This is a genomic window from Bradyrhizobium sp. USDA 4474, from assembly GCF_054057515.1.
In genome coordinates, this window is record NZ_JBSRZJ010000002.1 from 395411 (window position 1) to 452484 (window position 57074).

The 57074-nt window shown below is 64.2% G+C and carries 53 protein-coding genes, 1 tRNA gene and 1 pseudogene (2 of these 55 running past the window's edge); 25 read left to right on the top strand and 30 right to left on the bottom strand.

The features are described from left to right. Together lipB and ACVW16_RS03590 are read left to right on the top strand one after the other, a co-directional pair. Positions 1-655: the 3' portion of a lipoyl(octanoyl) transferase LipB gene (lipB, locus tag ACVW16_RS03585; RefSeq protein WP_456735395.1), read on the top strand. It extends 95 nt beyond the left edge of the window; only the last 655 of its 750 coding nucleotides appear in the window; its start codon lies beyond the left edge, outside the window; it ends in the stop codon at positions 653-655. 195 nt (positions 656-850) lie between these two features. After that, positions 851-1564, top strand: a complete 714-nt coding sequence (locus ACVW16_RS03590; RefSeq protein ID WP_456735396.1) for a DNA helicase — start codon at positions 851-853, stop codon at positions 1562-1564. 43 nt (positions 1565-1607) lie between these two features. Here ACVW16_RS03590 and ACVW16_RS03595 read toward each other — a convergent pair whose 3' ends face one another. Further along, positions 1608-2030: a tautomerase family protein gene (locus tag ACVW16_RS03595; protein ID WP_456735397.1), complete on the bottom strand. Its 423-nt coding sequence runs from the start codon at positions 2028-2030 to the stop codon at positions 1608-1610. A 111-nt stretch (positions 2031-2141) separates the two neighbouring features. Here ACVW16_RS03595 and ACVW16_RS03600 point away from each other — a divergent pair, with 111 nt between their 5' ends. After that, a complete protein-coding gene (locus ACVW16_RS03600) occupies positions 2142-2996 on the top strand; it encodes a LysR family transcriptional regulator (RefSeq protein ID WP_456735398.1) in 855 nt (284 codons plus the stop codon). 4 nt (positions 2997-3000) lie between these two features. On the opposite strand, the gene ACVW16_RS03605 is transcribed toward ACVW16_RS03600, so the two are convergent. The 3 genes from ACVW16_RS03605 to ACVW16_RS03615 are packed head-to-tail and all read right to left on the bottom strand — an operon-like array spanning position 3001 to position 5673. Continuing rightward, a complete protein-coding gene (locus tag ACVW16_RS03605; RefSeq protein ID WP_456735399.1) occupies positions 3001-4437 on the bottom strand; it encodes a TIGR01777 family oxidoreductase in 1437 nt (478 codons plus the stop codon). Further along, positions 4434-5099, bottom strand: coding sequence for a DUF4166 domain-containing protein (locus ACVW16_RS03610; RefSeq protein WP_456735400.1), 666 nt, complete (start codon positions 5097-5099; stop codon positions 4434-4436). The genes ACVW16_RS03605 and ACVW16_RS03610 overlap by 4 nt, the downstream gene beginning before the upstream one ends. A gap of 16 nt (positions 5100-5115) precedes the next feature. Continuing rightward, positions 5116-5673, bottom strand: a complete 558-nt coding sequence (locus tag ACVW16_RS03615) for a GbsR/MarR family transcriptional regulator (RefSeq protein ID WP_456735401.1) — start codon at positions 5671-5673, stop codon at positions 5116-5118. A 155-nt stretch (positions 5674-5828) separates the two neighbouring features. Between ACVW16_RS03615 and ACVW16_RS03620 the strand changes: the two genes are divergently transcribed. Next, positions 5829-7349, top strand: coding sequence for an ATP-binding protein (locus ACVW16_RS03620; RefSeq protein ID WP_456704010.1), 1521 nt, complete (start codon positions 5829-5831; stop codon positions 7347-7349). A gap of 52 nt (positions 7350-7401) precedes the next feature. Here the strand turns inward: ACVW16_RS03620 and ACVW16_RS03625 are convergent, their stop codons facing one another. From ACVW16_RS03625 to ACVW16_RS03640, 4 genes are all read right to left on the bottom strand, one after another. Continuing rightward, a complete protein-coding gene (locus ACVW16_RS03625) occupies positions 7402-7701 on the bottom strand; it encodes an acylphosphatase (protein ID WP_456704011.1) in 300 nt (99 codons plus the stop codon). Beyond that, a complete protein-coding gene (locus tag ACVW16_RS03630) occupies positions 7698-8564 on the bottom strand; it encodes an isocitrate lyase/PEP mutase family protein (protein ID WP_456735402.1) in 867 nt (288 codons plus the stop codon). Before ACVW16_RS03630 ends, ACVW16_RS03625 begins: the two co-directional genes overlap by 4 nt. A 158-nt stretch (positions 8565-8722) precedes the next feature. Then, complete coding sequence (locus ACVW16_RS03635) at positions 8723-10738, bottom strand: acetyl-CoA carboxylase biotin carboxylase subunit (protein WP_456735403.1); 2016 nt, start codon at positions 10736-10738, stop codon at positions 8723-8725. A 178-nt stretch (positions 10739-10916) separates the two neighbouring features. Further along, positions 10917-12011, bottom strand: a complete 1095-nt coding sequence (locus ACVW16_RS03640; RefSeq protein WP_456704014.1) for a zinc-binding metallopeptidase family protein — start codon at positions 12009-12011, stop codon at positions 10917-10919. 203 nt (positions 12012-12214) lie between these two features. On the opposite strand from ACVW16_RS03640, the gene ACVW16_RS03645 reads away from it, so the two are divergent. The 4 genes from ACVW16_RS03645 to ACVW16_RS03660 all read left to right on the top strand — a co-directional run bounded on the left by ACVW16_RS03645 (position 12215) and on the right by ACVW16_RS03660 (position 17806). Beyond that, positions 12215-14680, top strand: coding sequence for a PAS domain-containing protein (locus ACVW16_RS03645; protein ID WP_456738181.1), 2466 nt, complete (start codon positions 12215-12217; stop codon positions 14678-14680). A gap of 61 nt (positions 14681-14741) precedes the next feature. Continuing rightward, positions 14742-15182, top strand: coding sequence for an EamA family transporter (locus ACVW16_RS03650; protein WP_456735404.1), 441 nt, complete (start codon positions 14742-14744; stop codon positions 15180-15182). A 67-nt stretch (positions 15183-15249) separates the two neighbouring features. Then, entirely contained in the window at positions 15250-16533 is a 1284-nt protein-coding gene (locus tag ACVW16_RS03655) for an MFS transporter (protein ID WP_456738611.1), read from the top strand. 22 nt (positions 16534-16555) lie between these two features. Next, positions 16556-17806 carry an arsenic transporter gene (locus ACVW16_RS03660; RefSeq protein ID WP_456704017.1) on the top strand — a complete coding sequence of 417 codons (1251 nt, stop codon included), beginning with the start codon at positions 16556-16558 and terminating at the stop codon, positions 17804-17806. Between the two features lie 9 nt (positions 17807-17815). Here ACVW16_RS03660 and ACVW16_RS03665 read toward each other — a convergent pair whose 3' ends face one another. Together ACVW16_RS03665 and ACVW16_RS03670 are read right to left on the bottom strand one after the other, a co-directional pair. Next, entirely contained in the window at positions 17816-19180 is a 1365-nt protein-coding gene (locus tag ACVW16_RS03665; RefSeq protein WP_456735407.1) for an MFS transporter, read from the bottom strand. A 25-nt stretch (positions 19181-19205) separates the two neighbouring features. Beyond that, complete coding sequence (locus tag ACVW16_RS03670; protein WP_456704019.1) at positions 19206-19973, bottom strand: GntR family transcriptional regulator; 768 nt, start codon at positions 19971-19973, stop codon at positions 19206-19208. 176 nt (positions 19974-20149) lie between these two features. Between ACVW16_RS03670 and ACVW16_RS03675 the strand changes: the two genes are divergently transcribed. From ACVW16_RS03675 to ACVW16_RS03685, 3 genes are read left to right on the top strand one after another with little or no spacing between them, the layout of a single operon-like run. Continuing rightward, positions 20150-21349, top strand: coding sequence for a mandelate racemase/muconate lactonizing enzyme family protein (locus tag ACVW16_RS03675; RefSeq protein WP_456704020.1), 1200 nt, complete (start codon positions 20150-20152; stop codon positions 21347-21349). Positions 21350-21359: 10 nt separating this feature from the next. After that, positions 21360-22127, top strand: coding sequence for an SDR family oxidoreductase (locus ACVW16_RS03680; protein ID WP_456704021.1), 768 nt, complete (start codon positions 21360-21362; stop codon positions 22125-22127). Between the two features lie 22 nt (positions 22128-22149). After that, on the top strand, positions 22150-23181 hold the full coding sequence (locus ACVW16_RS03685; protein WP_456735408.1) for an L-idonate 5-dehydrogenase: 1032 nt from the start codon (positions 22150-22152) through the stop codon (positions 23179-23181). 147 nt (positions 23182-23328) lie between these two features. Here the strand turns inward: ACVW16_RS03685 and ACVW16_RS03690 are convergent, their stop codons facing one another. The 3 genes from ACVW16_RS03690 to ACVW16_RS03700 form a co-directional block, all read right to left on the bottom strand. After that, positions 23329-24171, bottom strand: coding sequence for a hypothetical protein (locus tag ACVW16_RS03690; RefSeq protein WP_456738182.1), 843 nt, complete (start codon positions 24169-24171; stop codon positions 23329-23331). A 201-nt stretch (positions 24172-24372) separates the two neighbouring features. After that, on the bottom strand, positions 24373-24864 hold the full coding sequence (locus ACVW16_RS03695; protein ID WP_456704023.1) for an SRPBCC family protein: 492 nt from the start codon (positions 24862-24864) through the stop codon (positions 24373-24375). Positions 24865-24866: 2 nt separating this feature from the next. Further along, positions 24867-25271, bottom strand: coding sequence for an ArsR/SmtB family transcription factor (locus ACVW16_RS03700; RefSeq protein WP_456704024.1), 405 nt, complete (start codon positions 25269-25271; stop codon positions 24867-24869). A 281-nt stretch (positions 25272-25552) separates the two neighbouring features. Between ACVW16_RS03700 and ACVW16_RS03705 the strand changes: the two genes are divergently transcribed. Beyond that, positions 25553-26623 (top strand): serine hydrolase, encoded by a 1071-nt coding sequence (locus ACVW16_RS03705; RefSeq protein ID WP_456735409.1) that lies wholly within the window; start codon positions 25553-25555, stop codon positions 26621-26623. Positions 26624-26633: 10 nt separating this feature from the next. Here ACVW16_RS03705 and ACVW16_RS03710 read toward each other — a convergent pair whose 3' ends face one another. Further along, complete coding sequence (locus tag ACVW16_RS03710; RefSeq protein WP_456735410.1) at positions 26634-27338, bottom strand: SDR family oxidoreductase; 705 nt, start codon at positions 27336-27338, stop codon at positions 26634-26636. A gap of 122 nt (positions 27339-27460) precedes the next feature. On the opposite strand from ACVW16_RS03710, the gene ACVW16_RS03715 reads away from it, so the two are divergent. Then, complete coding sequence (locus ACVW16_RS03715) at positions 27461-28303, top strand: GNAT family N-acetyltransferase (protein WP_456735411.1); 843 nt, start codon at positions 27461-27463, stop codon at positions 28301-28303. Between the two features lie 77 nt (positions 28304-28380). Beyond that, positions 28381-28767 (top strand): hypothetical protein, encoded by a 387-nt coding sequence (locus ACVW16_RS03720; protein ID WP_456704028.1) that lies wholly within the window; start codon positions 28381-28383, stop codon positions 28765-28767. A 25-nt stretch (positions 28768-28792) separates the two neighbouring features. Here the strand turns inward: ACVW16_RS03720 and ACVW16_RS03725 are convergent, their stop codons facing one another. Next, on the bottom strand, positions 28793-29242 hold the full coding sequence (locus tag ACVW16_RS03725; protein WP_456704029.1) for a hypothetical protein: 450 nt from the start codon (positions 29240-29242) through the stop codon (positions 28793-28795). Positions 29243-30452: 1210 nt separating this feature from the next. Here ACVW16_RS03725 and ACVW16_RS03730 point away from each other — a divergent pair. Then, positions 30453-32310: pseudogene (locus ACVW16_RS03730) on the top strand (alkaline phosphatase family protein). A 45-nt stretch (positions 32311-32355) separates the two neighbouring features. On the opposite strand, the gene ACVW16_RS03735 reads toward ACVW16_RS03730, so the two are convergent. Then, positions 32356-32928, bottom strand: a complete 573-nt coding sequence (locus tag ACVW16_RS03735) for a hypothetical protein (protein ID WP_456704031.1) — start codon at positions 32926-32928, stop codon at positions 32356-32358. A 392-nt stretch (positions 32929-33320) separates the two neighbouring features. On the opposite strand from ACVW16_RS03735, the gene ACVW16_RS03740 reads away from it, so the two are divergent. The 3 genes from ACVW16_RS03740 to ACVW16_RS03750 all read left to right on the top strand — a co-directional run bounded on the left by ACVW16_RS03740 (position 33321) and on the right by ACVW16_RS03750 (position 35922). Further along, entirely contained in the window at positions 33321-33980 is a 660-nt protein-coding gene (locus tag ACVW16_RS03740) for a peroxiredoxin (protein ID WP_092238821.1), read from the top strand. Between the two features lie 140 nt (positions 33981-34120). Continuing rightward, positions 34121-35566 (top strand): cryptochrome/photolyase family protein, encoded by a 1446-nt coding sequence (locus ACVW16_RS03745; RefSeq protein WP_456739067.1) that lies wholly within the window; start codon positions 34121-34123, stop codon positions 35564-35566. A 68-nt stretch (positions 35567-35634) separates the two neighbouring features. Then, the gene (locus ACVW16_RS03750) at positions 35635-35922 is read left to right on the top strand and encodes a histone (protein ID WP_456735413.1); all 288 of its coding nucleotides are present in this window, start codon (positions 35635-35637) and stop codon (positions 35920-35922) included. Between the two features lie 61 nt (positions 35923-35983). On the opposite strand, the gene ACVW16_RS03755 is transcribed toward ACVW16_RS03750, so the two are convergent. From ACVW16_RS03755 to ACVW16_RS03765, 3 genes are all read right to left on the bottom strand, one after another. Then, positions 35984-36730 carry a hypothetical protein gene (locus ACVW16_RS03755; RefSeq protein WP_456704033.1) on the bottom strand — a complete coding sequence of 249 codons (747 nt, stop codon included), beginning with the start codon at positions 36728-36730 and terminating at the stop codon, positions 35984-35986. Positions 36731-36818: 88 nt separating this feature from the next. Next, positions 36819-37700 carry a DMT family transporter gene (locus ACVW16_RS03760; RefSeq protein WP_456802230.1) on the bottom strand — a complete coding sequence of 294 codons (882 nt, stop codon included), beginning with the start codon at positions 37698-37700 and terminating at the stop codon, positions 36819-36821. Positions 37701-37790: 90 nt separating this feature from the next. Beyond that, positions 37791-38234: a hypothetical protein gene (locus ACVW16_RS03765; protein WP_456735415.1), complete on the bottom strand. Its 444-nt coding sequence runs from the start codon at positions 38232-38234 to the stop codon at positions 37791-37793. A 306-nt stretch (positions 38235-38540) separates the two neighbouring features. Here ACVW16_RS03765 and ACVW16_RS03770 point away from each other — a divergent pair, with 306 nt between their 5' ends. From ACVW16_RS03770 to ACVW16_RS03790, 5 genes are all read left to right on the top strand, one after another. Continuing rightward, on the top strand, positions 38541-38795 hold the full coding sequence (locus tag ACVW16_RS03770) for a hypothetical protein (RefSeq protein WP_456704036.1): 255 nt from the start codon (positions 38541-38543) through the stop codon (positions 38793-38795). A 124-nt stretch (positions 38796-38919) separates the two neighbouring features. Then, the gene (locus ACVW16_RS03775; protein ID WP_456735416.1) at positions 38920-39201 is read left to right on the top strand and encodes a hypothetical protein; all 282 of its coding nucleotides are present in this window, start codon (positions 38920-38922) and stop codon (positions 39199-39201) included. Positions 39202-39623: 422 nt separating this feature from the next. Continuing rightward, a complete protein-coding gene (locus tag ACVW16_RS03780) occupies positions 39624-40589 on the top strand; it encodes a helix-turn-helix domain-containing protein (protein ID WP_456735417.1) in 966 nt (321 codons plus the stop codon). A 418-nt stretch (positions 40590-41007) separates the two neighbouring features. Then, positions 41008-41427: a CopG family transcriptional regulator gene (locus ACVW16_RS03785; RefSeq protein WP_407179934.1), complete on the top strand. Its 420-nt coding sequence runs from the start codon at positions 41008-41010 to the stop codon at positions 41425-41427. A 4-nt stretch (positions 41428-41431) separates the two neighbouring features. Beyond that, positions 41432-42601, top strand: coding sequence for an extracellular catalytic domain type 1 short-chain-length polyhydroxyalkanoate depolymerase (locus ACVW16_RS03790; RefSeq protein WP_456735418.1), 1170 nt, complete (start codon positions 41432-41434; stop codon positions 42599-42601). A gap of 169 nt (positions 42602-42770) precedes the next feature. On the opposite strand, the gene ACVW16_RS03795 is transcribed toward ACVW16_RS03790, so the two are convergent. The 3 genes from ACVW16_RS03795 to ACVW16_RS03805 form a co-directional block, all read right to left on the bottom strand. Next, positions 42771-42847: transfer RNA gene (locus ACVW16_RS03795), tRNA-Arg, on the bottom strand. A gap of 150 nt (positions 42848-42997) precedes the next feature. Next, positions 42998-43459 (bottom strand): hypothetical protein, encoded by a 462-nt coding sequence (locus ACVW16_RS03800; protein ID WP_456735419.1) that lies wholly within the window; start codon positions 43457-43459, stop codon positions 42998-43000. 160 nt (positions 43460-43619) lie between these two features. After that, on the bottom strand, positions 43620-44174 hold the full coding sequence (locus tag ACVW16_RS03805; protein ID WP_456735420.1) for a hypothetical protein: 555 nt from the start codon (positions 44172-44174) through the stop codon (positions 43620-43622). A gap of 140 nt (positions 44175-44314) precedes the next feature. Between ACVW16_RS03805 and ACVW16_RS03810 the strand changes: the two genes are divergently transcribed. Further along, positions 44315-44701 carry a VOC family protein gene (locus ACVW16_RS03810; RefSeq protein ID WP_456704042.1) on the top strand — a complete coding sequence of 129 codons (387 nt, stop codon included), beginning with the start codon at positions 44315-44317 and terminating at the stop codon, positions 44699-44701. A 157-nt stretch (positions 44702-44858) separates the two neighbouring features. Continuing rightward, the gene (locus tag ACVW16_RS03815; protein ID WP_456704043.1) at positions 44859-45212 is read left to right on the top strand and encodes a GrlR family regulatory protein; all 354 of its coding nucleotides are present in this window, start codon (positions 44859-44861) and stop codon (positions 45210-45212) included. 8 nt (positions 45213-45220) lie between these two features. On the opposite strand, the gene ACVW16_RS03820 is transcribed toward ACVW16_RS03815, so the two are convergent. The 8 genes from ACVW16_RS03820 to ACVW16_RS03855 form a co-directional block, all read right to left on the bottom strand. Further along, positions 45221-47908, bottom strand: coding sequence for a PAS domain S-box protein (locus ACVW16_RS03820; RefSeq protein WP_456735421.1), 2688 nt, complete (start codon positions 47906-47908; stop codon positions 45221-45223). Between the two features lie 219 nt (positions 47909-48127). Continuing rightward, positions 48128-48922: an NUDIX hydrolase gene (locus tag ACVW16_RS03825; protein ID WP_456735422.1), complete on the bottom strand. Its 795-nt coding sequence runs from the start codon at positions 48920-48922 to the stop codon at positions 48128-48130. Positions 48923-48926: 4 nt separating this feature from the next. Continuing rightward, positions 48927-49880: a dihydrodipicolinate synthase family protein gene (locus tag ACVW16_RS03830; protein ID WP_456735423.1), complete on the bottom strand. Its 954-nt coding sequence runs from the start codon at positions 49878-49880 to the stop codon at positions 48927-48929. Between the two features lie 68 nt (positions 49881-49948). Continuing rightward, entirely contained in the window at positions 49949-50827 is an 879-nt protein-coding gene (locus ACVW16_RS03835) for an SDR family oxidoreductase (RefSeq protein WP_456735424.1), read from the bottom strand. Between the two features lie 80 nt (positions 50828-50907). Further along, entirely contained in the window at positions 50908-51768 is an 861-nt protein-coding gene (locus ACVW16_RS03840) for a MaoC/PaaZ C-terminal domain-containing protein (protein ID WP_456704048.1), read from the bottom strand. A gap of 206 nt (positions 51769-51974) precedes the next feature. Then, a complete protein-coding gene (locus tag ACVW16_RS03845; protein ID WP_456735425.1) occupies positions 51975-52364 on the bottom strand; it encodes a Zn-ribbon domain-containing OB-fold protein in 390 nt (129 codons plus the stop codon). Beyond that, positions 52364-53521: a thiolase domain-containing protein gene (locus tag ACVW16_RS03850; RefSeq protein ID WP_456735426.1), complete on the bottom strand. Its 1158-nt coding sequence runs from the start codon at positions 53519-53521 to the stop codon at positions 52364-52366. The genes ACVW16_RS03845 and ACVW16_RS03850 overlap by 1 nt, the downstream gene beginning before the upstream one ends. A gap of 459 nt (positions 53522-53980) precedes the next feature. Then, positions 53981-57074, bottom strand: partial view of an indolepyruvate ferredoxin oxidoreductase family protein gene (locus tag ACVW16_RS03855; protein WP_456738613.1) — the 3' portion only. The gene runs 398 nt beyond the window's last position; only the last 3094 of its 3492 coding nucleotides appear in the window; its start codon lies off the right edge, out of view — the gene reads right to left on this strand; the stop codon is at positions 53981-53983.

A 57074-nucleotide genomic window follows, 5' to 3' on the forward strand; every position in this document is an offset into this window, starting at 1 on the left:
CATCTCGGACGCGCCGGTGCCTTATCCGCAAGCCGTGGCGGCCATGGAGGCGCGAGTCGCCGCGATCGCGGCCGGCCAAGCGGCGGAACTGGTCTGGCTGCTCGAGCACCCCTCGCTCTACACCTCCGGCACCTCAGGCAAGGAAAGCGACCTGATCGATCCCCGTTTCCCGACTTTCTCGACCGGACGCGGCGGCCAGCTCACCTATCACGGCCCCGGCCAGCGGGTGGCCTACATCATGCTCGACCTCAAGCGCCGCCGGCCTGACGTCCGGGCCTATGTCGCGAGCCTTGAGGAACTGATTCTGAAAACGCTCGCCGCCTTCAACGTGCGCGGCGAGCGGCGCGAGGACCGGGTCGGCGTCTGGGTGAAGCGGCCGGACAAGGGAGCCGAGCACGAGGACAAGATCGCGGCAATCGGCGTGCGGCTGAAGCGCTGGGTCTCGTTCCATGGCATCGCCATCAATGTCGAGCCGGAGCTGGAGCACTTTGCCGGGATCGTGCCCTGCGGCGTCGCTGATCCCCGCTTCGGCGTCACATCGCTGGTCGATCTCGGCCAGCTCGTGACCATGGAAGACGTCGATGTCGCGCTTCGGCAGGCGTTTGAAGAGCTGTTCGGGCCGACCCGCGCGCTGCTGCCGGAAGCCGCCGCCTGACATTCCTGTCGGAGGCGCGCTACGCGCGTTCTCCGCCGGCGGGGAATCGGGTACGCTTGTATGAGGTGCCGCCTACGCCTCCCCCCTCCGCCGGGAAAGTACAGATCATACCGGGCGACTAAACCATCGGCCGACTGTTCGAGCGCCACGCATAAGGAGGGATTGCGCTTTCTGCTCGCATCAGGAGGTTTGACGATGAAATTGTCTGCGCCGATCTATCATCTCAAGCGAAAAGCCAAGCGCCTGTCCCGCGAGAAAGGCATTCCGCTGCACGATGCGCTCGACCGCGTCGCGACGACGCAAGGCTTTTCCGCCTGGAGCATGCTGGCAGCAAAGGCCGCAGCGCTGACCCCGGCGAGCAAGCTGTTTCCGCATTTTGCGCCCGGCGACCTCGTGCTGGTCGGCGCCCGGCCCGGTCAGGGCAAGACGCTGATGAGTCTCGAGCTTGCCGTGGAGGCCATGAAATCAGGCCATCGCGCCACATTCTTCTCGCTCGAATACACCGAGAAGGACGTGATCGATCGCTTGCATGCGATCGGCGCGCCCCCCGCGCAGTTCGACAAGCTATTCGAGATCGACTGCTCTGATGCGATCAGCGCCGATTACATCGTCAAGCAGATGGCCGCGGCGCCACGCGGCACCGTCCTCGTGATCGACTATCTGCAGCTGCTCGACCAGCGGAGGGCGAACCCTGACCTCACGGTCCAGGTGCGCGCGCTAAAATCCTTCGCGCGCGACAAGGGGCTGATCGTCGTCTTCATCTCGCAGATCGACCGCTCCTATGATCCCGCGATCAAGCCCTGCCCTGATCTCGGTGACGTCAGGCTTCCGAACCCGCTCGACCTGAAACTGTTCGACAAGACCTGCTTCCTGAACAAGTCCGTCGTTCAGTTCCGAGCAGCAAGCTGACGAACGGGCCGCGGGCGGGATCGCTCACCCGCGGCTTGCATCATCACGCCGCCTTCAGCGACACCTCGAGCTTGCCGGCGATGTAGCGCCGCTCCTGGGTCACGCCGCCGAAGCCGTAGGCGTCGCCCTTGACCTCGTCGACATGCAGATACGTCTCGGGATGCAGCGGGCCCAAAATCTCGGCCATGCGCTTGAACATCGCGGCGAGGTAGGCTGCCTTCTCGTCCTTGGTGTTGGTGCCTTCAGTGACGTGGATGTCGATCCAGTAGCTGGCGAGCTTCTGCTCGGCGAGTGACTTCCCGCCGGCGAACCAGTCATCTGCATCGACCGACTTCACGATGACGGCGGTCACCTTGGGGTCCTTGTGCAGGATTTTTGCGGTGAGCTCCGACACGGCGCTCGCGATGTCGGACTTCAGCGAGGGCGACTGGCGGGACGAGCTGTAGGACACGGTGATCAGCGGCATTGTCGTTCTCCTCAGGATGTCGCGCTGTTTGCGCGGCGTTGATGAGAAGCTAGACCTTCCCGCATCATTTTGGTATCTTATCTCTATAGATAGCAGTGATAAAACATCATAATGAAAGCCACACTCGATATTGCGACGGTCCAGGCCTTTCTGCTGGTCGCCGACCTCCAGAGCTTCACCCGCGCCGCGGAGGCGCTCGGCACGACACAGGCAGCCGTCAGCCTCAAGCTACAGAGACTGGAAGCGCTGCTGGGCAAACGTCTCGTCGAACGCTCGCCCCGGGCCGTCGGTCTCACCGCCGAGGGCGCGGGCTTCCTCGAGCGCGCCCGCGCTCTGATGGCGGCGCATGATCGTGCGCTCTCGGGCGAGGCGGCGGCCGCGCAGTCGCTCTCGCTCGGCATCTCCGACCATGCGGCAGGCCCTGAACTGGTGCCGCTGCTGGAACGGCTGCATACGATGTCGTCAGACCTGACGCTTGCCGTCACCATCGGCTTCTCGCGCCAGATGCAGGATGCCTATGATGCGGGCGAGCTGGATGCGGTGATCGTGCGCCAGGAAGGCAGCCGTCGCGGTGGCGAAAAACTAACCGAGGATGAGTTCGGCTGGTTCGCGTCGCGCCGCTTCACGCTGCCGAAGGGCGAGCCACTGCCGCTGGCAACACTCGCCCCACCCTGCGGCGTTCGCGCGATTGCCGTACGTGCGCTCGACAAGGCCGGCGTCACCTGGCGTGAGCGCTTCGTCGGCGGCGGGGTGACGGCGGTCGTTGCCGCTGCGCTTGCTGGCCTCGCGGTCGCACCGCTGGCGCGGCGGATCGCAGCTCCCGGGCTGATCGACGTCGGACCTGCGCACAAGCTGCCCAAGCTCGGCAGCTCGAAGGTGATGCTGCATTCGAAGGTCAGCGCCCCCGCCAAGCTCGCCGCCCTGCGTGCGGTGGCAGCGACGTTCCGGAGTGCAGCCTCCACCTGACACCTCACAGAATCGCCTCGAACGCGCTGCGCAGCGTCTCGTGCCGGAAGACAAAACCGCGGCTCAACGCCTTGTTCGGCAGCACGCGCTGACCGCCGAGCAGCAGCTCGTCGGCAAAGCCGCCGCCGATCCGGCGCAAGATGCCTCCGGGGATGCGGAACACCGCGGGCCGGTGCAGCCGGCGGCCGAGCTCCTCGGTGAATTTTGCGTTGGTCACGGGGATCGGCGCAGTCGCATTGACCGGCCCTGTGAGATCGGGCGTCGCCATCACATAGGCGATCAGCCGGATCAAATCGTCGCGCTCGATCCAGGACATCCACTGCCGCCCGGTGCCGATGGGACCACCGAGCCCGAACTCGAACGGCGTCAGCATGCGCGTGATGAAGCCGCCCTCGGTGCCCAACACGAGTCCGATACGCAAGAAGACCACGCGCACGCCAAGCTCTTCCGCCGGCCGTGCCGCCTTCTCCCAGGCCGCGCACAGCTCGTGGCTGAAGCAGGCGTGCGACTTGGCAGATTCGGTCAGCACCTGGTCGGCCCACAACCCATACCAGCCGATCGCGGAGCCGCTGACCAGCACCTCGGGCTTGCGCGCGAGCCGCGCGATCAGCTTGACGACCTCGCCTGTCATCTCGACGCGCGAGCCGATGATCTTCGCGCGTTTGGTCTCGGTCCACAGCCCATTGCCGATCGGCTCGCCGGCGAGATTGACGATGGCGTCGATAGGTGTGTCCGCGGCGAGCTGATCAAGACTGGTGATCAGCGTCACCGGCGGCGGCAGCATCTCCGCCTTCGCGGGGTTGCGGATCAGCGCGATGACGTGGTGCCCTGCTCCGCTGAGGCTCGCCGCAAGGCGGCTGCCGATGAAGCCGGTCGCGCCTGTGATCAGCACGGTCTTGCGGCCGGAGATCTTCTCGACAAGTTCTTCCGCGGGAAAAGTCTTCATGCGGCCGAGCCGGCGCATCGCCGCAAAATCCCTGATGCCGCAGAGTGCCGCGCCGACCGCGCAGGCGCTCGCGGCGATGCTGAGCAGGCCCTGATGGACGACCCTCATGCCGAACGGCTGCATCGCCCAATCGATCAGCACGGGCAGCAGCAGCACCAGAATGGCGCCGTAGTTGATCGCCAGCAGCGTGTGGTTGATCCGCTCGCTCGGCGGCAGCTTCCGGCTCAGATCCTCCTCGACGAAATCCATCAGCGTGATGACGATCTCGGCGACGAGAACCGCGACGATCAGCAACGCCGGCACGCCATGGACCTCCAACCAGCCGAGCAGCAGGAACAGCAGGGCATAGAGCATGTTGCGGATGCCATGCAGCTTCAGCTCGAAGCGCTGCGACGGTCGCCAGGCCAGGCGCTCGGTGAATTCGTGATGATAGAAGGTGTCGAACACGCCCATCACGATCTGGATGGCGATGAGCGTCCACAAGAGCGGGGTCATGACACGGCCTCCCTGAACACGGCGGACTGGTGGATCAGCGCGCCGTAACGCGGATGGATGACGTCGAGAGTGAAACGGAATGCGCCCTCGCCGAGATCGCTGTGCGTCACCGTGAGATCGCCCGGCGTGAGCCATTGCGGCAGCGGGATCCAGAGGCGCCCGAACTGCAGGCCATAGGCGGCACTGCGGAAGGTCAACGTCTCGCATTCGACCGCGATACGGAGCGCCATCGAGACGCCGAAGCCGACATATTCCTCGAGCCCGGTCGGGCCAGCAAAGCGTTTTGCCGAGTGGATCACCTGCGGAAAGCCGCGCTTGCGCGCGCAAATGCGGGTCCAGGTCTGGCCGCCGGTCGCACCGTCCTCGGTGACGGTGACGATCATGGGCACGCCTGTGTCGCGCCCCGTGGGCAGCGGGCCCCCAATCAGGCGCGCGGCTTGCGCAAACCACCAGCCGATATCGCTGAACGAGAGCTCGTCGACGATTCCGACATAGACCACGCTGTCGCCGTCGGCGACACGCTTGGAGAAGCGCCGCCACGTTGCGAGCGGCAGGCGGCCCCAATCCTCATCCGACAGCAATGCGCGAAAGCGGCGGTCGTCGAGCAGCTTGATGTGAGCGGTGGTTGGTGCGTTGGAGCCTGATAATCTCGCCGACGTCATCACAACCTCCTCAGAACTATTTGGCCTTGCCGAGCGGCAACAGGTTGCCGATCTTCTCGCCAAGCCGCATCAAGGCGACGAGGCGCGGCCGCGGCACTTTCAGCATCTGCATGAACCAGTGGTCGGCGAGCTCGGTGAAGGCGAGCATCTCCTTGAGACGTTTGCTCGCGACCGGATTGATCGTCGGATCGTCGGCGGCGTCGGTCACGCAGGCCCTGAGCGCGGTGATCGCAGGATCGAGCTCGCGCTCCTTGCGCCTTGCTGCGATCCGCGCTGCGACCTCCCAGATGTCGGTCTCGGCCTCGTAATGATCGCGGCGGTCGCCGAGGATCGGCACTCGCCGGATCAAATTCCAGGCCAGCAGCTCCTTCAGCGAGTTGGAGACGTTGGAGCGGGCCATGCCGAGCGTGTCGGCGATGTCCTCGGCCGTCATCGGTGCCTCGGCCAGATACAAGAGCCCGTGGATCTGGCTGACCGAGCGGTTGACGCCCCACTGGTCCCCCATGTCGCCCCAATGCAGGATGAAGCGCTCGACGGCGGCAGGGAGTTTCTTCCTTCCGGTTATTTCTGTCATAACAGAAATATCTGACAGATGCGACTGGCTGTCAAGGGACGTGTGGCGGCGTCGCGTGCTTGCACACCGGCCCCTCGATTTGCCTTAAAATATCCCAGAGAACGGGAACCAAACGCCCCCCTGAGACGTTTGTCCCGGTCGAGGCGGGGTTAGGAATGGTCAAAAAGTCCAGTCAACAGAGAGACTTATTCGAAAGTGAACGAAGCTTTCGGCTGTTGGTTGAGGGAGTTGCGGACTACGCGCTCTATATGCTCGATCCCAATGGGATCATCACCAGCTGGAATATCGGCGGCGAGCGGATCAAGGGCTATTCGCCCCAGGAGATCCTCGGCCAGCATTTTTCGCGCTTCTACACCGAGACCGATCGCACCAACGGCAAGCCTGCGCGCGCGCTCGGCATCGCCAGGGAGCAGGGCCGCTACGAGGAGGAAGGCTGGCGCGTCCGCAAGGACGGCACCTTCTTCTGGGCGAGCGTCGTCATCGACCCGATCTACGAGGACGGTAACCTCGTCGGCTTCGCCAAGATCACCCGCGACATCACCGAGCGCCGCGAGACGCAGCTGAAGCTCGAGGCGATGCAGACGCAGCTTGCGGAGTCGCAGAAGTTCGATGCGCTCGGCCAGCTCACCGGCGGAGTAGCGCACGACTTCAACAACCTCCTGATGATCATCAGCGGCAGCCTCCATATCCTCAGGAAGGGCGCCCCCGACGATTCGAAGTTTCAGCGCGCCATCCTGGCGATCGACACGGCCACGAGACGCGGCGCCGCGCTGACGGGACAGCTCTTGAGCTTCGCGCGGCGGCAGAGCGTCAATCCGCAGCCGATCCGGTTCGGCGACCGCGTGGAGGCGATCCGCGAGGTGCTTCACGCGGGCGTCGGCAGCGCCGTTCGTCTCGCCTTCGAGATCGAGCGTGACCTCTGGCCGGTCAGGGCTGACGTCTCCGAGCTCGAGACGGGGCTGCTCAACCTGGTCATCAATGCGCGTGACGCCATGCCCGACGGCGGCACGGTGACGATCGGCGCGCACAACATCGTCCTGAATGATCCCCTTCATAGCGGCGAATACGTCGCGATCACCGTCGCCGACACCGGGCTCGGCATTCCCTCCGACGTCGTCGACAAGATTTTCGAACCGTTCTTCACGACGAAGCCGGTCGGCAAAGGCACCGGGCTCGGTCTGTCGCAGGTGCACGGCTTTGCGCATCAGGCCGGCGGCACGGTCAAGGTCGCAAGCGAGCTCGGCAAGGGCACGACCTTCACGATCCTGCTGCCGCGCGAAACCGCGACAGCACCGGTCGAAGCGCTCGAACCGGGGCCGGTGCGCGGCAGCGGCACGGTGCTGCTGGTCGAGGACAATCCCGACGTAGCCCTCGTCAGCATCGGCCTGCTGGAGCAGCTCGGCTACCGCGTGCATCGGGTTGCAGATGCCGAATCCGCGTTGCGGGAGATCGAGACCAACGGCGTCGACTTCGTGTTCTCCGACATCGTGATGCCCGGCAAAATGGACGGGCTCGGCCTCGCTCACCGCCTTCGCCAGATCCGCCCCAACCTGCCGGTGCTGCTCGCCACCGGCTATAGCGAAGCCGCCGCCGGTGTCCGTGGCGATTTTCCGATCCTGCGCAAGCCGTATGAGATCCACGAGCTGAGCGAGGCGATTTCGAAGCTGCCGCGGTGATGGTTTCTTCACCTCTCCCGGGAGAGTGACACTGCGATCGCCGATCGTGCCCCTAAACCGTCGGCAACACCGAGAACGCCTCCCCTGGCCGGCGCAGGTTCAACTCATCCACGCTCGCCGTTTCGCTGGTCACGTTGTCGACATGCGAGGACGGCGGGCCGTGGCGGCACAGCGCGACCATGTCCGCAACGAGTTTCGGCGGACCTGCGAACAGCGCTTCGACGCTGCCGTCGCGGCGGTTGCGCACCCAGCCTTCGAGGCCGCTCGCGGTCGCCTGATGCTCGACCCAGGCCCGGTAACCGACGCCCTGGACGCGGCCGCGGATCATCAGCTGAAGGATTGCCCGGCTCATTTTTTCAGTCCGAGAAAGTCAGCGCTGCGCTCCTTTACCTCGGCATCGCGCATGACGCGGCTGGTCAACTCCGCCGGAGGCAATCCCTTCAGCGCTGTCGGCGACGCCCCCTCTCGCAACGCCTTCTGCACCTCGTACACCGCCCGCGTGGCCGCCGCGATCGGCGCATGGCCCTGAAGCGCGATGCGGACGCGCTGGTTCGCCAGGTAATCGGTCGCATTCAATTCGTCCGGCGCACCACCAAGCACGATCGGCAGATGGGTTGCGCTCACGATCGCCTCGAGCTCTGCCCGCGACCTGACGCCGGTGAAGAACAGCGCATCGACTCCGGCGGCCTCATAAGCCTTGGCACGCCTGATCGCGTCCTCGATCGCAGTGATCGAGGCCGCGCCGGTGCGGCCCATGATGACCAGCGCGGGATCGCCGCGGGCGTCGAGCGCGGCTTTCATCTTGCCGACGCCCTCGTCCAGCGAGATCAGCTGCGTTCTTGCCTCGCCAAAAGCGGCCGGCAGCAGCGTGTCCTCGATGGTCAGGCCGGCAGCACCCGCTGTCTCCAGCTCCTGCACCGTGCGGCGCACGTTGAGCGCATTGCCATAGCCGTGATCAGCATCGACCAGCACCGGCAGGCTTGCCGCGCGCGACATCCGCCGCATCTGCTCGGCGAGCTCGGTGAGCGTGATCAGGGTGACGTCAGGATCGCCGAGCACGGCGAGTGAGGCCACAGAGCCGCCGAACATGCCGAGTGGAAAGCCGAGATCCTCGGCAATGCGGATCGAGATCGCGTCATAGACCGAGCCGGGATGGACGCAAGCCTGGCCCGACAAAATCGATCGGAGTTTTTCGCGGCGGGAACGAAAGGCCATGGTGCCCTCTCAACTGTTGCGACGCAGCCGCAACATACTCCGTCATTGCGAGCGTAGCGAAGCAATCCAGAATCTTTCCGCGGAGGCAGTCTGGATTGCTTCGCTGCGCTCGCAATGATGTTGTCGTGGGGCCCGGCTAAGGGCCCCAAGTGCACGCTTTACGCAAACTCCAGGATCAGCGCGTCCACCGCCAGCGTCGCGCCGGCGCTGGCGTGGACCTTCTTCACGGTGCCGTCCTGTTCGGCACGCAGCACGTTCTGCATCTTCATGGCTTCGACCACGGCCAGCGTCTCGCCGGCCTTGACCTCCTGCCCTTCGGTCACGGCGATCGAGACGATGAGGCCGGGCATCGGGCACAGCAATTTCTTGCCGCTGTCGGAAGCGGTCGTCACCGGCATCAGCCGCGCGGAGGCCGCTTCCGCTTCCGTCCAGACATAGACCGGCACCTCGACGCCCTGATGCGCCAGACGGATGCCGTTGGCGATCGGGCGCGCCTGCACCGCGATGAAGTGACCGTCGATCGTGCCCTGCCAGACCGGATCGCCCGGCTTCCATGCGGACTGCAACAGATGCGCGTTTCCGGCCTTGCCCTCGGCATCGATGAACCGGATCGCGATCGCCTCACCCTCGCGACTGACCTCCAGCAAAATCTCCTGGCGATCGAGCCACACCGCGCGGCGGCGCTCGCGCTGCACCACGCGGCCGCCCAGCTGGCCCGAGATCTGCCGCTTGCGTTCGCCGAGCACATGATCAACTGCCGCACCGACCGCTGCGATCCGCCGCGCGACCTCGCCCTCGGGCACGCGCGCGGCAAATCCCTTGGGGAATTCCTCGGCGATGAAACCGGTCGACAGATTGCCCTCGCGCCAGCGCGGATGATGCATCAGTGCCGACAGGAACGGGATGTTGTGCCTGATCCCGTCGACATAGAACGAGTCGAGCGCGGTCGCCTGCGCCTCGATCGCCGCGGCGCGCGACGGCGCGTGTGTGACGAGCTTGGCGATCATCGGATCGTAATGGATCGAGATCTCGCCGCCCTCCTGCACGCCGGTGTCGTTGCGCACGGTGATGCCATCCTGGATCACTTCCGCGGGCGGGCGATACTTCACGAGGCGACCGATCGATGGCAGGAAGTTGCGGAACGGGTCCTCCGCATAGAGACGCGATTCCACCGCCCAGCCGGTCAGCGTGACGTCCTTCTGAGTCAGCGCCAGCTTCTCGCCCGCAGCCACGCGGATCATCTGCTCGACGAGGTCGACGCCGGTGACGAGCTCGGTGACGGGATGCTCGACCTGGAGGCGCGTGTTCATCTCCAGGAAGTAGAAGCTCTTGTCCTGGCCAGCGACGAACTCGACGGTGCCGGCGGAATCGTAGTTCACGGCCTTGGCCAGCGCGACGGCCTGCTCACCCATCTTGCGGCGGGTGGCTTCATCGAGCAGCGGCGATGGCGCCTCTTCGATGACCTTCTGATTGCGGCGCTGGATCGAGCATTCGCGCTCGCCGAGATAGATCACGTTGCCATGCTTGTCGCCGAGCACCTGAATCTCGATATGGCGGGGATCGACGATGAATTTTTCGACGAAGACGCGGTCGTCGCCGAACGAGGCCTTGGCTTCGGCCTTGGCGAGATTGAAGCCTTCGGCGACCTCGGCTTTGGAATGCGCAATGCGCATGCCCTTGCCGCCACCGCCGGCCGAGGCCTTGATCATCACGGGATAGCCGATCTCGTCGGCGATCCTCACCGCGTGCTTGTCGTCCTCGATGACGCCGAGATAGCCGGGCACGGTCGAGACCTTGGCTTTGGCCGCCGCCTTCTTGGATTCGATCTTGTCGCCCATCGCGGCGATCGCGCCGGGGTTGGGACCGATGAAGACGATGCCGGCTGCTTCCAGCGCCCGCGGAAACGCCTCGCGCTCGGACAGGAAGCCGTAGCCGGGATGGACCGCCTCGGCGCCGGTTTTTCTACATGCTTCGACGATCTTCTCGATCACCAGATAGCTCTCGGCCGCAGCAGGCGGGCCGATCAGGACGGCCTCGTCGGCCATCTCGACATGGAGAGCGTCGCGGTCGGCCTCGGAATACACGGCAACCGTCTGAATTCCCATCTTGCGGGCGGACTTGATGACCCGGCAGGCGATTTCGCCGCGGTTGGCGATCAGGATGCGTTTGAACATGTTTTTCTTGAGCTTCGTCCCTTGGGCGGGACCCCTCCCGGGCCGGCGGCAGGCCGAGCGGACGGGGCCGTACCCTGTCGTGGTACAGCAAAATCGGCCGGAGGCAACGGTCTAAATCCGCCATGCCTCTGGCGTACCAGCGCAAGACCTGATCGGGCCAGGTGAGCCGCTGGAGGGCCTATGGCTTCGGGGCCTTGATCGTGTCCGTGGTGGTATCCTTGGCCACGTCCCGGACGAGGCCATGAATGAAGCCCAACTTGGTGACGACGGCCGGCGACAGGATGAAGGGGTAGAGGTCGCGCAGACCCATGGCGCGGTTGACGCTGTTCATCGCGAAGGTGAAGGGCAGCCATGCGTTGACGATCGCCTCGACGTCCCTTGCCTCGTAGGGGTTGAACCGAATCCGTGTCGACAACTCCCCGTCGCGATCGACCTTGGGACGAACCTCCATGCCGAACTCGCCTGCCATCTCCAGAGTATCGACGATGTGGAGATAGTGCGCCCAGGTCTCGGCGAAGTCCTCCCAAGGATGCGTTGTCGCATAGGCCGAGACGTAATTCTGCTGCCAGTCCAGCGGCGCGCCATCGGCATAATGGCGTCGCAGGGCCTCGCCGTAATCGGTGGAATCGTCGCCGAACACGGCGCGGCATTCGTCCAGTCTGCCGCCGTCGCGCACCAGCACGTCCCAAAAGTAATGTCCGACCTCGTGGCGGAAATGCCCGAGCAGCGTGCGATACGGCTCGCCCATTTCGAGCCTGCGCCGCTCGCGCTCGATGGCATCGGTCTCGGTCAGCGCGATCGTGATCAGGCCGTTGTCATGGCCGGTCATGATCCTCTCGCCACTGTTCGGATCGTCGGCGAGGAAATTGAAGAGCAGGCCGTGCTCCGGGTCGTCCTGCCGGGTCTGGACCGGCAGCTTCCAGCGGATCAGGGAATAGAACAGCCGGTGCTTCGCCACCTCCAGCTCGCGCCAACCGGCCAGCTGCGCGGGGTCGGAGAGATCGGGCACGATGCCGTTGTGGCGGCAGGCACGGCAATAGCCGGTGGTATCGCCGGCATCCGTCAGCCAGTTGCAAGCATCATACTCGGCATTGCGGCACAGCATCCGCCCCTTGCCCTTGTCGGCCAGCGTGGCCCAGCCCTCCCCATCCGGCTCGATCGCCGACATTGTCTCCTTCTCCGGCAGGAAGGCGACCCTGTGACCGCAGCGCTCGCAAGCGCGGTTCTCGAAATAGAGAATGTTGCCGCAGTCCTGGCAGACGAAGAGCTTCAAGATTTAGCCTCTCGGGGGGAATTCTTATCACTATCGGATATGGCGCTTAGCAGATACGCGCGCCGACGGCTCGTCGTTCCAAAGTTTGGAACAAATTGCCAGACCCGACGTTCGTTCATGCCCGCCACCCCTGCGTATTCCCTTTGAGCAATGGATATCACGCTTTGTCTGTGTGAATATCGAACCGGGACGTCTGCTCCCGCATCACAACGGCCGACGCCTTGAACGATCCAGCGCCCGAAACCACCCCCGCCGAGCGGCTGCGCCAGCACCTCGAAGAGATCGCGCGCGAGCGCGACAATGCCTATCATGCGCTCCAGGAGCGCGAGGCGGAGCTCGCACGCATCCAGCGCATCGGCAAGGTCGGCGGCCTCGAGGTCGACTTCCGCGAAGGTTTCAAGAACCGCCGTTCGCCGGAATATCTGATGATCCATGGGCTGCCGCCCGAGGCCGTCGACGAGACGCATGAGGACTGGGTCAGCCGTATCCATCCTGACGACCGCCACGCCACGGTCAAACACTTCTTCGATGCGTTGGCCGCAACCGGCGAGGACTACACCGCCGAGTACCGCATCATCCGCCCGAGCGACCGCGAGACGCGCTGGATCCGGGTCGTCGCCAAGATCGAGCGCGACAGCGACGGCCGCGCCGTCCGCCTCGTCGGCGCCCATATCGACATCACCGACCAGGCGCTGGCGCGCGAGACGCTGCGGGAGAGCGAGGAGCGGTTTCGGCTGATCGCCGACAGCGCGCCGGTGCCGATCTGGGTGACGAAGCTCGACCGCACGCGCTCCTTCGCCAATCAGGCCTATGTCGACTTCGTCGGGCTGCCCTACGAGCAGGCCATCGCCTTCGACTGGCGCAAGGTGCTGCATCCCGACGACCTGCCCCGCGTGCTGCAGCAATCCGTCCAGGGCGAGGCCTCGCTCAAACCGTTCGTGCTGGAGGCCCGCTACAGGGATGCTTCTGGCGAATGGCGCTGGCTGCGCTCGGAATCGCAGCCGCGCTGGGATCCGACCGGCAAGCATATCGGCTTCATCGGCGTCGCCCACGACATCACCGCCGCCAAGCAGGCCGAGATTGAGCTGCGCAGACTCAACGAGACGCTGGAAGAGCGCATCGCCGAGCGCACTGCCGAGCTTGAATCCAACGAATCCCGGCTGCGCGCCATCCTGGCGACCAGCAACCAATATCAGGGCCTGGTCGACCTCAAGGGCGAACTGCTCTACGCCAACAACACTGCGCTCGACGGCATCAAGGCCCGCAGTGAGGATGTGATCGGCAGGCCGTTCTGGGAAACGCCGTGGTTCACCGGCACACACGGTATGAGTGCCGCCGTGCGCGAGGCCTTCGAGAGCGTGTTGAAAGGCCAGGCGGTGCGGATGGAGATGCGGCTGCGCCTCCCGGTCGGCGAGCGCGACTTCGATTTCGGCATGCGGCCCGTGCTCGACCGCCATGGCAACATCACCGGCGCAGTGCCGGAGGCGGTCGACATCACCGAGCGACGTCGCGGCGAGGAAGCGCTGCGGCAGTCGCAGAAGATGGAGGCGATCGGCCAGCTCACCGGCGGCGTCGCACATGACTTCAATAATCTGCTCACGATCATCCGCTCGGCGACCGACTTCCTGCGCCGGCGCGAGCTGCCGGAGGAGCGCCGCCGCCGCTATGTCGATGCCATCTCCGACACCGTCGAGCGCGCCTCCAAGCTGACCGCGCAGCTCCTCGCCTTTGCGCGGCGGCAGCCGCTGAAGCCGCAGATCTTCAATGTCGGCAGCCAGGTCGAAGGCGTGGCGCAGCTGGTCCGACCGCTGGTCGGCGGTCGCATCGAAATCGCCGTCCAGATCGACGATTCCGATTGCTTTACCGTGGCCGACGTCGCCCAGTTCGAGACCGCGCTGATCAACCTCGCCATCAACGCCCGCGACGCCATGGACGGCGAAGGCCGCCTCACCATCGCCGTGCGCAAGGTTCAGGGCATTCCGAACCTGCGTGCGCAATCGGCGCGCGGCGGCGACTATGTCGCAATCTCCGTGGCGGACACCGGCAGCGGCATCGCACCCGAGAACATCGACGCCATCTTCGAGCCGTTCTTCACCACCAAGGAGGTCGGCAAAGGTACCGGGCTCGGCCTCAGTCAGGCGTTCGGCTTCGCCAAGCAGTCCGAGGGTGACATCGCGGTGACGAGCACGCACGGACAGGGCGCGACCTTCACGATCTATTTGCCGCAGGCGCAGAGCCCCGCGACCGAAAAGGAAGCCACATCGCTGACCAGCGAAAGCGCGACCACCGGGCGCGGTTACCGCGTCCTCGTGGTCGAGGACAATGACGATGTCGGCCAGTTCTCGACTGAGCTCCTGGAGGATCTCGGCTACGTCACCCGCCGCGTCGCCAACGCCAGTGCAGCACTCGCCATTCTCGCGGAGAACGAATTCGCCGTCGACCTCGTGTTCTCGGACGTCATCATGCCCGGCATGAACGGCGTCGAGCTCGCCGGCATCATCCGCGAGCGCTATCCGGGCCTGCCGGTGGTGCTCACCTCTGGCTACAGCAACGTGCTCGCCGAAAACGCCCACCGCGGGTTCGAATTGATTCAGAAGCCGTATTCGGTGGAGTCGCTGTCGCGCATCCTGCGCAAGGCCATTACCGAGAAGCTGTCGGTGGCAAGGTAGACATGGGCGCAGGAAGCCACCACAAACGACGCTGGCGCGCCGTCCAACGGATATCGATGACATGAAACCCGCCTTCTTCTCCGCCTGGCAGACCTGGGCGCTGCTGTCCGCCTGCTTTGCCGCATTGACTGCGATCTTCGCCAAGATCGGCGTCGAGAACATCAATCCTGATCTCGCGACATTCATCCGCACGATCGTGGTGCTGCTGGCTTTCTCGGTGCTGTTGTTCTTCACCGGGCAGTTCGCGGTGCCCTCGGCGGTCTCGTCGCGGACGTGGCTGTTCCTGGTGCTGTCGGGCCTCGCCACCGGCGCGTCTTGGCTGTGTTACTTCCGAGCGCTGAAGCTCGGACCCGCCACGCTGGTCGCACCGATTGACAAGCTCAGCGTCGTGCTGGTTGCCGTTTTCGCTTTCGCCTTTCTCGGTGAGCGTCCGACGGCGCAAGGCTGGGTCGGGATCACGATGATTGGCGCCGGCGCGGTTCTCCTGGCCGTGAAGTTCTAGGTCGGGAACAAAGTTGGCGGGAGTTCGGTTTCTGCCGGGGCGCTTCCCTGCCTCGATCGAGACACCGATGTCGAGCGAACACCGCAGTCGGGCAAGGCAGGCCGGCCACGCGCTGGATGCAGCGAATTTCTTCCTCGCCGACGTCCGTGACGGGCTCGGCCCCTATCTTGCCGTCTACCTCCTCGCCGAGCAGCACTGGGACGAAGCGCGCATCGGCCTCGTGATGTCGATGGCAACCATCGCCGGCATCGTGGCGCAGACGCCGGCCGGCGCTCTGGTCGATGCGACGCGCGCGAAGCGGACCGCGATGGCGGCCGCCGCCATCATGGTGACCATCGCCTCGCTGTCCGTGCCGCTGTTTCCAAGCTTCTTGCCGGTCGCGATCTCTCAAGGTATCGCCCAAGCCGCCGCCGTGGTCTTCCCGCCGGCAATCGCGGCCGTCTCGCTCGGCATCTTCGGCCGTGCCGCCTTCACTCGGCGGATCGGCCGCAACGAGACCTTTAATCACGCCGGCAACGCGGTCGCGGCCGGGCTCGCAGGCGTGTCCGCTTACTGGTTCGGCCCGACAGTCGTGTTCTGCCTTCTCGGCGCCATGGCCCTCGCGAGCCTCGTCAGCATCCTCGCGATCCCGGAACGCGCCATCGACCACGAGCTTGCCCGCGGCCTGCACGAAACCGCTCCGGATGCGCAGCACGAACCGCCGTCCGGGCTCGGCGTGCTGCTCACGTGTCGGCCCCTGCTCGCCTTCGCGATCTGCGTCCTGCTCTTTCACCTCTCCAACGCCGCGATGCTGCCGTTGGTCGGGCAAAAGCTCGCGCTTGAAGACAAGAAGCTGGGCACCAGCCTGATGTCCGCCTGCATCGTGGCAGCGCAGATCGTGATGGTGCCGTTCGCCATCCTGGTCGGCGCCCGGGCCGACCGCTGGGGCCACAAGCGCTTCTTCCTTGCCGCGCTCCTGATCCTCCCAATTCGAGGCGCGCTCTACACCTTCTCCGACAATCCATCCTGGCTGGTCGGCGTGCAGCTGCTGGACGGCGTCGGTGCCGGCATCTTTGGCGCGATCTTCCCCGTCATCGTTGCCGATCTGATGCGTAACAGCGGCCGCTTCAACGTCGCGCAGGGCGTTGTCATCACAGCCCAGAGCATCGGAGCTGCGCTGTCGACGACGCTCGCCGGTTTCGTCGTGGTCGAAGCTGGCTACAGCGCAGCCTTCATGACCCTCGGCGCGATCGCCGCGATCGGCGTCGTCATCTGCCTCCTCGCCCTGCCCGAGACGCGGCAAATCGTCGATGTCGGTCCGCGCCCGCGGGGGAAGACAGCGGCGCGAGCTTCCGCTATCGCTGCGAAATGAATCCATTGCACAAGGATTGAACGTGCCGTCTCACGCCATCTGGGCCTGGAGCATCATCGTCGCCGCGACCGCTTGCGTCATCATCCGCCCTTTCCGCCTGCCCGAGGCGATCTGGGCCGTGCTCGGCGCCGGCGCTCTGGTGCTGCTCGGCTTCCTGCCGTGGCAGGACGCGCTTCTCGGCATCGAGAAAGGCGTCGACGTCTACCTCTTCCTGATCGGCATGATGCTGATCGCCGAGCTCGCCCGGCTCGAAGGCCTGTTCGACTATCTTGCAGCGCTTGCGGTGGAATATGCCGCCGGCTCGCCGCGGCGGCTGTTCCTGTTGATCTACATCGTCGGTACGGTCGTCACCGTGCTGCTCTCGAACGACGCCACCGCCATCGTGCTGACGCCCGCAGTCTACGCCGCAACGCGCGCAGCCGGCGCCAAACCGCTGCCTTATCTGTTCGTCTGCGCCTTCATCGCCAATGCCGCGAGCTTCGTGCTGCCGATCTCAAACCCCGCCAACCTCGTCGTGTTCGGCGCGCGCATGCCGCAGCTGACGGAATGGCTGCGCCTCTTCGCCCTGCCCTCGATAGCCTCGATCGTGCTGACCTATGTCGTGCTGCGCCTCACCCAGCGTCGCGCGCTGAAGGAGGACAAGATCGCACCCAGCGTACCGCATCCAAAGCTCGGCCGCGGCGGCAAGCTCACGGCGGTCGGCATCGTCGCCATCGGCGTCGTGCTGGTCACGGCGTCGGCGCTCGACAAGCAGCTCGGATTGCCGACCTTCATCTGCGGCGTCGTGACCGCCGCGATCGTGCTGCTGATCAGCCGGCAATCGCCTCTCCCCGTGCTGAAGGGCGTCTCCTGGAGCGTGCTGCCGCTCGTCGGCGGGCTCTTCGTCATGGTGGAGACGCTGATCAAGACGGGCGTGATCGGCCAGCTCAGCGCGCTCTTGCATGAAGCCGTCGCGCAATCCGTGACACAGGCCGCCTGGAGCGTCGGCATCGCGACCGGGGTCGCGACCAACGTCGCCAACAATCTGCCGGTCGGCCTTGTCGCCGGGTCGGTCGCCGCGAGCGATCATCTGCCCGCGCCGGTTCTCAGCGCTATCCTGATCGGCGTCGATCTCGGGCCCAACCTGTCAGTCACGGGCTCGCTGGCCACCATCCTCTGGCTCGTCGCGCTGCGGCGAGAGAAGATCGAGGTCGGCGCCTGGCCCTTCCTCAAGCTCGGCCTGCTGGTGACGCCGCCGGCCCTGATCGCGGCACTGGCCGCCGCGATCAGGTAGTTCGTATCCTCAGTCGTTCTCGTAACCGTAGACCTCCGGCAGGATGAAGAGCGCGGCGAGCAATCCGATCAGCGGGAAGATCGCGACCATCAGCGTGGCATTCGCCTGCCCGACCGCAGCGAACACCGTCGGGAACAGGAAGATGGCCAGGAACGACGGCAGCTTCACGAACATGTAGGCGAAGCCGCTCGCCGTGCCGCGGTACTTCGGCTTGGCGACCATGGTCGGGATCGTCATGCAGTTCGACGCATCCCAATAATGGCCCCACAACATGGCAGCCGCCGCAAACGGCAGCAGGATCTTGTTGTCGGTGTAGAGCGCGAAAGCGGCGACCAGCAGCGAAGCCAGCACGATCGCAAAGCCGGCGATCGCGATGCCGCGGTGGCCGATCTTCGGCGTCAGCAGCGGGCCGACCCAGCCGGACAGAGCCGCGAAGCAGAACAGCGCCATGGTCACCAGGTTGATACCGAGCACGCTCGACACGCCGACCATCACGAACAGCACCGGCAAATAGAACGCGAAGGTCGAGAACTCGCTGCCTTGCGCGAAGCAGGCGATCCAGCCGTAGATCGTCGCGCGCCAGCGGATCGGATCCTTCCTGAGGTCGGCGAGGAAGGCGCGGGTCGAGACCTTCGGCACCACCACATCCTGGTCCGGCAGCATGGCGAGATCGTCGTTGAACATCTCGCGCGCGACCTGCTTGGCTTCGCGATAACGTCCCTTCTGCACCAGCCACACCGCCGTCTCCGGCACGTCGTGGCGCAACAGCAGGATGATCAGCGCCGGCACCGCGCCGAGACCGAGCGTCACGCGCCACAGCATCTCGTGCTGGATATCCAGCAGCAGGAAGATCACGATGACGCCGATGGTCAGCACTTCGCCGACGGCGAACATGAACTGCCAGCGATTACCCATGACCTCGCGCTCACCCTTGGCCATGGATTCCATGATGTAGGTGTAGCCGGTCGAGATGTCGGAGCCGAGCGGAATGCCGAGAAAGAAGCGGACGACGACGAGCCAGAAGACGCTGGGCACGAAGGCCTGCGCCAGCGCCAGCACGATGAACATCACCATCGTGACCAGGAACATGACGCGGCGGCCGATCATGTCGGACAGCCAGCCGCCGAGCAGCGCACCGATCAGCGCGCCGCCTTGCGTGCCGGCTGCGGCGAGACCGAGCATCAGCGGATCGGGATTGTACTGCTCCTTGATGAAGATCAGGACGAAGGCGATCGAATAGAGATCCCAGGCCTCGACCAGGATCGAGGCCATCATCAGCCAGCCGACCTTGTTGCCCTTGGGACTGTAATTGGTAATGAGGTAGCGGACCGCGGCTTCGCTCGTGGTCGGTTGTGGCACGGCCATCGTTGACATGTTTGATCCTCTTTTCAAAACTCTTTCAGGCGCCGAGCAGCGGCTCGATGCTGCAATCGAGCAGGCGCGGGTCGATCCCCGTCTCCATGCCCGTGAACATCTGGCCCATGTAGTCGATCAAGGCATCGCTCGCCTTGACCGCCTCCTCGACACGGCGGTTCGCAATCGCATTGAGAATACCAAGGTGATGGTCGATCGTTCCTGACAGATCGGCCTGTCCCGGCATGAAGCGGTGATGGATGTAGCCGATGCGGCGATACAGCGTGTGCAGCGGCCGCAGCGTATGCACCAGGAAGGGCTCACCCGCCGCGTCCAAGACCAGCGCGTCGATGCGCCGGTCGATGCTGTTGAATTCATCGAGGGTCAGCGTGGCGCGGCGCTCGCGCAGCACGCGCTCGATATGCAGCGCCTGATTGCGATGCGAGAGGCTGGCGCGATCGGCCGCAAGCCGGATCACGAAGCGCTCCATGTCGCGGCGCAAGGCCAACAGCATGCGCTCACGCGCGAGATCGATCGGGGCGATGTGCAGGCCGTGGCGCGGACGGATGATGATGAGCGTGTCGGCGGAGAGCCTGTTGACGGCGTGATGCACCGGCGTACGGCCGAAGCCGGTGATGTGCTGCAATTCCAGCATGGTCATGAACTGGCCGGGCTTGAGCTCGCAATGAACGAGGAGCTCCTCGATCTTCTGGTAGGCCAGCTCGAAGAAATTCAGACGGTTGCGCCGCGAGGGCCTGCCCTCGCGGTCGCCCTCCGATCTCACCACCTCGAGCGCGCGTTTGCGCCGTGCCATGTTTGCCTCCCGTCGGCCCGGGCGTTCGCTTGCAGGTCGGCGCCTTGTTTGTGGCACCCTTAAAACATGTTGTGATATATTACAAGCAGGCGTAAGACTTCGGTCAATTCGCCGCATGCTGCAATGCGGAATGAAAATACCCGGCGAGAGGCGCCTGTTAGGGGAGGAGAGTTGCCGTGAAGATCACGTCGATCGAGACGCTGCGCACCGAGGAATTCTCCAACGTCATCTGGGTCCGCGTCCACACCGACGCGGGCGTGATCGGTCTCGGCGAAACCTTCTACGGCGCAGGTGCAGTCGAAGCGCAGATCCACGACACCTTTGCCGGCCGCCTGCTCGGCCGCGATCCCCTGCACATCGAAGCGATCCACCGCGACATGCTGAACCTGCCGATGGCGCAGTCGTCGACCGGCGTCGAATATCGCGCGGCATCCGCGATCGACATCGCGCTGTGGGATTTGTTCGGCAAGGTCTGCGATCAACCGGTGCATCAGATGCTCGGCGGGCTCTGCCGCGACAAGCAGCGCATCTACAACACCTGCGCCGGCACGCAATATGTCCGCTCCACGAATATCAGCCCGGTCGCAAACTGGAATCTCGGTGCGAACAAAGGTCCCTATGAGGATCTCGACGGCTTCATGAACCGCGCCGATGCGCTGGCCGAAAACCTGCTGGAGAGCGGCATTTCGGCAATGAAGATCTGGCCGTTCGATCCGGCGGCGCAGGAGAACAAGGGTCTCTACATCACCGCTGCGCAGATGAAGCAGGCGACCGAGCCGTTCGAGAAAATCCGCAAAGCCGTCGGCGACAAGATGGAGATCATGGTCGAGCTCCACTCGCTGTGGAATCTGCCGACCGCCAAACAGATCGCCCGCGCGCTCGAGCCCTACAAGCCGACCTGGTACGAAGACCCGATCCGCATGAACTCGCCGCAGGCGCTGGCCGAATACGCCCGCTCGACCGACGTCTGGGTCTGCGCCAGCGAGACGCTGGGCTCGCGCTTCCCCTACAAGGACATGCTCGACCGCGACGCCATGCATGTGGTGATGGCGGACCTGTGCTGGACCGGCGGCCTCACCGAAGGTCGCAAGATCGCAGCGATGGCCGAGACCTATCACCGTCCCTTTGCGCCGCATGATTGCATCGGCCCGATCGGCTTCATCGCCGCCATCCACATGTCGTTCAGCCAGCCCAACACGCTGATTCAGGAATCCGTGCGCGCTTTCTACAGAGGCTGGTACAACGAGCTCGTCACCACGATGCCCACCATCAAGGACGGCTATGTCTTCCCGATGGAAGGCCCCGGCCTCGGTGTCGACCTTCTGCCTGCCGTTTTCGACCGCTCCGACCTGACCGTGCGCCGCTCCAACGTCTGAGGATTCCAGGATGAGCACCGCCCTCTTCGACCTTTCCGGCCGCACCGCGCTCGTGACCGGCTCCTCGCGCGGGCTCGGGCGCGCCATTGCCGAGGGCATGGCCAAGGCCGGCGCCAAAATCATCGTCAACGGCGTCGATGCCGAGCGCGTGGAGCAGGCGGTGGCCGAATTTCGTGCCGCCGGCCATCCGGCCGAAGGCGCGGCCTTCAACGTCACCGACGAGCCCGCGATCGTCGCGGCCTTCAACGACTTCGACAACAAGGGCATTGCCGTCGACATCGTGGTCAACAATGCCGGCATCCAGCATCGCAAGCCGCTGGTCGAGTTCACAACGGACGAATGGCGCAAGGTGATCGAGACCAACCTCACCAGCGCCTTCGTGATCGGCCGCGAGGCGGCCAAGCGCATGATTGCGCGCAAGCACGGCAAGATCATCAACATCGGCTCGCTCGCCAGCGAGCTGGCGCGTCCCACCATCGCGCCCTACACCGCGGCCAAGGGCGGCATCAAGAACCTGACCCGCTCGATGGCGGTGGAATGGGCCCAGCACGGCATCCAGGCCAATGCGATCGGCCCCGGCTACATGCTGACTGACATGAACGAGGCGCTGGTCAACAACACCGATTTCAACACCTGGCTCATGGGCCGCATCCCCTCCAGGCGCTGGGGCAAGCCCGACGAGCTGGTGGGCGCGGCGATCTTCCTGGCTTCAAACGCTTCCACCTATGTCAACGGCCAGATCATCTACGTCGATGGCGGCATGATCGCCGCGATGTAATCGCGAAAAGAGGAACGAGACCATGCGCGCAGTCGTCATTCACGCCCCCAAGGATCTGCGGATCGACACCTATCCCGACACGGCCCCCGGCCCGGGTGAGGTCCGCGTCAAGATTGCCAATGGCGGGATCTGCGGCTCCGACCTGCACTACTACCATCACGGCGGCTTCGGCGTCGTCCGCATCCGGCAGCCGATGGCGCTGGGGCACGAGATCGCCGGTGTGGTCGCGGCGGTCGGCGACGGCGTGACCGCGGTCAAGGCCGGCACGCGCGTCGCGGTCAATCCGAGCAAGCCGTGTGGCCAGTGCCTGCACTGCCGGGAAGGCATGCGCAACCAGTGCCTCGACATGCGCTTCCTCGGCAGCGCGATGCGCTTCCCGCATGTGCAGGGCGGCTTTCGCGAGTTCATCACGATCGATGCCACGCAGGCCGTGCCGATCGCAGACAAGCTCTCGCTGGCGGAAGCCGCGGTCGCCGAGCCGCTCGCGGTGTGCCTGCATGCCGGCAAGCAGGCCGGCCCCCTGCTCGGCAAGCGCGTGCTGATCACCGGCTGCGGCCCGATCGGCGCTCTGATGATTCTGGTCGCGCGCTTCGGCGGCGCCTCTGAAATCGCCGTGACCGATGTGGCCGACGCGCCGCTCGCGGTCGCCAGGAGGCTCGGCGCCACGCATGCCATCAATGTCGCGACCGATGCCACCGCGCTCGATCCCTGGCGCGCCGGCAAGGGCGTGTTCGACACGCTGTTCGAGGCCTCCGGCAACCAGGCCGCGCTGCGCACCGCGCTCGACGTGCTCCGGCCCGGTGCGACGCTGGTGCAGCTTGGGCTCGGCGGCGAGATGACGCTGCCGATCAACGCGATCGTAGCCAAGGAATTGCAGCTTCGCGGCACCTTCCGCTTCGATCCCGAGTTCGAGCTGGCGGTGCGGCTGATGGGCGAAGGCCTGATCGACGTCAAGCCGCTGATCACGGCGACCATGCCGTTCGAGAACGCAGTCGCAGCCTTTGAACTGGCCAGCGATCGCTCGCAATCGATGAAGGTGCAGCTGACGTTCTGAGGTCGGCCGGCCTCACAGCGGGGCGAAAGCCTCATGACCTCGCGGGAGACGAAGATCTCGACGCGCTCCCGGCTCCGACATCGAACTGGTCCGCCGGGCGCTGAGCCAGGGAATTTGACGCAGCTCGATCTCGCCGACGCGTGAGCGTCAGGCGAGATAGCGCGTGAGATAGCCTTCCATCGCATAGAGCGCGCAGAGCGCGAGGCTCGACCACACGGCGGCGCTGAAGTACAGGAACATCCAGGTCAGCTCGCCCTTCCAATGCGCGATGTCGTGGGTCACCACCCAGCGCGTCGAGACGTCATGCAGGCCCTCGAGCAAGCCGAGGAACCTGCCGCCCTCTTGATGCCCTGCCCGCCAGCGGCTGAGATACATCGGCACGTCGACGGTGACGAGGAAGGCGAGGAAGCAGGCGATGCCGACGATTCCCGCGATCAGCGCCCAGCGCACCGGCCCCTGGAATTCCGGCATCAGCCGGCACAGCGCGATGCCGGCGAGGAAGAAGGTCACCGCCCACAGGGAGTTCTCGATCGCGTTGAACAGGAAGTTGGTGGTCACCACCGCGTACCAGGAGAAACACTCCGCGATGATGATGACAGGCACGATCACGAGCGCGATGTTCACCGCGGTCTGCGCGCCCGCCATGCGGCCGAGCTGATGCAGGATGATCGCCCATTGCGCGGCGAAGCAGACCTCGGCCACGGTCGCGACGGTGCGGCCGATGAACACGCTCGACAACCAGGTGTCGAACAGGCAAATGCGCTGCACGTCGGCGCGCGGCAGCACCGAACGGAAGGCGCAGCCGAACACATAGCCCGCGCACAGCAGGAACATCAGCCCGATATCCGAACCGCCGCCGACACTGCCGGCCACGCTCGGATAGAACTCGCGGTACAGCATGAACCAGACGAGGATATTCGCCGCACTGACAAGCGTCAGGGACCCCCACCACCATGCGAGGGGATTTGACCGCGCCTGCCACTGCAACATGATGAGCTCCGCTGTCGTCGAGATGACATCCAACGGTAGCAATTCTGTCATATATCCATCGTTCCACGCGACAAAAATCTGCGTGACGCCACTGTCATAATTCGCCCGCGCGTTGTCATAATCGCGAAGGCGACGACGTTTCGGCATTTCCGAGAAGATGCCGGGGGCGCTGCGTCGCGGGCCCCCGGGACTCACGCGTTCCTATCTCCTCAGCCCGCCGACATAGGCCGCGAGCTTGTCCAGCGTCTGGTAGCCATATTCGACGGCGCCAAAGCCGATCATGCCGTCGCGCTGCTCGGTGCTCGCCGCCAGCTGTCGCATCATCAGCACGGTCTTGCCGTTGGCCTGCTCGGCAAAGGTGATGGTGAAGCGGAACATGCCGGGGTCGTCGTCCTGGTCGCCGCCGTGGTCCATCTCCATGAAGGATGGCCGCTCGATCCGACGGAAGCGCATGCGGTTCGGATACACGGTGCCGTCGGGGCCGATCATGTTGAAGCGCCAGACGCCGCCGACCCGCACGTCGATCTCGAAGGTCTCGATCTTGAATCCCTTCGGTCCGAACCATTGCGGCAGGTGCTTGGGATCGGACCATGCCTCGAACACCAAGTCGCGCGGCGCGTCGATCACGCGCGACATCACGATCTCGCGGTCCATCGACCATTGCGACAGGGCGGCATTGGCAGCATTCGTCATTGTCAGGTACCTTTCCGTTTGCTTGGCTTGTTGTTGGTCTTCTCGGTCGTCTTCGACGGCCGCTTGGCAGCCGCCCTCTCCTTCCTGAGCTTCATCACATAGGCCTCGAACCGATCGAGCCTTGCCTCCCAGATCGCGCGCTGGTGCTGGAACCAGTCTTCCGCACTGAGGAGCGCGTCCGGGCTGAGGCGGCAGGTGCGCACGCGACCCTCCTTCTCCGACAACACGAGACCGCACGTCTCCAGCACATGGATGTGCTTCATGAGGCTCGGAAGCGCCATGTCGAAGGGTCCGGCGAGCTCACCGACCGAGGCCTCGCCCGCACACAGCCGCATCACGATGGCCCGCCGCGTGGGGTCGGCAAGTGCTGCGAAAACCTGATCGAGCTGGGATGTTTGGTTAGCCATGCAGCTAACTATAGGACCATCGCGATCCGGCGTCAAGAATTGTTAGCCGACAGGCTAAGTTTTATGGGTTGCACCAAGTGGAACCGACAACGCGCAATCGTGAATTGGACGCCAAGCCCGCCCCGCTAAGATCGTCACCGGGGCCCCATCGCATCATCAGAGAGAACGTGACGTCCGTTGTCATCTCACCGCAAATCACCAGGCGATCCCTCGCCCGCGCCGCTCTTCTGCCCTTTGCGGCGACTTTTGCCGGGCCGCCTCGCGCCTCGGCGGATTCGGACATGATCGCGCAGATGCGCGATATCGTCGCCGCCGAGCTCGCGCCCACAGCGACCCCGGACCATCCGGGCGGCCTCGCCGCCGCGCTGTACGCCGGCGGGCACGTCGAATTCTTCACCTACGGCTTTGCCGACGATGCCACCAAGCGGCCGGTGACGCCGGACACGCTGTTCAACCTCGCCTCCTTGCGAAAACCGTTCGAGGCGGCGCTGGCGGCATCAGGCATCCTCTGCGGCGAGCTGCGGCGCGACGATCCCCTGCCGAAATACCTGCCGGAGCTCACGGGCGACTACGTCCGACACATCACCGTCGGCGAGCTCGCCACGCATACGTCAGGACTGTTGCTGCCGACCGATCACCCGCCCTGGCCTGATGATTCCTACTCGCAGGCGCAATTCATCGAGATGCTCAACGCCTTCGTGCCGCCCCCGGGCATCACGCCCGGCAAGCAGCGCATCTACAGCCATGCCGGCTATGTGCTGCTTCAGCTGGTGCTCGAGCGCTGCTACCGCACGCCGATCGCGAAGCTGATCGAGAGCCGCGTCCTCACGCCGCTCGGCATGCACGCGACGTTCCTACCCGAGCGCGGAGCGGACAATCGCGCGATCATGGACGAGGCTGCGATGCGGCTGATAGCGCAGGGCTATTCCCACCAGGGCACCGCCATCGGCCCGATCGGCAACCAGCAGAGCTATTTCGATTTCCCCGGCACCGGCCAGATGTTCTCGTCGGCGCGGGACCTCTCCACCTTCGTCGCGGCGAGCGTCGACGGCCGCTCGATCGATCCACACTTGCGCGAGGCGCTGCGGTTGACACAGCGCGAAAGTTTCCGCGTCGACCAGACATTTGAGCAGGCTACGTTCGGGCAAGCCATGGCGTGGGAGACTGTGCATCTGCCCGGTGTCACCGTCGTCGACAAGCCCGGCGGCCTCAACAATGCGTCGGGCTATATGGGCCTCGTACCCGCACACCGGATCGGCATCGTGCTGCTCGCCAATCGTGGCGATTATCCGCACGAGATCGCCCGCTACAAGATCCTGCCAGCGCTCGCCCGGCTGGTGGCAGCGCAGTGAATCACCCGCGTTACACCGAGCGCGTCAGTCCGCCGTCGACGCGGATGTTCTGCCCTGTGATGTAGGCCGCGCCGTCGGAAGCCAGGAACGAGATCGTCGCCGCGATCTCCTCCACCTTGCCGTAGCGTTTCAGCGGCACGCTGTCGCGGCGCGCGTCGGTCTGCGGCAGGCTGTCGATCCAGCCCGGCAGCACGTTGTTCATGCGGATGTTGTCGGCCGCATGGGTGTCGGTGAAGATCTTCGTGAAGGCAGCAAGGCCTGCACGGAACACCGCGGAGGTCGGAAACATCGAACTGGGTTCGAACGCCCAGGCGGACGAGATATTGATGATGGCGCCGCCCTTCTGCGCCTGCATCACCGGCAGCACCAGCCTGACCGGACGGATGACGTTAAGCAGATAGGTGTCGAGGCCGAGATGCCACTGCTCGTCGGTAATTTCGGTGATGGCGGCGCGCGGCCCATGACCGGCGCTGTTGACCAGCACGTCGATTCGCCCCCATTTCCCCAGCGCCCCGTCGACGAGGCGTTTCAGATCGTCATTGGACTTGTTCGAGCCGGTCACACCGAACCCGCCGAGTTCGGCCGCGAGCGCCTCGCCCTTGCCGGAGGACGACAGGATCGCGATGCGGAAGCCGTCGGCTGCGAGCCGCCGCGCGGCCCCAGCTCCCATGCCGCTGCCGCCTGCGGTGACGAGTGCGACTTTCTCTGCTGCCATGACCTGATATCCCTGTGATAGCGTTGAGGCGAGCCCAAGCTTCAGTCGCTATGGCTCAGCCAATCATCAGACCTTCTACAGCCGGACTTGTCCAAAGGTCCATTGCCGCGAGGCCACGCGACATGAGCGATTTGCAGATCCGCAATTTGCGGCCCGACGAGATCTCCGTCGCGATCGACTGGGCTGCGGGCGAGGGCTGGAATCCCGGCTTTGCCGATGCGGCCTGTTTCGCAATCCCTGATGCGCGAGGTTTCTTCGTCGGCGAGATCGACGGCGCGCCGGTCGCAACCGTCTCCTGCGTCACCTACGACGACAGCTTCGCCTTCCTCGGTTTCTACATCGTGCGGCCAGGCTTTCGCGGCAGGGGTCACGGACTTCGAATCTGGAATGCCGCGATTGCGCACGCGGGCTCACGCGTGATGGGTCTGGACGGGGTCGTGGCACAGCAGGACAATTACAGGAAGTGCGGCTTCCAGCTGGCTTACGCCAATATCCGCTACAGCGGCACCGTTGCCGCGCCGGCGAAGCCGCCCGCCGGGGTTGTTGCGCTCGACACGATCCCATTCGGGCTTGTGCAAGCCGTGGACGCCACCGTCTTCCCTGCCCCGCGCCCGGCCTTCCTGCGCGCCTGGATCAACTCACCTGGACACGTTGGCCGCGCACTCATGCGGGACGGCAAGCTTACCGCGTGGGGCGTGATCCGGCCCTGCCGGACCGGCCGCAAGATCGGCCCGCTGGTAGCCGATGACCGCGCCGCTGCGGAGGCTGTGTTGCAGGCGTTGCTGGCGAGCCCCGGAAGCAACGAGATTGTGCTCGACACACCCGCTGTGAACCGCGATGCTATAGCGCTTGCGGAATCGCTCAAGCTGAAGCCGACATTCGAAACGGCACGAATGTACACTGGACCGATCGCGTCACTGCGGCTCGACCGCGTGTTCGGAGTAACCAGTTTTGAACTGGGGTAGTACCCATTTTGAGTTAGTCCGTTCCGGCTTGAAATTTGTAATCTGCTTCACGTCCCCGCGGCGACGTGCCGTGTATCGTGTTGCATCCGCCGATTTTGTCGGACGGCTCGATCATCATTTTATCGTCGATATTTTATGCGGGAGCATTCATGCCCGAATCCAGAACCAAGGCTCGTTTTTCTCAGCCCACGGCCGATGACACACAGCGCCTCGGGATCGCGGCCGCGTTGGTGCTTGCCGTCGTGACCGCCCTCGGGCTTCATACGCTCGTCTCAGCGCCTGCGATGCGGGAGGCCGCCAGGGCGGAGCTCGCACGTGTCATTGCCGATGAGGATCGGGATGTCTGCGGGCAATTCGGGCTGCGGTCGGAGACGAGCGCATTTGCGGCTTGCAGCCGCGAGCTCGCGAATGTCAGGCGAAAGCAGTCCGACCGCGACCAGGCGGCAGCGGCAGGCATTCCGTAGCGAGCCGTGAAAAACCGTGCGTTGCCTAGTAGCAGCGCGTGATGTTGACGGTGTGCTCGGCACCACCACGGCCGGGTACCGTCACCTGCTCCGTCGGACAACTCGATACATAGGGCCGGTCGGAGGGCACGACGTTCGGCGGGAAACGATGCGCCCAGTCCCAGGGAACGTCGTAGGTGTAGGTGTAGCGAACGTCGTTGGCGACGGGCCCGGCACCGGCGAACGGTTCGCTGTACGCCGCACCGTCGTTGAAGAAGCCGCCGCCGCCCGGCCAGTAGACCCAGGGATTGTTGAAGTTGCGGCCGCGGAACCGCGCGCCCGGCCCGATCGGCGGATGCGCCATCGCGCCGGACCGCACTGCGGCGAACCCGTGGGGGGCGACACCGCCCGGTCGTGCAAAACTGTCGCCGGCGCCAAGGAGCAGCGCGGCTGTGCTGAACGAGGCGAGCAAGGCCCCGTGTGATCTCGACATCATGATACGCACCACACTCGTTTGGCTTCGCGCTCCCCATTGCACGCTAGGCCGGTCCGTCATCCGCCCGCAAACCTATAATTAATTATTGGTTAAGGCACGGGATTAACGGGGAACCGGGTGCGGCGGAACGCCAGGGATATTCGGCGACCATGGCTCAAGATCCGGTGTTGCCAGTCGGGCAAAACACGCCAGCCGTGGGGCAATCCGCGCATCCGAAAATATTCCACTTTACCGAAATTCGGAAACGGCGTATGTGTCGCGGCAACCCGGCCCATGGAAGAGGGGCGTATCGCGATCGTCACGACGCGGGCCGGACGGCGGTGGGCGTGGGCCGCATCGGCGCGAAGGGTTCTGCAGGGCGGGCAACCGTGAGCAAAGCGTCGCGCAAACGACCGGTGTGATCCGCGTACGGCAAAATCGTGTGGTCCTGGCGCCCGGAGTCTGTGCGTCAAGGCTCGTGGTGACGCGTGTGGCCCAACCGGGCCCTCGTGTCAGTCATCCGCGAGCCGACGGGGGCAATAGTGCATCGCTCCCCGGGGAGATCACGACATAAGCCGTCAAACCACTGCGCAGGGAAGGCCGGATGTTTGGGCTTCACCTGTATGCCGCTGTGCAGCCTCTTGTAGCGCAACCCATCGCACAGTGGACCGCGGGTGCGAGGTCAGCACCCGGTCTTCCCTGCGCCCTCTTTCATCTGAGGGTAGGCGACAAAGCAAAGCTCGGGCGACGTGCCGCGAGGATGCGAAGCTGTGTCTGCAATGAAGATGCGAATCGAAGGAGCGAAGTCGTTGCCGCATACTCCGTCGTTGCGAGCGCAGCGAAGCAATCCAGAAATGTATCCGCGGAGGGATTCTGGATTGCTTCGCTGCGCTCGCGATGTGGAAGCAGATGTACGCGGAAACTGCGCTCTCGTGCCCCCGGACGCTGCGCAGCACGAAGTGATGCGCTGCACAGCCGGGGCCCGTGCGGCAGCGAACTCGATGGCTTTCCTGGGTCCCGGCTCTGCGCAGCAATGCTACGCATTGCAGCGCGTCCGGGACACGAGAGCCTCCCTACCCCGCAATGACAAGTCCGCTGACCTCTCCCACCTCCTCCACCACTTCTGGCGTGCCGATCCGCTCCTGTAACAAAACTGTCGTACTGCAAAACTAAACGATTGCTCGGGGGCCGCGGTTCGGCGGCCGAGCCGCTTCGTCGCTAGGAGATTTTGATGCGCCGTTCACTGGTGTTGCTGTCAGCCGGACTGACAGTGCTGTCCACCGGATTTGCCTTCGCCGAGAACAACACGCCCCGCAACCTGATCCTGTTCATTCCCGACGGGCTGCGCGCGCTGAAGATCACCCCCGAAACCGCACCCGCCATGGCCGAGGTGCGCGACAAGGGCGTGAACTTCAAGAACTCGCACTCGCTGTTCCCGACCTTCACCATGGCCAACGGCTCGGCGATGTCGACCGGCCATTATCTCGGCGACACCGGCGTGTACTCCAATACGATCTGGACCAACTACATCTCAGGTCCGGCCGGCGACACCGTGGTCCCCTTCATCGAGAACGACGCCGTCCTCGGCGACATCGACGAGCATTTCAAGGGCAACTATCTCAACGAAGAGACCGTTTTGAAGATGGCCCGCGACAAGGGCCTCAGCACCGCGGCAATCGGCAAGGTCGGCCCCACCTATCAGTGGGACCACACCGATCATCCGGAGAAGACGGGCAAGCACTCGATCATCATCGACGATTCCACCGGAGGCAAGGCCGGCGTCGCGCTGTCGGACGAGATGAAGGACGCGCTGACCAAGGCAGGTCTCGCCCTCACCGCTCCCGGCCGCGGCGACAACGGCAAGGCGGGCGATGCCAGGACGCCCGGCACCACCACGGCCAATTTGGTGCAGCAGGCCTATTTCGCCGACGTCGCCACCAAGGTGGTGCTGCCGATGTTCAAGGCGCGCAACAAGCCGTTCGTGCTGGTGTTCTGGTCCCGCGACCCTGACGGCACCCAGCACAACCAGGGCGACAGCCTCAACCAGATCCTGCCCGGCATCAACGGCCCGAGCACGATGGCGAGCATCAAGAACGCCGACAACAACCTCGCCCAGATCCGCAAGGCGCTGGACGAGCTTGGGCTCGCCGCCAACACCAACATCATGATCCAGGCCGACCACGGCTTCTCGACCATCTCGAAAGAGAGCAACACCAGCCCCTCGGCCAGGATCAGCTATGACGACACGCCGAAGGACTTCTTGCCGATGGGCTTCCTGGCGATCGATCTTGCGAAAGCGCTCGACCTGCCGCTGTTCGACCCCAACGACAAGAACGCGGCCGTCACCGGCAACGCCCATCCGAAGGCCGGCAACGGCGTGCTCGGCAAGGATCCGACCAGGCCCGATCTCGTCGTCGCCACCAATGGCGGCTCGGACCTGATCTACCTCCCGAACAAGGACAAGAAGCTGGCCGCCAGGACGGTGAAGGCGCTGCTGGAGCAGGACTACGTCTCGGGCCTGTTCGTCGACGACCAGCTCGGCCGCATCCCCGGCACCCTGCCGCTGTCGAGCATCAATCTGCGCGGCAAGGCGGCGACGCCGACGCCTGCGATCGTGGTCAACTTCCGCTCCTATGCCAGCGAATGCGGCGAGGCGCCGACCAATTGCTCCGTGCAGGTGGCCGATACCGTGCTGCGCCAGGGCCAGGGCATGCACGGCAGCTTCAGCCGCGGCGACACCTACAACTTCATGGCTGCGATCGGTCCGGACTTCAAAGCCGGGTTCGTCGACGAGCTGCCGGTCAGCAATGCCGACGTCGGCATGACCGCGGCCCAGCTTCTCGGCCTGCGCGGCTCGCAGAATGGCGGCCTGGTCGGGCCGGGTAATGTCGGAAGCACTGCCCAACGGCCTCGTGCCGAAGGCGTACAAGGCGGTCGAGAAGTCGAAGAAGAAGTCCGAGAATGATCTGGAGACCGTGCTCAACGTCCAGCGCGTCGGAAGCCAGCGCTATTTCGACGCCGCCGGATTCCCGGGCCGCACGCTGGGCCTCGAGCCTGAAGCCGGCAAACAAAAAACGGCGGGGCAATAGCCCGCCGCTTCATTCGCGCCCTCAATGAGGGCGCGAAAGCTTCAATCACATGCCAATGTCGAAGACGTTAGGCAATTGGCCCGCCAGAGGCAGTGCGGTGGCGCCCAGGAAGGTCGCCACCATCGCCATCAGGCGACGATTGTTGTGGCGCTTGCCGCGCATCTGGCCGGCGATCCATTCCAGCATCTCGCTGTTGACCTTGGAGGCGTAGGATGGCGCCCAGCTCTCGATGTCGGTGTCTTGAGCCAGCGCGACGCTGCGCGGGGGCACCTTCAGCCCTGAGGCGCTCGCTGCGTAATGGGCAACGGCCTTGGTCAGCAAATCGTCGAACCGGCCGCCATCGGCACGTTCGGTCGCGGCTTCGTTGATCTCGAACAGCGCCTCGGCTTCGGCGCGGCTGATCGGCTGGTCGTTGACGGCGGTGGCGGTCAGGATGCGGGCGCACCAGGCGGCATCATCGGAATCGAGCGACCGGGAAAAGTGCACCCTTCCCTTGGTGGTCGGACCTTCGCCCGTGATCACGCCATCGCGCACGACGGAAAGCGCATGGGCCGCGGTATCGCGGCAGGACGGTTCGAGGGAGGGCGACTCAACGGACTTCAGCAGTGCGGCAGACATAGTTCACTTCCAGATTTCTTCTGATCGACCAGCATTTTCATGCGGGCTTAAAGGGGTGGTTAATGATTCGATATGCGGATCGCGACATTTCTCAATGGTTGCCGATTGGTCGCTGCGAGGACCATTTCGGTTCCGAAGAGCGTCGGGCGGGCGTGATGCGGGTCATAAACGGCTTTATCGGGGCAATCGAGACCGTGAAGCCCCGGTGGAGATGTTTCGCCGCAGGGAGCGCCGTAACAAAATTGTGCTGAGAAATCAGCCCTTCAGAGCAGGAATTCACATTTTACTTGAAGCAGTTCAGTTGGCGTTCACTTGGGATCGTCAAGTCCATATAATGGGGAATTACGGCAAGCCAGAATTTTTGAGTAAATTCAAAGCGATGAGGTAGAACCATGACACTTCCGATCGGCGCCACCGCCCCCGACTTCGAAGCTGAGACCACCGAAGGGAAGATCAAGTTCCATGACTGGATCGGCAACAGCTGGGCGCTGCTGTTCTCGCACCCGAAGGACTTCACGCCGGTTTGCACCACCGAGCTCGGCGCCCTCGCCAAATTGAAGCCGGAGTTCGACAAGCGCGGCGTCAAATTGATGGGCCTCTCGGTCGACCCGGTCGATCGCCACTCGAAATGGTCTGAAGACATCAAGGAGACGCAAGGCGCTGCCCCGAACTACCCGATGATCGGCGATACCGATTACAACGTCTCGAAGCTGTACGGCATGCTGCCGGCCGCGATCTCGGGCGATCCCCTCACCCGCACCGCCGCCGACAACCAGACCGTCCGCAACGTCTTCATCATCGGGCCGGACAAGAAGATCAAGCTGGTGCTGGTCTATCCGATGACCACAGGCCGAAACTTCCAGGAGATCCTGCGCGTGATCGACTCGCTCCAGCTTACCGCCAAGCATCGCGTCGCGACGCCTTCGGACTGGAAGCAAGGTGAGGACGTCATCATCGCGGGCTCGGTCTCCAACGACGAGGCCAAGACGATCTACCCGCAGGGCTGGAAGGAGCCGAAGCCCTACATCCGCATCGTGCCGCAGCCGAAATAACTACCTGTCATTCCGGGGCGATGCGTCAGCATCGGCCCCGGAACGACGAGTTAGACCTTACGCCGCCCGCTGGCGCCCCTTTAGCGGTGGTTCACAGCCCGTACGCTCGACGATTTCCAAGACGTAAACAAGGACACGCTCTGATCCCGCCAAGCCCCCCGCCTGTCATCGTCTGGTTTCGCGACGACCTTCGCCTGTCGGATCACACCGCCCTCCACGCCGCCGCCAAATCCGGCGCGCCGGTAATCTGCCTCTATGTGCTGGACGATGCGGCCGGCCGTGTGCCCGGCGGCGCGGCGCGATGGTGGCTGGCGCAGTCACTCCGGGCGCTCGGCACGGACATCGCGGCCCGTGGCGGATCGCTTGTCCTGCGCAAGGGACCGGCGGCCAGGGTGATCCCGGAAGTGGCTCGCGACAGCGGCGCCGGTTCGGTCCATTGGAATATCATCGCTCAGTCCCCGCATCAGGCGGTCGAGAAACAGCTCGAGGCGGCGCTGGCAAAGCTCGGCGTGGGCTCGCAAAGTTTCCCCGGCGACCTGCTCGTCCCGCCATCGGCCATCCGCAACAAGGAAGGCCGGGGCTTGCGTGTGTTCACGCCGTTCTGGCAGCGGGTGCTGTCGCTCGGCGATCCGCCCGAGCCCTTGCCCGCACCGAAGCAGCTTCGCCCCGGAGCGAAAATCGCGAGCGACAGGCTGGAGAGCTGGATGCTCGAGCCGAGCAAGCCGGACTGGGCCGGCGGCCTGCGTGAGAGCAGGACGCCGGGTGAGGCGTCGGCCCGCGCCCGCCTGCGCGACTTCCTCAAGCACACCGCGCGCACCTATAGGGGCGACCGCGACCGCCCAGATCGCGAGGGCACCTCAGGCCTGTCGCCGCATTTGCGATTCGGCGAGCTCAGCCCGCGCCAGGTCTTCCACGCCGCGCGCTTCGCCGCGGCCGAGAATCCGGCGCTCAGCTTGGGTATCGACAAGTTTCTGAGCGAGCTCGGCTGGCGCGAGTTCTGCCGCCACCTCCTTCACGATCAGCCGAACCTCGCCACCGAGAGCCTGCAAACCAACTTCGACAACTTTCCCTGGAAGCCCGATAACAAGGCGCTCGCCGCCTGGCAGCGCGGCCGCACCGGTTATCCCCTCGTCGATGCCGGCATGCGCGAGCTCTGGCACACCGGCGTCATGCACAACCGCGTGCGGATGGTGGTCGCCTCGTTCCTGGTCAAGCATCTGCTGATCGACTGGCGCGACGGCGAGGCGTGGTTCTGGGACACGCTGGTCGATGCGGATGCCGGCAGCAACCCTGCCAACTGGCAATGGGTCGCCGGCTGCGGTGCCGACGCCGCCCCCTATTTCCGCGTGTTCAATCCGGTGCTTCAAGGCGAGAAGTTCGACCCTGACGGAACCTATGTCCGGCGCTGGGTGCCGGAGCTGAAAGACCTGCCGGCGAAGTTGATCCATCGGCCTTGGCAGGCGACGCCCATCGAGCTTGCGAGCGCTGGCGTGACGCTCGGCAAGACCTATCCGCGCCCGATCATCGACCACGCCAAGGGACGCGAGCGAGCGCTCGCCGCTTACGCAACGATCCGCAAAGGTTGAGCCTTGCTTTGACACAATCATGAAACCCGCTATCGTCATCGCTCCATGCAAACCGTGGGGGACACGATATGGACGACGACAAGCCGATCTCCGAGCAGGCCATGGAGACGATCACCACCGCAGTGGAAGCGACCAAGGACGCCGCCGTCGCCGCCGTGAAGAAGGTGAAGAAGGCAACCAAGAAGGTCGCAAAGAAAGTCGCGCCGAAGAAGGCGTCCAAGAAGAAGGCCGCCAAGAAGTCTTCGAACAAGGCTGCAAAGAAGTCCTCGAAGAAAGCGACCAAGAAGGCGGTGAAGAAATCCGCGAAGAAGGCCGCGGCCAAGTCGAAAAAGAAGGCCAAGAAGGCCAAGCGCTGATCACAGCGCTTGGATGATGTCTCCGGGTGCGGGCCCGCCCGGAGACCGCTCCTGCGAACCTCTATCCCTGCTTTTTGGCTGCGCGCCTGCCCGGATGATGCTTCCCTTTCGGATCGCGAAACTCGCTGCGATGGCCGCGCCGGTCTTCAGCGTTGAAACGCCGCCGCTTCGCAGGTGAGCCGAACGCCTTGATCACCTTCCTGCCCTTGACCTTCTTGATGACGTAGCCGCCTTCGGTCATCGAGAACGGCGCCTTCAGCGTACCGTTGTGGTCGAACCTGGTACCGCGGGGATGCTTGATGGGTTCGAACCAGGACGGATAGACGAAGTTCGACATCGGGAAACCGCTGACGAGGAAGCCATCCTCCTCCACGGCGTCGCAGACCTCGTAGGCGTATTGGGTGTTCCGGTCCTTGTCGGCCCAGAGATTGGCGAGGGGATCGAGCACCATCTCGAACAGCTCGTGTGACGCCGCCATGCTGACCGGCTCGTCGCCGAGCGCCTTGACGAAGATCTTCGAGATCGGCTGGCCCTGATACGTCAGCTCGTGCCGCCCGAGCATGTTCTTGTCGGAGGCGTCGTCGAAATAGACGAGCTGCCAGTCGGTGTGTTTCGGTTTGCGCGTCACGTAGAGATCGACGGGATAGCCCCAGACCGGCAGGAAGTGCTCATCATAGCATTTTTGCAGCGCCGCGGTGAGTTTGCCCATCATGCCGCTGTCGATCGTCTCGTCAGCGTGGTTGATGCAGGCAATCCGGACCGGCTTCAGGGAACGGCCGAGCAGTGCTCGCTTCGCCTTCTTCTTCATGGAAATCACCGCGTGAGAGTTCAGCTGAATTGCGATCAGCCTATCACGATGCCCTCGGCACGCCAGGGATGTATTCCGGCGGCGTGGCTTAGGAGCCGAAGCGTCGGTTGACCACGAACACCGCGGCCGCGCACATCGTCATCCCGGCGATCGCCAGAGCATCGAGCTTCTCGCCGAACAGCACATAAGCCATCAGCGCGGTCACGGCGGGCACCAGATAAAACAGGCTCGCAACCGATGTCGCTGCAGCGTGACGGATGAGCCAGTACAAAAGGCTGATCGATCCGATCGAAAGTGCGATCGCGAGCCAACTGAGCGCGAGCACGAACTCGCGCGTCCAGTGCACGACCCGGTCCTCGAACAAAAGGGCGCCGGCTGTGAAGAAGATGGTGACCGCCACATATTGCACGAGATTGCCGGCCCGCCAGTCGATGTGACTGCAGAAGCGGCGCTGATACAGCGTGCCGAGCGTGATGCTGACCAGCGACACCACTGAGGCGAGCCAGCCGAGTCCGGCTTCGCCAATCATCGGGCGCTCGCGCAGAATCAGGGCCACGCCGCCGAGCCCGAACACGAGACCTGCCCACTGCACCGGCGTCACCTTCTCGCCGAGCCAGCGATTGGCGATGGTCGAGGTCAGAATCGGCTGCAGGCCCGGAATGAGCGCGGAGAGGCCTGCCGGAATCGAATGCGCGATCGCGATCGCGGTGCCGCCGAGATAGAAGCCGTGGACGAGTATGCCGGCGACCGCGCTGTGCGCGATACCGACTCGATCAGGCCATTTCGGGCGGGTAATGCCGGCGATGATCGCCATCAACCCGACCACCACCGCCATACGGATGGCGAGATAGGTCAAGGGATCGGCGTTGTTGACGACGTATTTGGTGCCGATGAAGCCGGTGCTCCAGAGCAGGACGAACAGGACAGGCGCTGCGCGCGCGGCCAGATGATCGTGATGATGATGATTCATTTGCCGCCTCATTGCCCGAGCGGCGACGGTGCGGCAATGTGAATTTCTGATGCTGCGCTGCGACGGTGCACAGCCGCTCAGCTCAGCCCATCACCACTCTTCCGGACAGGGATCGATGATCTTCCAGAGCTCGACCCCGTTCTTGATCTTCTTCATGTCGGTGGTCAGCCCGCCATTGCGGCGAATCCAGTCCTTCACCGTGTCAGGGTAGTAGGACATCAGGTCGGAGGTTCCCGCTGCGCTGGTGACCTTGATTCCAAAGGTGAATGCCTTGTCGTAATAGGCCTGGTGGAAGCCGAGACTCGCCTTTGGTGTCACGCAGATCTTGTTCAGCGGCACGATGCCGAGCACGAGCGTGCAGGCCGAGTTGCAGATCCCGTCGATGATCACGCGCTCGCCGGTGTCGCGGACGCGCTTGTACTTAGCCTTGTACTCTTCGACGTAGCCTCCGTGGTCGCGGGTGATGTGCAGTTCAGCCCGTGCGGGCGCGGCGGCGACGAAGAGCAACAGCAGGCTGAGGAGCGTGATGCGCATGGCAGGTTGCGATGAAAACCTTGCAGGAACGTACCGGCCCCTCGAAGAGGACCTCAATGAAAATCCCCAAAGGAGCCGGGGCGGAATCTTTGACCGGATTCTCTTTGGCCATACTTGTGTGGGGAATTCGTTAAGCATCCCGAAAAGGCCAAAAATGGGCAGGCCCGACCGCGCTTCCGGCAATTCTGTCACACCCACCCGGGAATCTGCGGGATTAGCCCCGCTTTCCGGGCCCCGGATGGGTGCCCTGGCGGTCCGAAATGGCTATAGATGGGTGACCGATTTGCGTGGGTCCGGAGAATCGACATGAGCCAATTCAAGCTTGTAGCCGCGGTTGCTGCCTTGTCGGCCGCAATTCTAGTCCCCAGCCTCGCGGAGGCCAGGGGCCATCACCGCTATTACGCCAGTCCGCTGCCCTACCCGATCAGCTATCTGCACAATTACGGCCCGGGTATCACGCCCGGTACCTTCGCCTTCTACGACGGCCCATCGACCAACCACTGCTATCAGAGCGCTGCCGCCTATGTCGGCCAGGACAGGCGGCGCCACCCCTGCTTCTGAGGGGCGTGGCCACAGCCATGCGGGCGTCTAGCTGAGGATCTGCTCTCAGCACTCCATTTCGGTTCTGCCACAATTTGATCAGAACAACTTCGATACCCTGTGTCGCGTAAGCGGAGGAAGACATATGAACCTTAAAATCGGCCTTGTCGCCGTGTTCCTGCTCGGTGCACTCGCGGCATCGTCGTCGGTCGCATCGGCCATGCCGGTTGCGCCAGCACCTGCGCCCCCGCAGCTCTCAGACGTCGAGCAGGCCCGCACGGTCTGCAATGCCTGGGGACGCTGCTGGTGGCAGCCGAACGTCTATTACGGCTACGGTTACGGCCCCGGATATTATGCGCCACCACGCTATTACGGCCCGCGCTACTATCGGCCGCGCTATTATGGATATTATGGCCGCCGCTGGTGAGTTTTGAAGGGGCCCTCTGGGCCCCTTCGCTTTTGCGAGATGGCGCTGGAGTCCGCTGCAGCTGAAGCAACTCCAAGACTGATCTAGATCAAAGATGAAGTTTGCCGTGCCGTCATGCTGCGCGGATGACCGATTTGATAGTATTCCGGTGCCCGCGGGCGGGCAGAATCTGCAAGCACATCTTGAAAAGCAGCCAAGCCGGGAAGGATGAAGCTTTGCATCCTTCGCCTGCAGGCGCCTCCATTTCATGACCTGTTGCCCGCGCAGCGGATGAACCGGAGAGGTTTGACGTAGCCACGCATCCGGTCCCCGCGTCCGCAATATCAGCGCGGGGAATCCTGTTTACTGAATCGTCGCGTTTCGCCATTGATCGGCGCATCGACGTTCGTTTCGTTGTCACATTGCAGCATTCGGCCAGACGCATGTTCTTCGACGCTCTTGCCCCCTCCTCCGCGCTCCAGCTGACCCGGTTTACCGATGTCGACGCGTTTCGACCGGCCGAGTCCCTGGAGGACGCCCGGAGCATTCCGCTTGATGTCGCCAATTTCGCAGCGGCGCGCGCCATCGTGAACCTGCCGGGGTGTCGGATCATTGTGGCGAGGTCATTCGCACGCATTCTCGATAGCGTTTACCGCGCGCCAGGCGGCATGGTGATTCTGCCGATGACCGACGATCTGCGGGCCAGTTCGAGCGGGGTGGATATCGACTCGCGCTTCTTCATCGCCTTGCGCGGCAACCACCATTGCCATTTTGTCGAACCGCGGATCAATCACCATGCGCTGATCATGTTCTCACCCGCACTCGGGGATCGCGGCTGGTTCGATCGCGCCGACACTTTGTGGGTTCGTATCGCGGACCCCGCTGCGCATCTGTACGCGCGGCAGCTTGTGCAAGATATCTTGCAGACCGCGTCCATACAGCCGGATATGTTCGGAACGCCGGAGGTCGCCGCGCACCTTCAGGAGGGCCTGTTGCTCGCCTTCGACGAGTTGTTCCGGATCAACCCGTCGCGCGATCGCGGCGCTCCACGTGCGGGCGCACGCTCAGCCAGGCTCGTGCAGCAGATCGACGACTACGTCACAGCCTATCCAACCGCTCCGATCTACACAGCCGATCTCGCCGATGAATTTGACGTCTCGATCCGCACCCTGGGCGGTGCGGTGGCCAAGGTGCGCGGGATGAGCCTGCATCAATACATCCGGCTGAAGCGGCTCTGGGCAACCCGCTCACAGCTCCTCAGAAGCGGTGCCGCCTCGGTGGCCTCGTGCGCGCGCGCCCAAGGCTTCCACCATCTCGGCGAGTTTGCCGCAGCTTACCGCGCGACCTTCCACGAAGCGCCCTCGGACACGCTGGCGCGAGCCCGGCAAACCGGTTTTCCGGCGAACTGACATCTTCACCGTACTGAGAGGTGGATGGGCAACAAGCCGGCCTGGACGGCGGGAAGACCCTGGGCAGCTTACGAATGGCGCGCTCGGAAGGATTCCAAGCCTCCGACCCTCGGAATCGAAATCCGCTCAGTCCGCAAGCAGTTAGAGTGGATGTTTCGTCGCCTTGCCGCGGAGTTGCGTCTCTCTCCTGCGTGCTCATCGACCAGATTGTTGGGTAGGTCTGAATGCTCGGCGAAGCGATCCGGCCGGACGCTTGAGCGCCACGCCGGTGCCGCACGCCTCAAAGCGCAGGTCCGCAATGGCGGCTCCGGATATCCCGCCGCCCCCGTTATCGCGAATGCGTGTGGGGACGCCCCCTTGACGCCCGAGTCTTTCCATCCATATACCATCCATATGGATGCCAACGGGATGCTATGTGATGCCGAGCAACGTTCACGAAATCCGACCAAAGCCGTCCGACACGGAAAAAATCACGATCAATCTTGGTTTTGTCGATCTCGGTCAGGTCGACTTGATGGTGCAGGAAGGGTTCTACTCGAACCGCACGGATTTCATCCGGACCGCGATCCGCAACCAGCTCGAACGCCATGCCGACGTGGTCAAGCAGTCCACGGCGCGAAAGAGCCTGGACCTGGGCTTGCGAAACTACAGCCGCGAGGATCTCGAGGCGGCGCGGCGGGCGGGCGAGATGCTGCATATCAATGTTCTGGGCCTCGCGACTATCGCCCAGGACGTCACGCCCGAGCTTGCCCGCGCGACGATCGCCTCGATCTCCGTATTAGGAGCTCTGCACGCGAGTCCGGCCGTCAAATCCGCCCTCGCTGACAGAACGAGGTAAGGCCATGCTGAAACTGGATATGGTTCGCGAAGCCACACGCCTGACGCGGTCGGGCCAGCTCGTTGAGGCCACCGCGCTGATCCAACGCGTGCTTAGGGGTGAGAGCGCGCCGGACGTCACCGCTCCCGGCACACGCCGCTCTCCCGCGACAGAAAGAAAGCCGCCGATCATCGACGCCAAGCCACACGTGGCCGCGACGAGGAGTCCGCGTCGCACAGCCCGTGCGCCGGTGGATCTCGCCAAGAATCTCCCTGGGCTTGGCCTCGGAGGACCGCTGCGGCGCGCCCCGCCGTCCATGGCGGACATCGTGCCGGACGGCACCCGGTTCGTCGAAGGTAGCTACTGCAACGCTGCGGGAAGCCGCTCCTACCGGCTCTTCATCCCCAGCGGCTATCATGGACAGGCCATTCCGCTCGTGATCATGCTGCACGGTTGCACGCAGTCGCCGGAGGATTTCGCCGCCGGCACGCGGATGAACTTCATCGCCGAAGAACAGACCTGCTTCGTGGCCTATCCCGCGCAACGAGCCGAAGCGAACCAGGCGAAATGCTGGAACTGGTTTCGTCCAGCCGACCAGCAGCGCGGTGGGGGCGAGCCTTCGCTCATCGCCGGCATCTCCCGCCAGATCATGCGCGACTATTCGGTCGATCGGGAACGCGTCTACGTCGCCGGACTGTCCGCCGGGGCCGCAGCCGCGGCCGTCATGGGATCGACGTACGGCGATCTGTACGCGGCGATCGGCATTCATTCCGGACTGGCCTGCGGAGCAGCCAGCGACCTTCCCTCCGCGCTGATGGCCATGAAGCAAGGCGGCGGACCTGAGGCAATGCCGGGCGACGGCCCGCCCGTGCCGACAATCGTCTTCCACGGCGATCGCGACACCACGGTGCATTCCAAAAACGGCACTCGGATCGTCCGACAGTCGATCGGCGCATCCGGCACGAAGGCGAAGGTGCACCGCGGGCGGGTACCTGGAGGGCATGCCTACACCCGCACGGTCCACACCGACGTCGGCGGGCGGGGAATCCTCGAACACTGGGAAATCCACGGAGCCGGACACGCATGGTCGGGAGGCAGCCCTGCCGGCTCCTACACCGATCCGGACGGACCGGATGCGACGAGGGAGATGCTGCGTTTCTTTCTCGAACATTCGTTGCAGAGGAGACGAAACTAGCGTCACTGCGAACGACTCACAGTCACTTCGCGCAGCGCGCGCAGAGGTTGGCAATTGACCCATCGTCTGGCGAACGCAACGGCGACATCCATTCAGAATGCGGCATCTGATGGCGCTCAGAATGACAATCCTGAGACAGCCAAAAGCGCTTGATAGTCATCAGGGTGAATGGCGCGCTCGGAGAGATTCGAACTCCCGACCCTCGGAATCGAAATCCGATGCTCTATCCAGCTGAGCTACGAGCGCCCTGACCCGGGTGAGGGGCCACAAACCGACTGCCTCGGTCGTACGCTGGTGGGCCGGCGCACCGACGACGTTCGGATCGGTTCGAATTAGCAGAGAGGTCGGACAATAAAAAGCCCTTCCCGCCTTCATCCAGGGGGGATCAGACCATTCTTACCAGGTCGTGTCGAAAAGACCGAAATGCGGCTGCTGTGCCACCTGCATCATCGGCTGGCCGCGCCGCGGCGCCGAATGCGCCCGAGCCAGCTTGCGCTTGGGCTGAACTGGGGCCTGAACCTGCGCCTGCGGCTTCCCCTCGGCCTTCGGCGTGAATTGGGCAAATGTCTCGCGCACCCGCGCCTTCGCGGAGGCGTCAGCCAATGGGTCTGCCTGCGCGGTCGGCTGAGGTACGGCGGCCGCGGTCTTCATCACCGGCGCGGCGATGGTCGGCTGGCTGGTGTCGAGCACGACACGTTCAGGCAGATGACGGTCGGACCGGATTCGGATCAGCGGCTGGTCGTAGCTTGCAGCTGCAACGGTCTGCACGGCCGGCAACGTCGGCCAAACGAAATCAGTTGCGAATAACAGTGCGAGCAACGCTCCACCGACGAACAGGAAGTACCGAAAGATGGGCATTGACCGCGCTCCGCCCCCCGCATCCGCGCGTGGGCTTTTCGCCTTAACCGGCGATCCTTTAATTGGTTCCTGGGCCCAGCCTTTGGTTCAAATGGCAACGCCAAGATTTTCGGCCAAGGGGCGTGCAAGGTAACTTTTCCGCTAGCGGAATGTGCAGCCCTTAGGCGCGCCGCGCCGTCACGAGCGAGCACTTCGCCTGGTCGGCGTTCACGTTGACGAATCCGACCGGGACGTGGGCAAAGGTCTTGCGGCTCTTCATGCCAACGGTATCGGCCAGCACGCGGCTGCGGTCCGTCAGATGGCTGCCGTCGCGCCGCGCAAAAGCGCAGACGATCTCGACATCCTTTACAGCATAATCATTGTCATTCCGCACGGTGAAGGTCACCAGCGCCTTCGAGCCAAGGCCGCCGCGCCTCCAGGTCTGCGAGGAGATCCTCATTCGGTCGAGCTCGGCGTCCCCCGCAGCGGGGGTATCGGAGGCCGCCGCCGGGGGAGCCGGATTGTCGCCCGCCAAGGCGAAGCTCACCAAGGTCGATTTCACCGGTTCGGTTTCAGCGACATTGCCTTGGGAAGGATGCGTCGTCAGCCCGAGGGCACCGCCAACCACGAGTGCAGCCATTAAGAGGCCGCGCTCGACCCGGACGTTTGCGGACTTCGTACCCTCGCCATTCCTGACGAAGGTTCCCGGTCCGATCGGAGCAAACCCTTCGCTCATGGGTGCGTCACTCGCCTCCTCTTTCAACCGGTGAGACGAGTTCAGGTTCCCGCATCCATGCGAATTTCGGATAGGAGCCATAGTGTCCATCGCCTAACATGCGCTGCGACATCGCGAACGCCCTGCCGAGAGGAATTGAAATGCCAATCATCGTCACCTGGGATCACGTCCATCTGCGCAGCCCCGATCCGGAAGCGACCGCGACGTGGCTGCAGGATATCCTCGGCGGCGAGATCGTGCGCGCGCCAGGGCGCATCGATGTGAACCTCGGCGGCGCAAGGATCTTCATCGCGCCGCTGGAAGGCGACAGCGCCGTCAGCCCGCCGCCTCCTCACCCTCATCAGGGCCTCGACCATTTCGGGCTCACGGTGAAGGACATCGATCTCGTCGCCGCCGAGATCAAGGCCAAGGGTGTGACCTTCACACGCGAGCCGACCACGATCCGGCCCGGCGTCCGCGTCTGCTTCATCCGCGGTCCCGAAGGCATCTCCATCGAGCTGCTCGAGCGCGACAAGAAATACACGTGATTCCTCAGGGCCTAAGGGCGTTGCCCGTCATTTCAGTGTCACAGATACAACGGGCGGGCAGCCAAGCGAAACTGCCGCGTTGCGCGAGGGGTTGCGCTTTGGCATAAAAGCCTCACCGGTTTAGCCATTGGGCGATGGCGTCCGGCCGACGGGCGCAATGAAGAACGGCCTCTATTCGATCCATGTGAGCCTGCTCGATGGCCGAGCCGGCAAGGGTAGCGGCGTGATTCTTTTTCGCGACGGCAAAATCCTTGGCGGCGATGCCTACCTCTACTACACCGGCAGCTACGTGGTGAAGGACGACCACACGTTCAAGGGCGAGGTGCTGGTGCAACGGCACACCTCGCCGCGCGGCGACGACAATCCGCTGTTCGGCGGCCCTGCCCCCGTTGGCATCGGCGTCAGCGGCACCTACACGGAAACCCGCGCGGAGATGACCGGCACAGCGCTGGTTGGCAAGGCCAGCCTGATTTTCGGCGCCACCCTGCACAAGCTTGTAGACGCCGACTAGCCACAGATCTATTCGGCAGCCTGCTCCAGCGGCGCCGTGCGCGGCAGGATGATCTGGATCCGCGTACCGCTGCCCGGCTCGGAAACGAGATCGAGTCGCCCGCCGAGCCGGTTGGTGACGATGCTGTAGACGATGTGCAGCCCCAAACCGGTGCCGCCTTGGTCGCGCCGCGTCGTGAAAAACGGATCGAAGGCGCGGCGGCGCACGTCGAGCGACATGCCGCAGCCATTGTCTGAGACGATAATCTCGACATTGTCCTTGCCGGATTCGCGCACCTGGATGTCGATGATGCCAGGACGTCCGTTCGGAAAAGCATGCGCGACCGAATTCAGGAACAGATTGGTCAGCACCTGGCCGTACGGGCCGGGATAGCTGTTCATGGTCAGGTTAGGCTGGCACTCGACGTTGAGCGTGAGATTCTGCTTGCGCAGCCCCGGGCGCAGGCTCATCACCACCTGCTCGGTGAGGTCGGCGAGGTCGAAGCTGCGCTGGTCAGAGTAGTTGCGGTCGGCCGCGACCTGTTTGAAGGACTGGATCAGCTCGGCGGCGCGGTTGAGATTGGAGACCAACTGCGAGGAGGCGTCGCGGCTGGTGTTGAGGTAATCGTTGAGGGTCGAGCGGCGAAGCTCGCCGCGCTCGACCTCGGCACTGAACATCGCGGTCTTGCGCTCCAGCGCCGAGGCGACAGTCAGGCTGATGCCGACGGGGTTGTTGACCTCGTGCGCCACGCCGGCGACCAGGCGTCCGAGGGCCGCGAGCTTTTCGGCCTCGATCAGCGAGGCCTGGGTCTCGCGCAGATTGCGCAGCGCGGTCTCAGCGGAGTCCTTGGCCTTCCGCATTTCCTGTTCACCGCGCTTGCGCTCGCCGATGTCGAGCGCCACGGTGACGATCCGCTCGATCTCACCCTCGGCATCGAGCAGCGGCAGCTTGTTGACCAGCCATTGCCGCATGTTGCCGGAGGCGTCCTTGTACTCCTCCTCGTAGAATCCGAGCCCCTTTCGCAAGGCCAGCACGCGCTTGTCGTTCTCGTCGGTCTTGGCGGCGCCGTAGCGCGACATCAGATCGGCGGTGGTGCGGCCGAGCGCATCGCCGGGTTCGATACCGAAGATGCCTGCCATATAGCGGTTCATCAGCACGTAACGGAGGTCGCGGTCCTTGACGTTGATGACGGCGGGCACGGTGTCGATGACCTGCTGGAGCAGGCGCCGGCCTTCGGCGATGGCATCTTCCGCCCGCTTCTGGTCGGTGATGTCGCGTAACGTACCCTCGTAGCGGACGATCGTGCCCTGCTCGTCCCGTACCCCCGTCGCACTGTCGGAGAGCCAGAGGATGTTGCCGCTGCGTTGGCGTACCTGGTACTCGAACTCGCGCACAATGCCGTCGCGATGCATCAGCCGCTGGTACTCCACGCGGGCCTCGGGATCGACATAGATGGTGTGGGCGATATCGTTGATGCTGTCGATCAGGTGCTGCGGGCTGTCATAGCCCATCATCCGTGCCAGCGCCGGATTGGCGTTGAGGAGATCGCCTGCCGGCGTCGTCACGTAGATGCCGTCGACCGACCCCTCGAATAGCTTGCGATAGCTCTCTTCCGCCAGCCGCTGCTCGGTGAGCGCCCGCACCGCCGCTTCGCGTGCCGTGTCGGCCTCCTCCAGCGCGCGGCGGAACACCTCCGCCGCGCGGGCAATATCGCCGATCTCGTTGTTGAGATCGGCCGACGGGATCGAGGTCCTTTTCTCGCCCGCCGCGAGGGCACGAATGGAGCGCGCGATCTGGGCCAACGGACGCACCGTCCGCCCCACGACGAAAACGGCGGCGAGGATGCCGATCAACACGCCCATGCTGCCGAGCACGATGCTCTGCCAGCGCGCTTCCGCAAGCGTCCGGGCGAAGTCGCGCGACAGCACATGGCCGCGGCGGTCGCTGACGTCACGGAGCAATTCGGTGACGCGGCCGATCAACCGGCCCTCGGTTCCCAGCACCTCACGATCGATATCGGCGATCTGCCGTTCGCGCACCGCGACTGCGATGATGGCATCGGCGTAATTGTTCACCGCGGTCTTCAGCTTGCCATCGGGAATGTCCATTGTCCGCATGCCCAGCGCGGCCTGTTCGGCTGCGGAGGGATTGCGCGCGAGCAATCCAAGCGCGATCCGGCTCTGGGCCTCCGACAGGCGCGCGGCGAGATCACGGTCGCCGCTTTCGGAGACCGCGGCGTCGAATTGGTCGCGCAGCGGGGGCAGCCCGGCTAGCAGTTGCGCACGGCGATCGATCAAGGTCGATATCCGGTCCAGCCCGCTCCGGTAGGTCGCAAGCCGCTCGGAGACGCCGTCGATCATGTCCTGCTGTTCGGGCGCCAGCTCGATTCGGGTCTTCTTGAGGATGTCGCTCAGCGTCGAGGCCGCCTCGCCGACCTGTTTGAACTGGATGCCGGCGCCGGGATCGGTGACGAAGTCACGCGCGGCGAGCCGCAAATCGTTCATGCGGCGGTCGATGTCCTCTGCGAGGTCGCCGACGCTTTGCAGCCGCTGGAGTTCGGCGAAGGTGGCGTCGATATGCCGGATCGCGATCACGCTAGCAGTCGAGGTGACGATGATCACCGCCAGCACCAGGATGAAGCTGCCGAACGTCATCTGGCCGATCGACAGCGAAAACGATCGCTTCTGCGGCGGATTCGGTGGCGTTTCGACGGACATTGGGGCTGAACCGGACTCCATACCCGCCCTATATACGCCGTATCGCCCCTCCGGGGGAACATGCCTCCGCGAGGCGGAACGGGCTGTTTTTCATGATGGTTTAGCGACGGCTGGGCCGCCGGGCCGGAAACCTGAGGTCCATGGCGATCGGTCCACGCTGCCATGGACGAACTTCAGGGCCTCGGCGCTCCCCAATACTTCGTTTGATATCGAAGTATTCTAGCCGACCGCGCCGACCTCGAACACCTCACCGTCATAGCCTGCTTCGCGGGGGATGCGGAGCTGGCGGCCGGTTTCGGTCTTGGTCATGACCGGCATCACCGTGACAATGGACATGCCTTTGGCATGCTCGAGTGCCGCCTTCACGTTCGGCTGCTTGGCGAGCCGGATCAGATTGCGCGTGGTCGGGAACGGCAACTTGAAGCGACCGCTCTCACCGCCCTCCACTGCCTCGCGCGCCGACAACCAGATCGAATCGGTGGACTCGCGTCCATCATGCGCGCCGAGCTGGTCGGGCGGTGCTGCGGCGAGGAAGAACCAGGTGTCGAAGCGCTTGGGCATCCCCTCCGGCGTGATCCAGTGCGCATAGGGCACGAGCGTGTCGAGCGCGAGCTGGAGATCGTTATCGGCGAGAATGCTCAGAAAGCTGATCTTGTGCTCGTTGAGCGCGACGCGATGCGCGTCGGCGATCTCGCCGGCGCGCTTCGCGTCGATAGGCGTGTTCGAACCATTCGAACGCGCCAGCAGGATGCCGCTCTCTTCGAACGTTTCGCGGATCGCGGCGATCCGAAAACCGCGGTCCGCTTCGCTCAAGGCTTCACCGCCCGAGTAGAGATCGGAACGCTTGACGATCTCCTGATCGCCGGCATCCACGCTTCCCCCGGGAAACACCAGCGCGCCCGAGTTGAACTCGATCTGATGATGGCGCACCATCATGAAGATCTCGACTTCCTTCGCTCCGTCACGAAGCAGAAGGATCGTCGAGGCCGGGCGTGACGCTGATGTCTCGGGCATTCAACTAACCTGCGGCGCTGGATTGCGGGCCGAGATTGGCGCGCTTGTCGAAACGAGCGACGCGCGACAAGAGATAATCGACTTCCGCCTTTGCCGTTGCCGTTATCGTTGCCCCCGGCTTGCGCTGTGCGCTGGAGGCGATGATGCCGCGCTTCTGCAGCACGTATTTGCGCACGGTGAGGCCGACGCCGGGCTGCTGCTCGTAGCGGATCAGCGGCAGATGCGCGTCGAAGATGTCATGCGCGGCATCGCGCTTGCCGGCCTTGGAAAGGTTGACGACGTCGATCAGAAGCTCGGGGAAAGCGTAGCCGGTCATGGCACCGTCGGCGCCGCGCTCCATCTCGAAGTCCAGGAACGTGCCGCCATTGCCGCAGAGGATCGAGAGCGGACGGAGCGAGCCATCCTTCTGGAAGCCGCGCAACGTCGTGATCTTCTCCAGGCCCGGCCAGTCCTCGTGCTTGAGCATCACGCAGTTCGGATTGTCCATGACGATCTTGCGGATCACGGCGGGAGTGAACACCACCGTGAGCGTCAGTGGATAATCTTGGAGCACCCATGGCACGTCGGGGCCGATCGCCTCGGCCGCCTGCTTGAAATACCCGACGATCTGGTCGTCGGTGCGAAGCGAGGGCGGCGGCGCGATCATGACGCCGGCGGCGCCCGCGTCCATCGAGGCCCTGGCCAGCGAGCGCATGGTGGCAAAGCCGGGCGCCGAGACCCCGACGATCACCTGCATCTTCTTGGCGCGCTTGACGTAGCGCACCGCCACCTGCTCGGCTTCGGCGGCGTCCAACTTCGGAGCCTCGCCGAGAATCCCGAGCACCGTGACGCCGTCGCAGCCGACCTCCTCGTAGAAATCGGTCAGGCGATCGATCGAGCGCTCGTCGATGCGGCCGTCGTCGTGGAACGGCGTCGGCGCGATTGCGAAGGTGCCCTTAGCGTCGGCGGTGAGTCTCATCAGTCTCTCTCTCTTTCTCCGTCATTCCCGGACGCGCGGAAGCGCGAAGCCGGAATGACACAATCAGCCTAAAACCGCCGCGCGCCCATCTTGATCTGCTCTTCGGAGAAGAAGATCTCCCGGGCATGCTCAACGATGTCCTGGGCGTTCCAGCCCGTGTGCGGCGGCTTCCAGCCTTCCATCTCCATCATCCGCATTTCGCGCACACCACGGGGCCCGGACACGCCCAGCACCTTGCCGGTCTGATCGCCGGACAAATCGCTGACCATGTATAGCACGGCCGGCGCAATGCCGTCCGGCCCAAGCGCCGCCGAGGGGTTCTCCTTGTAGCGGGGCAGGTCTGCGGTCATGCGGGTCAGTGCGCCCGGGGCGAGCGTCCAGATCCGGATGTTGTACTTCCGGCCCTCGATCGCCAGCACGTTGGAGAGGCCCCAGATGCCGCCCTTGGCGGCCCCGTAATTGGTCTGGCCGAAATTGCCGATCAGCCCTGAGGTCGATGAGGTGTTGACGATGACGCCGCCGCCGTGCTCCCGCATCCAGCGAAACACCGGCATCGTGCAACAGAAGGTGCCTTTCAGATGCACCTTGATGACCCTGTCCCAGTCGGCCTCGGAGGCTTTGTGAAAGGTCTGGTCGCGCAAAATGCCGGCATTGTTGACCAGGATGTCGGCTCGGCCAAAATGCTTGATGGCGTCGTCGAACACCGACTGGCCGCCTTCCATGGTCGAGATGTCAGCGCCGTTCGCGACCGCCTTGCCGCCCTCGGCCTTGATCGCGTCCACCACGAGCTGCGCCATCGAGGTGTCGGCGCCGGAGCCGTCGCGGGGCCCGCCGAGATCGTTGACGACGACCGAGGCCCCTTCCCGCGCGAACAGCTTTGCGTAGGCCTCACCGAGCCCCCCGCCCGCGCCGGTGATCAGCGCGACCTTGCCGTCGAGTAATCCCATGATGGTTTCTCCCTGTTTTGCTGTTCCCTGTCCGAAACGCGATGCAGCGTGAAACGCTGCGTCCGGGACACGAGATCTCCCTAGCCGAGCACCGTCTTGCCGTTCTTGATCACCGTAACGCCGCGCGAATTCACCTTGGCTTCGAACGAGATCACATTGCCGTCCTTCCAGAGGTCCATGGTCACGGTCTCACCGGGATAAACAGGCGAGGAGAACCGCGCGACGTGCTGGCGGAAGGCTGATGCGTCGTAGTCGGCATAGGTCTGCAGCACACCACGGCAGGTGATGCCGTAGGTGCACATGCCGTGCAGGATGGGGCGCGGGAAGCCGGCCTTCCTGGCGAATTCGGGATCGCTGTGGAGCGGGTTGCGATCGCCGCAGAGGCGATAGACGAGCGCCTGGTCAGGGCGCGTGACGATGTCGATGGTCTTGTCGGGTGCGCGCGAAGGCATCTTGTGCGGATCGGGCTGAGCCAGGTTCGGCCCGCCGAAGCCGCCATCACCGCGGGCAAAGCGGGAGGCGACCAGCGTGGCGAGCTTCTCGCCCTTCTCGTTCTTCAGCACGGTCTGGTGCGAGATGACGACGCCCTTGTCCTTGCCCTTGTCGTAGACCTCGACGACGGAAGAATCGGCGGTGATGTTCGCGGCCACGGGCAGCGGCTGGTGAAAGGTGATGTCGCGCTCGCCATCGACCACCATGACGCGGTTGAGGTTCATCTCGCCCGGGCCCGAGCCCCAGGCCGCGACGGAGGCAAAGGTCGGCACCACCTTCAGCGGCCGCGGCGTGAAGGTACCTTCATTGACGAAGGCGAGTTCGTTCTCGTCCAAGGGATCGGCACCGAGGCCGATGCCGCAGGCGTAGAGCATCACCTCGCGATCGCCATAGGCATATTTCTGGCCGAGGTTTTTGAGGGCTTTGAGCTCTTCGTATCTGGCGGACATTTGTTTGTGTTCCTCCCGGCGTCTGTCTCAGCGAGCAGCGGCGCTCGTTAATGTGCCCTCTCCCCTTGTGAGAGAGGGCGACGAGAGCCGTGCGGCAAACTCGTTTGGGTGAGGGGTTGCTTCCTCGGCAAAAGTCTCTGTGGAGAGAACCCTTCATCCGGTGCTTCGCGCCACCTTCTCCCGCAAGGGGAGAAGGGAAGTAAGAACTACACCGGCGTGAAGAACGGCAGCGGTGCCCCATCGGTCGGCTTGAACACCACCTTCACCTTCTGACCGATCTTCAGCTTCTCGATATCGCAGTCGACGAAATTGGTTTGCACCGACGGGCCCTCCTTCAGCGTGACGTAGCCGATGGCATAAGGACCGCTCGGCGACTTCCGCATCAGGCTCCAGGTGTAGATCGTGCCCTCGCCCGACGCCTCTTCCCATACCGTCTTGTCGGAGTAGCAGAACGGACAGATCGAGCGCGGGAAGTAGTGCGCTTCGCCGCAGGCGGTGCAGCGCTTGATCATGAACTTGCCCTGCCTGGCCGCGTCCCAGAAGGCCGCGGTTTCCGGATTGGTCACCGGGGCCGGATACTTCCTTGCTTCGCTCATCACACGCGCTCCAGAATGGCCGTCGAGGCGGCGTGGCGGACACCCAAGAGACCGCCGGTGCCGTGGGCGATGGCGAGATCGCAGTTCTTGACCTGCACCTTCGGATGCGCCTCGCCGCGCAGCTGCCTGACGGCCTCGATGATCTTGGTCATGCCGCCGCGATTGACGGGATGGTTGCTGCAAAGGCCGCCACCGTCGGTGTTGAATGGCAGCTTGCCGACCCCGGAAATCAGATTGCCGTCGGCGACGAACTTGCCGCCCTCGCCCTTCTTGCAGAAGCCGAGGTCCTCGAGCTGCATCAGCACCGTGATGGTGAAGCTGTCGTAGATCGAGGCGTATTTGATGTCCTTCGGCGTGATACCGGCTTCCTCGAACGCGCGCGGGCCGGACCAGATGCCGGCCGAGTATGTGAGATCGAGGTCCTTGCCGCCGCGCGGGCCCTTCATCGCCTCGCCATGGCCGATCAGCTTGACCAGCGGCTTCTTCAGGGTCCTGGCGATCTCGGGCGTCGTCACGATCAGCGCGCCGCCGCCATCGGAGACGACGCAGCAGTCCATGCGATGCAGGGGATCGGAGATCATCGGCGAGTTCAGGACATCCTCGACGGTCACAACGTCCTTGAGCATCGCATGCGGATTGTATTGCGCGTGGTGCGAGGCCGCGACCTTGATCCAGGCGAGCTGTTCGCTCGTCGTGCCATAGTCGTGCATGTGGCGCATGGCACACATGCCATAGGCATTGTGCGTGGTCGCGCCGTAAGCGGATTCGAAATCGAGCTCGGCCCCGGCGGCCCGCGGCGGCATCACGCCAGAGCGCGGCTTGCCGGCGAGCGTGATCAGCGCGATCGAGCACTTGCCCGCCGCGATTGCTTCAGCCGCATGGCCAAGGTGGATGATGTAGGAACAACCACCGGTCTCCGTGGAATCGACGTGACGAAGTTTTTTCGTGTTGAGACCGAGATAATCGACCATCGGCCACGCGCCCCCGGGCGCATCGCCCGCGCAGAAATAGCCGTCGACATCGTCCTTGCTGATCCCGGCATCCTCGATCGCCCCCTTGGCGACCTCGGCGTGGAGCTGGGCGGTGGATTTGTCCGGCGCATGCCGGGTCGGGTGCTCGTAGATCCCGGCAATGTAGGCCTTGCCCTTGATGGTCAAAACAGAGGTCTCCGCTCGCGTTTCTTCTTGGCTCTTTTTTCTGAACCGCACCGGGCGGATTGGCAAGCGCGGAAATATTCCGTCGGGCGAGAGGACAGCGGGTGGGCGCAAGCGAGGTCGGTCATGGAGGGCCGCTCTGCTCCCGCGCCGTCCTGCGAGCGCAGCGAAGCAATCCAGGACTTTCTCCGCGGGTGTATTTCTGGATTGCTTCGCTGCGCCCGCAATGACGGAAGAGGCAGCGGAAATCCCAACGGTGTTCAGCCCGACGGCACAAGCAATTTTCGTTTGATCGAAAAATGGGCCCGCGTTCGAAAAACAACCCCATGCACAGTAGAACAGTGGTTGATTTAAAAGGATAAATCGCAGCGCGGATTAGCCGGAGGCGTAATTCGCCGATTTGGCCTCCGCGGCAGCTGGCGTGGCGGATCACGCTTGGCTAATCCGCCCCACCAGACCGCCCTACTCCGCCGCAATCTGCCTTGGCGCTGGCGGCGGGCTCGCCAAATCGGCGGCGAGCTGGGCGTAACGGGCCTTGGCGTCGGCGACGGCCTTCTCCTTCACCGGGCCGTAGCCGCGGATGCGGTCGGGCAGCGAGAGCAGTTCGACCGAGGTATCGATCGTGACCGGCGACAACAGGCCCAGCACGGTGGCGACGTCCTTCTCGTAGCCGACGATCAGATCGCGCTCGAGCTTGCGGTCGGCGCTGCGGCCGAAGATGTCGAGCGGCGTGCCGCGGAGGAATTTGAGCTTCGCCAGCACACCGAACACCTTCAGCATCCACGGGCCGAAGGCGCGCTTCTTCGGACGACCCAGCGCATCGACGCCGCTCGCCAAAATCGGTGGGGCTAGGTTGAAGCTGAACTTGTAGTCGCCCTCGAACTGGTCGCTGAGCTGTTTTGCGAAGGCGCCGTCGGTGAAGAGGCGCGCGACTTCGTACTCGTCCTTGTAAGCGAGCAGCTTTGCATAGTTGACCGCGACTGCGCGCGGCAGCGCATCGCCGTAGCCGCCCTTCACCGCGGCATCACGGACCTGGTCAACCAACTTGCGATAGCGCTTGGCCAGGCGGCCGTTCTGGTAGGCGGTGAGATGCTTGACGCGATGCTCGATGACTTCGTCGAGCGTCATGGCATCCAGTGTCTTGGGCGCTGCGACCTCGTCCGTGCCCTTCAGCATCTCGGCGAGGCGTGCCGGATCCGCGACCGCGAGGCGGCCGAGGCGGAAGGCTTCCTTGTTCATCTTGATCGCGACGCCGTTGACCTCGATTGCCTGCTCGATCGCTTCCGCCGACAGCGGGAACAGTCCCTTCTGATAGGCATAGCCCATCATCATCATGTTGGTGGCGATGCTGTCGCCGAGCAGCTGCTCCGCGGGCTTGGTGAAGTCGAAGAACACGGAATCCTTGTGCAGCGCCGTCTCTAACAGTCCGTTCAGCTTGCGGGTCTGGAAATCGAAGTCGCGGTTGAGGACGAAGTCGGCGGTCGGGATCAGGTGGCTGTTGATGATGCCGCGGGTGCGGGTGCTATCGCAGAGCGAGATCGTGTCCTTGGCGACTGCGACCACCTCGTCGGCGGCGAGCACGACATCGGCCGTACCGGTGACGATGCGCGAGCAGGTCACCTCGGCCGGGTGATCGGAGAGGCGCACGTGGCTCAGCACCGCGCCGCCCTTCTGCGCAAGGCCGGACATGTCGAGGATCATCGAGGCCTTGCCTTCGATGTGCGCGGCCATTCCGAGCAGCGCACCGATGGTGAGCACACCGGTGCCGCCGACGCCGCCGACCGCGATGTTGTAGGGCTTGTCGAGCGCCGGCCGCGACGCCGGCTCGGGAATCGCGCCGATATCGCCGAGATCGGCCGGCGCTCGGTGCCGTGGCGCGCCGCCGTCGATGGTGACGAAGGACGGGCAAAAACCCTTCAGGCAGGAATAATCCTTGTTGCAGGACGACTGGTTGATGGCGCGCTTGCGGCCGAACTCGGTCTCCAGCGGCTCGACCGAGATGCAATTCGATTGCACCGAGCAATCGCCGCAGCCCTCGCAAACGGCCGGGTTGATCATGACCCGGCGCGCCGGATCTTCCATCAGGCCGCGCTTGCGGCGGCGGCGCTTTTCGGCGGCGCAGGTCTGCACGAAGACGATCGCCGAAGTGCCCTTGTACTCGCGGCACATCTTCATGACGTTCTGCAGTTCGTCACGGTGATATTTCTTGACGCCGGGCGCGATCGTGTCGGCCGGATAGGCATCGGGGTTCTCCGAGACGAGATAGATCTCGCTGATGCCCTCGGCGTGCAGCTGGGCCATGATCTTCTGCGGCGACAGATCGCCGTCGTGGCGCTGGCCGCCGGTCATGGCCACCGCATCGTTGTAGAGGATCTTGTAGGTGATGTTGGCCTTGGAGGCGATCGCCTGCCGGATCGCCAGAATGCCCGAATGGAAATAGGTCCCGTCGCCGAGGTTCGCGAAAATGTGGTTCTCGTTGGTGAAAGGCGCGATCCCGACCCACGGCACGCCCTCGCCGCCCATATGGGTGAACGTCTCGGTCGAGCGGTCCATCCACAGCGCCATGAAGTGACAGCCGATGCCGGCCATGGCGCGGCTGCCTTCGGGGACTTTTGTCGATGTGTTGTGAGGACAGCCGGAGCAGAAATACGGCGTGCGGGAGACAGGCGCCGTGGGGATCATCTGGGACGCCTGGCGGCCGTTGAACCAGTCGGCCTTGGCGCGGAGCATCTCCGCGATCTCGGGGTTGAGATCAAGTCGAAGCAGTCGCTCGGTCAGCGAGGTCGCAAGCGAGGCAACGCTGAGCTCGGCGGCGAAGGTCAGGAAGCGCTTGTCGTGCTCGTCCATCTTGCCGACGATGCGCGGGCGCACGTCGTCCCGCCAGTTGAACAGCTCCTGCTTCACCTGGTTCTCGACGATCTCGCGGCGCTCTTCGACAATGAAGATCTCTTCCAGCCCGACAGCGAACTGGCGCACGCCTTCCGGCTCCAGCGGCCAGGGCATGCCGATCTTGTAGAGGCGAAGGCCTATCTTGGCGGCGACCTGCTCGGTAATCCCAAGCTCGCGCAGCGCCTGGCGGACGTCCTCGTAGCTCTTGCCCGAGGCCATGATGCCGAATCGGGCGTTCGGCGAATCCATGGTGATGCGGTTGACCTTGTTGGCGCGCGCAAAGGCGATCGCGGCAAAGCCCTTGTAGTCGTGCAGGCGGCGGTCCTGCTCGAAGCGATCGTCGGGCCAGCGCAGATTGAGGCCGCCGGGCGGCAGCTCGAAATCCGGGGGGATGATGAAAGGCTTCATTTCGTCGGTGAGATCGATCTCGGCGGTGGTCTCCACCGTCTCCGTGATCACCTTCATGCCGACCCAGCAGCCCGAATAGCGCGACATCGCGATGCCGAGCAGGCCCATCTCGATCATCTCGTGAATGCTCGAGGGATAGAGATACGGCATCAGCGCCGAGATGAAGGCATGGTCGGACTGGTGCGGGACGGTCGAGGATTTGGCGCCGTGGTCGTCGCCGGCGAGGCACAGCACGCCGCCGTTCTTGGCGGAGCCCGCC

Coding starts and splice junctions, on each gene's coding strand:
- ACVW16_RS03590 (WP_456735396.1), top strand. CDS start 851: ATGAAATTGTCTGCGCCGATCTATCATCTCAAGCGAAAAGCCAAGCGC.
- ACVW16_RS03595 (WP_456735397.1), bottom strand. CDS start 2,030: ATGCCGCTGATCACCGTGTCCTACAGCTCGTCCCGCCAGTCGCCCTCG.
- ACVW16_RS03600 (WP_456735398.1), top strand. CDS start 2,142: ATGAAAGCCACACTCGATATTGCGACGGTCCAGGCCTTTCTGCTGGTC.
- ACVW16_RS03605 (WP_456735399.1), bottom strand. CDS start 4,437: ATGACCCCGCTCTTGTGGACGCTCATCGCCATCCAGATCGTGATGGGC.
- ACVW16_RS03610 (WP_456735400.1), bottom strand. CDS start 5,099: ATGACGTCGGCGAGATTATCAGGCTCCAACGCACCAACCACCGCTCAC.
- ACVW16_RS03615 (WP_456735401.1), bottom strand. CDS start 5,673: ATGACAGAAATAACCGGAAGGAAGAAACTCCCTGCCGCCGTCGAGCGC.
- ACVW16_RS03620 (WP_456704010.1), top strand. CDS start 5,829: ATGGTCAAAAAGTCCAGTCAACAGAGAGACTTATTCGAAAGTGAACGA.
- ACVW16_RS03625 (WP_456704011.1), bottom strand. CDS start 7,701: ATGAGCCGGGCAATCCTTCAGCTGATGATCCGCGGCCGCGTCCAGGGC.
- ACVW16_RS03630 (WP_456735402.1), bottom strand. CDS start 8,564: ATGGCCTTTCGTTCCCGCCGCGAAAAACTCCGATCGATTTTGTCGGGC.
- ACVW16_RS03635 (WP_456735403.1), bottom strand. CDS start 10,738: ATGTTCAAACGCATCCTGATCGCCAACCGCGGCGAAATCGCCTGCCGG.
- ACVW16_RS03650 (WP_456735404.1), top strand. CDS start 14,742: ATGAAACCCGCCTTCTTCTCCGCCTGGCAGACCTGGGCGCTGCTGTCC.
- ACVW16_RS03655 (WP_456738611.1), top strand. CDS start 15,250: ATGTCGAGCGAACACCGCAGTCGGGCAAGGCAGGCCGGCCACGCGCTG.
- ACVW16_RS03665 (WP_456735407.1), bottom strand. CDS start 19,180: ATGTCAACGATGGCCGTGCCACAACCGACCACGAGCGAAGCCGCGGTC.
- ACVW16_RS03670 (WP_456704019.1), bottom strand. CDS start 19,973: ATGGCACGGCGCAAACGCGCGCTCGAGGTGGTGAGATCGGAGGGCGAC.
- ACVW16_RS03680 (WP_456704021.1), top strand. CDS start 21,360: ATGAGCACCGCCCTCTTCGACCTTTCCGGCCGCACCGCGCTCGTGACC.
- ACVW16_RS03685 (WP_456735408.1), top strand. CDS start 22,150: ATGCGCGCAGTCGTCATTCACGCCCCCAAGGATCTGCGGATCGACACC.
- ACVW16_RS03690 (WP_456738182.1), bottom strand. CDS start 24,171: ATGTTGCAGTGGCAGGCGCGGTCAAATCCCCTCGCATGGTGGTGGGGG.
- ACVW16_RS03695 (WP_456704023.1), bottom strand. CDS start 24,864: ATGACGAATGCTGCCAATGCCGCCCTGTCGCAATGGTCGATGGACCGC.
- ACVW16_RS03700 (WP_456704024.1), bottom strand. CDS start 25,271: ATGGCTAACCAAACATCCCAGCTCGATCAGGTTTTCGCAGCACTTGCC.
- ACVW16_RS03705 (WP_456735409.1), top strand. CDS start 25,553: ATGATCGCGCAGATGCGCGATATCGTCGCCGCCGAGCTCGCGCCCACA.
- ACVW16_RS03710 (WP_456735410.1), bottom strand. CDS start 27,338: ATGGCAGCAGAGAAAGTCGCACTCGTCACCGCAGGCGGCAGCGGCATG.
- ACVW16_RS03715 (WP_456735411.1), top strand. CDS start 27,461: ATGAGCGATTTGCAGATCCGCAATTTGCGGCCCGACGAGATCTCCGTC.
- ACVW16_RS03725 (WP_456704029.1), bottom strand. CDS start 29,242: ATGATGTCGAGATCACACGGGGCCTTGCTCGCCTCGTTCAGCACAGCC.
- ACVW16_RS03735 (WP_456704031.1), bottom strand. CDS start 32,928: ATGTCTGCCGCACTGCTGAAGTCCGTTGAGTCGCCCTCCCTCGAACCG.
- ACVW16_RS03740 (WP_092238821.1), top strand. CDS start 33,321: ATGACACTTCCGATCGGCGCCACCGCCCCCGACTTCGAAGCTGAGACC.
- ACVW16_RS03750 (WP_456735413.1), top strand. CDS start 35,635: ATGGACGACGACAAGCCGATCTCCGAGCAGGCCATGGAGACGATCACC.
- ACVW16_RS03755 (WP_456704033.1), bottom strand. CDS start 36,730: ATGAAGAAGAAGGCGAAGCGAGCACTGCTCGGCCGTTCCCTGAAGCCG.
- ACVW16_RS03760 (WP_456802230.1), bottom strand. CDS start 37,700: ATGAATCATCATCATCACGATCATCTGGCCGCGCGCGCAGCGCCTGTC.
- ACVW16_RS03765 (WP_456735415.1), bottom strand. CDS start 38,234: ATGCGCATCACGCTCCTCAGCCTGCTGTTGCTCTTCGTCGCCGCCGCG.
- ACVW16_RS03770 (WP_456704036.1), top strand. CDS start 38,541: ATGAGCCAATTCAAGCTTGTAGCCGCGGTTGCTGCCTTGTCGGCCGCA.
- ACVW16_RS03775 (WP_456735416.1), top strand. CDS start 38,920: ATGAACCTTAAAATCGGCCTTGTCGCCGTGTTCCTGCTCGGTGCACTC.
- ACVW16_RS03780 (WP_456735417.1), top strand. CDS start 39,624: ATGTTCTTCGACGCTCTTGCCCCCTCCTCCGCGCTCCAGCTGACCCGG.
- ACVW16_RS03785 (WP_407179934.1), top strand. CDS start 41,008: ATGCCGAGCAACGTTCACGAAATCCGACCAAAGCCGTCCGACACGGAA.
- ACVW16_RS03790 (WP_456735418.1), top strand. CDS start 41,432: ATGCTGAAACTGGATATGGTTCGCGAAGCCACACGCCTGACGCGGTCG.
- ACVW16_RS03800 (WP_456735419.1), bottom strand. CDS start 43,459: ATGCCCATCTTTCGGTACTTCCTGTTCGTCGGTGGAGCGTTGCTCGCA.
- ACVW16_RS03805 (WP_456735420.1), bottom strand. CDS start 44,174: ATGAGCGAAGGGTTTGCTCCGATCGGACCGGGAACCTTCGTCAGGAAT.
- ACVW16_RS03810 (WP_456704042.1), top strand. CDS start 44,315: ATGCCAATCATCGTCACCTGGGATCACGTCCATCTGCGCAGCCCCGAT.
- ACVW16_RS03815 (WP_456704043.1), top strand. CDS start 44,859: ATGAAGAACGGCCTCTATTCGATCCATGTGAGCCTGCTCGATGGCCGA.
- ACVW16_RS03820 (WP_456735421.1), bottom strand. CDS start 47,908: ATGTCCGTCGAAACGCCACCGAATCCGCCGCAGAAGCGATCGTTTTCG.
- ACVW16_RS03825 (WP_456735422.1), bottom strand. CDS start 48,922: ATGCCCGAGACATCAGCGTCACGCCCGGCCTCGACGATCCTTCTGCTT.
- ACVW16_RS03830 (WP_456735423.1), bottom strand. CDS start 49,880: ATGAGACTCACCGCCGACGCTAAGGGCACCTTCGCAATCGCGCCGACG.
- ACVW16_RS03835 (WP_456735424.1), bottom strand. CDS start 50,827: ATGGGATTACTCGACGGCAAGGTCGCGCTGATCACCGGCGCGGGCGGG.
- ACVW16_RS03840 (WP_456704048.1), bottom strand. CDS start 51,768: ATGTCCGCCAGATACGAAGAGCTCAAAGCCCTCAAAAACCTCGGCCAG.
- ACVW16_RS03845 (WP_456735425.1), bottom strand. CDS start 52,364: ATGAGCGAAGCAAGGAAGTATCCGGCCCCGGTGACCAATCCGGAAACC.